General features: G+C 36.9%; 38 protein-coding genes and 4 tRNA genes. 23 read left to right on the top strand and 19 right to left on the bottom strand.

Annotated features, from left to right (window positions below; genetic code table 11):
* The first annotated feature begins 94 nt into the window (after nt 1–94).
* The 4 genes from mrdA to dtd are packed head-to-tail and all read left to right on the top strand — an operon-like array spanning nt 95 to nt 4,283.
* A complete protein-coding gene (gene mrdA, locus E0946_RS05100) occupies nt 95–2,002 on the top strand; it encodes a penicillin-binding protein 2 (protein WP_133201387.1) in 1,908 nt (635 codons plus the stop codon).
* A gap of 12 nt (nt 2,003–2,014) precedes the next feature.
* A complete protein-coding gene (rodA, locus tag E0946_RS05095; protein ID WP_133201386.1) occupies nt 2,015–3,232 on the top strand; it encodes a rod shape-determining protein RodA in 1,218 nt (405 codons plus the stop codon).
* On the top strand, nt 3,229–3,846 hold the full coding sequence (locus E0946_RS05090; protein WP_133201385.1) for a hypothetical protein: 618 nt from the start codon (nt 3,229–3,231) through the stop codon (nt 3,844–3,846). Before rodA ends, E0946_RS05090 begins: the two co-directional genes overlap by 4 nt.
* Nucleotides 3,846–4,283 (top strand): D-aminoacyl-tRNA deacylase, encoded by a 438-nt coding sequence (gene dtd, locus E0946_RS05085; protein ID WP_133201384.1) that lies wholly within the window; start codon nt 3,846–3,848, stop codon nt 4,281–4,283. Before E0946_RS05090 ends, dtd begins: the two co-directional genes overlap by 1 nt.
* Nucleotides 4,284–4,530: 247 nt before the next feature.
* Here dtd and E0946_RS05080 read toward each other — a convergent pair whose 3' ends face one another.
* The 19 genes from E0946_RS05080 to leuS form a co-directional block, all read right to left on the bottom strand.
* Nucleotides 4,531–5,391, bottom strand: coding sequence for a hypothetical protein (locus tag E0946_RS05080; RefSeq protein WP_133201383.1), 861 nt, complete (start codon nt 5,389–5,391; stop codon nt 4,531–4,533).
* Nucleotides 5,388–6,047: a phosphatidylserine decarboxylase gene (locus tag E0946_RS05075; protein WP_133201382.1), complete on the bottom strand. Its 660-nt coding sequence runs from the start codon at nt 6,045–6,047 to the stop codon at nt 5,388–5,390. The genes E0946_RS05080 and E0946_RS05075 overlap by 4 nt, the downstream gene beginning before the upstream one ends.
* Nucleotides 6,048–6,101: 54 nt before the next feature.
* Nucleotides 6,102–6,539 (bottom strand): DUF2147 domain-containing protein, encoded by a 438-nt coding sequence (locus E0946_RS05070; protein ID WP_133201381.1) that lies wholly within the window; start codon nt 6,537–6,539, stop codon nt 6,102–6,104.
* A 32-nt stretch (nt 6,540–6,571) separates the two neighbouring features.
* The gene (purB, locus tag E0946_RS05065) at nt 6,572–7,867 is read right to left on the bottom strand and encodes an adenylosuccinate lyase (protein ID WP_133201380.1); all 1,296 of its coding nucleotides are present in this window, start codon (nt 7,865–7,867) and stop codon (nt 6,572–6,574) included.
* A 3-nt stretch (nt 7,868–7,870) separates the two neighbouring features.
* Nucleotides 7,871–8,566, bottom strand: coding sequence for a hypothetical protein (locus E0946_RS05060; RefSeq protein ID WP_133201379.1), 696 nt, complete (start codon nt 8,564–8,566; stop codon nt 7,871–7,873).
* The gene (lgt, locus tag E0946_RS05055) at nt 8,563–9,381 is read right to left on the bottom strand and encodes a prolipoprotein diacylglyceryl transferase (protein ID WP_133201378.1); all 819 of its coding nucleotides are present in this window, start codon (nt 9,379–9,381) and stop codon (nt 8,563–8,565) included. Before lgt ends, E0946_RS05060 begins: the two co-directional genes overlap by 4 nt.
* Nucleotides 9,381–10,172 (bottom strand): electron transfer flavoprotein subunit beta/FixA family protein, encoded by a 792-nt coding sequence (locus E0946_RS05050; RefSeq protein ID WP_133201377.1) that lies wholly within the window; start codon nt 10,170–10,172, stop codon nt 9,381–9,383. The genes lgt and E0946_RS05050 overlap by 1 nt, the downstream gene beginning before the upstream one ends.
* Before the next feature lie 5 nt (nt 10,173–10,177).
* Entirely contained in the window at nt 10,178–11,284 is a 1,107-nt protein-coding gene (locus E0946_RS05045; protein WP_133201376.1) for a DegT/DnrJ/EryC1/StrS family aminotransferase, read from the bottom strand.
* A 12-nt stretch (nt 11,285–11,296) separates the two neighbouring features.
* Complete coding sequence (locus E0946_RS05040; protein WP_133201375.1) at nt 11,297–12,652, bottom strand: SLBB domain-containing protein; 1,356 nt, start codon at nt 12,650–12,652, stop codon at nt 11,297–11,299.
* Nucleotides 12,642–13,601, bottom strand: a complete 960-nt coding sequence (locus tag E0946_RS05035; RefSeq protein ID WP_133201374.1) for an NAD-dependent epimerase/dehydratase family protein — start codon at nt 13,599–13,601, stop codon at nt 12,642–12,644. Before E0946_RS05035 ends, E0946_RS05040 begins: the two co-directional genes overlap by 11 nt.
* A 105-nt stretch (nt 13,602–13,706) precedes the next feature.
* The gene (locus tag E0946_RS05030; protein WP_133201373.1) at nt 13,707–14,108 is read right to left on the bottom strand and encodes a DUF5658 family protein; all 402 of its coding nucleotides are present in this window, start codon (nt 14,106–14,108) and stop codon (nt 13,707–13,709) included.
* 39 nt (nt 14,109–14,147) lie between these two features.
* The gene (ftcD, locus tag E0946_RS05025) at nt 14,148–15,821 is read right to left on the bottom strand and encodes a glutamate formimidoyltransferase (RefSeq protein ID WP_133201372.1); all 1,674 of its coding nucleotides are present in this window, start codon (nt 15,819–15,821) and stop codon (nt 14,148–14,150) included.
* Nucleotides 15,818–17,083 (bottom strand): hemolysin family protein, encoded by a 1,266-nt coding sequence (locus E0946_RS05020; RefSeq protein ID WP_133201371.1) that lies wholly within the window; start codon nt 17,081–17,083, stop codon nt 15,818–15,820. The genes ftcD and E0946_RS05020 overlap by 4 nt, the downstream gene beginning before the upstream one ends.
* The gene (prfA, locus tag E0946_RS05015; protein ID WP_133201370.1) at nt 17,084–18,151 is read right to left on the bottom strand and encodes a peptide chain release factor 1; all 1,068 of its coding nucleotides are present in this window, start codon (nt 18,149–18,151) and stop codon (nt 17,084–17,086) included.
* Nucleotides 18,141–19,124, bottom strand: coding sequence for a DUF1385 domain-containing protein (locus E0946_RS05010; RefSeq protein ID WP_133201369.1), 984 nt, complete (start codon nt 19,122–19,124; stop codon nt 18,141–18,143). Before E0946_RS05010 ends, prfA begins: the two co-directional genes overlap by 11 nt.
* A 90-nt stretch (nt 19,125–19,214) precedes the next feature.
* Complete coding sequence (gene rpmE / locus E0946_RS05005) at nt 19,215–19,427, bottom strand: 50S ribosomal protein L31 (protein ID WP_133201368.1); 213 nt, start codon at nt 19,425–19,427, stop codon at nt 19,215–19,217.
* Between the two features lie 51 nt (nt 19,428–19,478).
* The gene (locus E0946_RS05000) at nt 19,479–20,333 is read right to left on the bottom strand and encodes an Mrp/NBP35 family ATP-binding protein (RefSeq protein WP_133201367.1); all 855 of its coding nucleotides are present in this window, start codon (nt 20,331–20,333) and stop codon (nt 19,479–19,481) included.
* A complete protein-coding gene (locus E0946_RS04995) occupies nt 20,333–20,665 on the bottom strand; it encodes a hypothetical protein (protein ID WP_133201366.1) in 333 nt (110 codons plus the stop codon). Before E0946_RS04995 ends, E0946_RS05000 begins: the two co-directional genes overlap by 1 nt.
* 49 nt (nt 20,666–20,714) lie before the next feature.
* The gene (leuS, locus tag E0946_RS04990) at nt 20,715–23,198 is read right to left on the bottom strand and encodes a leucine--tRNA ligase (RefSeq protein WP_133201365.1); all 2,484 of its coding nucleotides are present in this window, start codon (nt 23,196–23,198) and stop codon (nt 20,715–20,717) included.
* Between the two features lie 1,147 nt (nt 23,199–24,345).
* Here leuS and E0946_RS04985 point away from each other — a divergent pair.
* The 19 genes from E0946_RS04985 (at nt 24,346) to E0946_RS04895 (ending at nt 39,540) form a co-directional block, all read left to right on the top strand.
* Nucleotides 24,346–27,207 carry a chitobiase/beta-hexosaminidase C-terminal domain-containing protein gene (locus E0946_RS04985; RefSeq protein ID WP_133201364.1) on the top strand — a complete coding sequence of 954 codons (2,862 nt, stop codon included), beginning with the start codon at nt 24,346–24,348 and terminating at the stop codon, nt 27,205–27,207.
* Nucleotides 27,208–27,222: 15 nt separating this feature from the next.
* Nucleotides 27,223–28,107: a protease HtpX gene (gene htpX / locus E0946_RS04980; protein ID WP_133201363.1), complete on the top strand. Its 885-nt coding sequence runs from the start codon at nt 27,223–27,225 to the stop codon at nt 28,105–28,107.
* 7 nt (nt 28,108–28,114) lie between these two features.
* Nucleotides 28,115–29,455: a 23S rRNA (uracil(1939)-C(5))-methyltransferase RlmD gene (gene rlmD / locus E0946_RS04975; protein ID WP_133201362.1), complete on the top strand. Its 1,341-nt coding sequence runs from the start codon at nt 28,115–28,117 to the stop codon at nt 29,453–29,455.
* Nucleotides 29,452–29,895, top strand: a complete 444-nt coding sequence (locus E0946_RS04970) for a hypothetical protein (protein WP_133201361.1) — start codon at nt 29,452–29,454, stop codon at nt 29,893–29,895. The genes rlmD and E0946_RS04970 overlap by 4 nt, the downstream gene beginning before the upstream one ends.
* 161 nt (nt 29,896–30,056) lie before the next feature.
* Nucleotides 30,057–30,131, top strand: a tRNA-Lys gene (locus E0946_RS04965).
* 4 nt (nt 30,132–30,135) lie between these two features.
* A tRNA-Glu gene (locus E0946_RS04960) sits at nt 30,136–30,210 on the top strand.
* Nucleotides 30,211–30,233: 23 nt separating this feature from the next.
* A tRNA-Glu gene (locus E0946_RS04955) sits at nt 30,234–30,309 on the top strand.
* Nucleotides 30,310–30,380: 71 nt separating this feature from the next.
* Nucleotides 30,381–31,313 carry a M23 family metallopeptidase gene (locus E0946_RS04950; protein ID WP_165942090.1) on the top strand — a complete coding sequence of 311 codons (933 nt, stop codon included), beginning with the start codon at nt 30,381–30,383 and terminating at the stop codon, nt 31,311–31,313.
* Nucleotides 31,310–31,954 carry a thiamine diphosphokinase gene (locus E0946_RS04945; protein WP_133201359.1) on the top strand — a complete coding sequence of 215 codons (645 nt, stop codon included), beginning with the start codon at nt 31,310–31,312 and terminating at the stop codon, nt 31,952–31,954. Before E0946_RS04950 ends, E0946_RS04945 begins: the two co-directional genes overlap by 4 nt.
* A gap of 35 nt (nt 31,955–31,989) precedes the next feature.
* Entirely contained in the window at nt 31,990–32,229 is a 240-nt protein-coding gene (gene xseB, locus E0946_RS04940) for an exodeoxyribonuclease VII small subunit (RefSeq protein ID WP_133201358.1), read from the top strand.
* Nucleotides 32,222–33,112, top strand: coding sequence for a polyprenyl synthetase family protein (locus E0946_RS04935; protein WP_133201357.1), 891 nt, complete (start codon nt 32,222–32,224; stop codon nt 33,110–33,112). Before xseB ends, E0946_RS04935 begins: the two co-directional genes overlap by 8 nt.
* Nucleotides 33,109–33,543 (top strand): dUTP diphosphatase, encoded by a 435-nt coding sequence (gene dut / locus E0946_RS04930; protein WP_133201356.1) that lies wholly within the window; start codon nt 33,109–33,111, stop codon nt 33,541–33,543. Before E0946_RS04935 ends, dut begins: the two co-directional genes overlap by 4 nt.
* Before the next feature lie 14 nt (nt 33,544–33,557).
* Nucleotides 33,558–34,460, top strand: coding sequence for a quinolinate synthase NadA (gene nadA / locus E0946_RS04925; RefSeq protein WP_133201355.1), 903 nt, complete (start codon nt 33,558–33,560; stop codon nt 34,458–34,460).
* A 20-nt stretch (nt 34,461–34,480) separates the two neighbouring features.
* Complete coding sequence (locus tag E0946_RS04920; protein WP_165942089.1) at nt 34,481–35,086, top strand: methyltransferase; 606 nt, start codon at nt 34,481–34,483, stop codon at nt 35,084–35,086.
* Nucleotides 35,083–35,931: a hypothetical protein gene (locus tag E0946_RS04915; RefSeq protein WP_133201353.1), complete on the top strand. Its 849-nt coding sequence runs from the start codon at nt 35,083–35,085 to the stop codon at nt 35,929–35,931. Before E0946_RS04920 ends, E0946_RS04915 begins: the two co-directional genes overlap by 4 nt.
* On the top strand, nt 35,924–36,499 hold the full coding sequence (pgsA, locus tag E0946_RS04910) for a CDP-diacylglycerol--glycerol-3-phosphate 3-phosphatidyltransferase (RefSeq protein ID WP_207930825.1): 576 nt from the start codon (nt 35,924–35,926) through the stop codon (nt 36,497–36,499). Before E0946_RS04915 ends, pgsA begins: the two co-directional genes overlap by 8 nt.
* Entirely contained in the window at nt 36,496–37,590 is a 1,095-nt protein-coding gene (locus E0946_RS04905; RefSeq protein WP_133201351.1) for a DUF4837 family protein, read from the top strand. Before pgsA ends, E0946_RS04905 begins: the two co-directional genes overlap by 4 nt.
* Nucleotides 37,587–39,314 carry a tetratricopeptide repeat protein gene (locus E0946_RS04900; protein ID WP_133201350.1) on the top strand — a complete coding sequence of 576 codons (1,728 nt, stop codon included), beginning with the start codon at nt 37,587–37,589 and terminating at the stop codon, nt 39,312–39,314. The genes E0946_RS04905 and E0946_RS04900 overlap by 4 nt, the downstream gene beginning before the upstream one ends.
* 151 nt (nt 39,315–39,465) lie before the next feature.
* Nucleotides 39,466–39,540, top strand: a tRNA-Asn gene (locus E0946_RS04895).
* Nucleotides 39,541–40,381 lie beyond the last annotated feature (841 nt).

Raw genomic sequence — 40,381 nt, 5'->3', positions numbered from 1 at the left:
TTGGCATTCTTCTATAATCTTGCAATGAGCATGGTTGTATATTGGACCATATATCTGATATCTCATTTACGCATTGAGCTGAAGCATGATTAAAATGAAAAATTATTACCTCCATATTTTTCGTGGTGTCTTAATTATTTTATGTATGATATTGGTGGTAATGCTTTTCAAATTACAGGTAGTAAAAGGAAGCTATTATCAACGCATTGCCGAAAGCAATTTTGTGCGTATCCGTCGTATTCCTGCTACGCGAGGAGAAATATACGATAGTAAATATCGTCCTATCGTTACTAATATCCCTTCTTACAATTTATATCTCACCAGCGGTAAAATATCCGATATGAATGCTCTTTCCTCTTTTTTAGCATATAACTTTAACATTGATGCAGAGGAATTGCGCAAGATGGTTTTTGAACAGCGTTTTAAGACCTATGAAGAGATATTAATTCTGGATAATATATCTTATGAGACAGTTATAAAGCTTTCAGAGAAGGTTAGTGATTTCCCCGAGCTTAGTTTTCGTAGTGGCACAACCCGCAACTATCTATATCCAAATCATTTTTGTGGTTATGTTGGAAGAATAGACGCAAAGGAATATGAACGCTACAAAGATGAGGATTACTCTCTCAATGCATATATTGGAAAGAACGGATTGGAACGCTATTATGAGGTCTTATTGAGGGGTAAAGATGGTAAAGAGATTATTCAGGTGGATGCTCAGGGCAGAAGCTTAGAACTCTTTAAGGATAATATATTTCTTCCACCTCAAAATGGGCTGAGCCTCATTTTAACTATTGATAATGAATTGCAGAGTTATGCTAATGAAATCTTCCCCCAAGGTGCAAAAGGTTGTATTATTGTAACCGATGTGAAAACTGGAGGGATTTTAGCTTATATAAGTAAACCAGATTATGACCCTAATCTCTTTATGCAAAAAATCACACCAGAGGTCTGGGCAAGTTTAAACACTCCAGCTAAACCCTTACTGGATAGAGTCATTAATGCAACTTATCCTCCGGGTTCAGTTTTTAAACCTGTGATGGGAACACTTGGCTTAGAAAAAGGTGTGATTGATAGAAACACCCATTTAGCAGCTTGCAGAGGTGGACTACAGATTGGAAATCGTTTCTTTCGTTGCTGGTTTGCAGCTGGACATGGTTCTTTAAGCATAGTAGATGCATTCAAGGTTTCTTGTGATGTCTTTTTCTATGATTTGATTAATCATATGGAGCTGGATGAAGTTTATGCACATACCAGAGCTTGTGGATTAACAGATAAAACTGGAATTGATTTACCTAACGAACGAAGTGGCTTTTTCCCAGATACCAAATATTACAAGAAAAGAATAGGAAGAGTTACAGGATTGAGTGGATACAAAGCTAATCTTGCCATTGGACAGGGTGAAGTACTTTGTACTCCTATGGAAATAAACACTTTCTATGCTGCTATTGCACGAGGTGGACTCTGGTTGCAACCTCATCTGTTAAATAGAACTATGGGAACAGCACGTATAAACCGGGAACAAATAGAACCATTGAAAAGTTACCGAATGCCCTGGTCCGCAAACACTCAACAAATTATAAAAGAAGGTTTATGGGCTGTTACAAATGCACCGGGAGGAACTGCCAGAGCTATTAATGTGCCAGGTGCAACCACCTATGGTAAAACCGGTTCGGCTGAAAATTATATGGGAAAACTAACTCATGCCTGGTTTACTGGTTTTATTGAGACAGATAAACCGGGCATTGTGGTTACTGTCTTCTTAGAAAATGCCGGTGGAGGTGGAGCAGTTGCAGCTCCTATAGCTAATAAAATTTTTAATTATTATATGGGCAATATTGAAAGAATTGAGAGAACTGCACCTATACCACCCCAATTCCTAACTGCAGAAGAGCAAGAAGCTGAATTTGGGATGGAGATGGAAACTTCCTCTACCACAGAAATTTCTGTACCTACACCAGAATTACCGTTGACAGAAAATCATCCTGAATCCAATCCTTAAACTTTAAAGAATATGATTAATAAAAAGAAATTTGATTTTGTTCTGGCTGGCTATTTGATTGCTCTTATAGCTCTGGGATGTATTGTAATCTTTTCTGCTTCTACAACTACCATAGGTGGATACACAAACACTCAAAATTACTGGTGGAAACAGGCTATTTTTGCGGTGATATCCTTATTGGCAGTCTATCTACTCCTAAAGATTCCAATGTCTATATTTGAATTGTTGATAGTGCCAGCTTATATATTAAATATTCTGGCTTTGATTTTGGTCCTCTTTACACCTCCTGTAAATGGTGCTCATCGCTGGTTTTCTTTCTTAGGAATTAATTATCAACCTTCAGAAAGTGCAAAACTTCTGACCATTCTGGTGGTAGCGAGAGCAATCTCACAAGATAATATGACAGAAATAAAACAGATATTTATCGCACTGGGATTAACTGTACTACCGGCTTTACTTATCTTAATTGAACCCGATTTTGGTTCTACTTTAGTCTTTTTCTTCAGTTTACTGGCAATGTTGATTGCCGCTGAATTACCCCTTTACTATATCTTACTACTGATTTCACCAGTTATTAGTATCATCACTTCTTTCTGGTGGATAGCTATTATCATCTGGATTATAGTATTGGTATATCTATTATTACGTGCCAGACTTTCCTGGATTACTATCTCCATTGCATCCATTCTTAATGTCTTTCTGGCACTTATAACGCCAGTGTTCTGGAATGGATTAAAAGATTATCAGCAACAGCGTATTTTGTCTTTTTTTAATCCTATGGCAGACCCTTTAGGTGCAGGATATCAGATTATCCAGGCAAAAATTGCTGTCGGAAGTGGTTCTATCTTTGGAAAGGGATGGCTTGAGGGAACTCAGAAGAATATGCATTTTTTGCCTGAACATCACACTGATTTCATATTCAGCGTGATAGGAGAAGAATTTGGCTTTATCGGAAGTTTGGTGTTACTGGGACTATTCTTCCTCTTCTTCCATAGACTTATAAACGATATTGGACAAATCCAGGTTCGTGAACGTCGTATTGCCGCTGCTGGTATTTTTGCTTATCTTTTATTTCAGACCTTTATCAATATCGGTATGAACATTGGACTCATTCCTGCCACGGGAATTCCTTTGCCTTTTATCAGTTACGGTGGCTCTAACTTACTTTTTAGTACCCTGGCAGTAGGGGTTGTATTAAAATATCTAAATGAGAGAGGGTTAATGAAATGAAAAAGATTTTATTTTTTGGATTGTTACTAATTGGAATGGCTTTAACTTTTACTTCTTGCTTTGTCCATTCCAGTCTTATGTATTTTGAAAAAGATACTGAAGGCTTACCAAATCTACTATCTAATCCAGGATTTAACGCTTATTCACTGGACCCCAGGGAATCTTTAAAAGGATGGTCCGTGCTAATTGAACCTGCTGACCAAGAACAAACTCCACCAAATATCGTATTTATTGATGGGGAACGCGCTTTACATGGTAGTAGCTCCTTGCGAATTGATGCTTCTCCTTACAAAGTAAGCATCATCTCAGACCCCTTTAAAGTGAACCGTTATGGCGGATATTATGTCCGTTGTTATACCTGTTCTTCAGAACCGAAAGGACCACAAATTAATTTGCGTATGCTCACTTTTAAGGCTGATGGCTCTATTGATAAAAAGTTTAAAGATAATATTCAAAGCAAAAATGAATGGGATAAAATGTCAATTAGCGCAGGATTTTTAAGTCCCGGTGTTTCTTTTGGTAGAGTTATCATAGAAATCCCACCATTTACTCAGGGTTCAGTGTGGCTTGATGATGCTGGTTGTTGGGAAGTGCATCACTTCAAAATTGATTGATGAGAATTATAATCCAGCGAGTAAACGAAGCGAAGGTGCTGGTAGAACAGCAATTAGTGGCTCACATCAAAAACGGACTTCTACTTTTAGTCGGTTTTGGTAAAGATGATGACGCTGCTAAAATACCTTTAGCTAAAAAGAAAGTGCTGGAACTACGTATCTTTCACGATGAAAATAATAAAATGAACCTCTCAGTTAAAGATATTGGTGGCAGTCTATTACTTGTCCCACAATTCACTCTTTATGCCGATTGTAGACGCGGAAGAAGACCGGATTTTACCGCTGCAGCTCCACCTGTTCTCGCTGAAAATCTGTTCAACCAATTTACAGAATCAATTAAAGAAACTGGTATTAATGTTCAAACTGGTGTTTTTGGCGCTCATATGGAAGTGGCATTAGTAAATGATGGTCCAGTTACTATTTTTATGGAATTCTAAAATATTAATTTCAACTGGGATAATGATATTTGATTTAATTAATTTTGAAGACAATTTTTTCAGAGACCCAAAATGCCTAACTCCTCCCTCTCTTACCCCTATCTGCTCCTTATCTCCGGGGATAGGAAGTTAAAAAGATAGAGCTAAGGAAGAGCTAAGAGAGAACCCAAAACCCCTGAATATATTAATAAATAAATAATTTAAATGATATAATTGATGTTATTTAATATATAGTTAAGAAATGGAATTATCTGTAGTAATAAAGTTTAACTTCCGTATTCTCTGCTTTTTCACTGATAGTAAAATAACCCTTCCCCTTAGCGTCAAAAGCAACTGCTTCACCCTGTTCTTCCAGCTCATAAGGCAAAATTTTAGGTTTGGTCATTAATGCCTCTATCACCGTTTTATTGGGTCTTCTTTTATAGCGGTAGATTTGATTATAAGTTTTCACAAGAATATAATCTCCGGAGGGAGAAAAATCTGCTGCAACAACCCATTTATAGGAAAGAGTACCAATTAGACGGGCAGTATTGACCTCAGTAAAAGATTGTGGATAAGATAGTTGATAGATTTTAGCTGGATTATCTCTTTTACTGATAATATAGATATCTCCTGTTTTAGGGTCAACCATTAGCGCTTCCGCATCGCGAGGTCCATCTTCATAGACAAATTCTATTTTCTGTATATTATGGACAAGGATTAAAGTATCCTTAATCTCTGGTTCTTCAAAGCGATAAATAAAGGAAGAAGAATGCGATGAATTATTATCTCCAATATCTCCGACATACACATAAGGTTTTTTGTCTTTGGGGTCATAACAAGTAGCAATATCTTCCCAATCGCGGTTTTCAATTCCTTTCAGGATAATCTTTGCTGGCATAAGCCCTATTTGATTGAGCACATAAACTGCTGCTTCACCACCGGAATCGTTGTGAGTGTAAAGTATTCCCGGATATTTCAGGCTCGAAGCTATTCCAGAAGCTTCATTTATTTCGGCTTCTTCCACCAGATAGGAATGCACTGATTTTCCATTAAGAAAAACGCAACTAAATATCAGGAGGCTTATTAGAAGCAGGATTAATATGGGAGAGGTTTTTTGATTACTCATAAATTAACTCTTTCATAAGGAGAAGAGGAAGAATCATAATTCAGTGAATTGATGTCTTCCCACAGGGGTTCACCCGCATCTATATTATCTCCAGCTTGAAAGTTTAAGGATACTTTGCCGGGTAAAGAAATAGTGCAACTTCCTGAACCGGTAACCATTCCGATAAGATTTCCCGTAGTGAAATCAGGTTCTGAGAACCAGTAAGGTTTTTTGAAATTCAAGCGAATGTAGGCTTTTCCAGCAGGTGTTTCAAATTGGACAACCCCGTTTTCTAAATAAGCAGAGGAATGTGGACTGCGAAATTCCACCCGGTCAAAAAGACTTTTCCTTATATTTATTAAAGTGTTATCATCAATTCTTCTGATATAGGCTATTTTCCCCTGCACAGGTGAAACTATAGCATTCTCTGGAGGAATTGGTATACGCTGACGATAACGATAACAAAGTCCAACAATAATGTAGGCTGCAATTGCCAGAATAGCAATTATTAGTGCTACATCGTAGTATAAACGATTATTATTAGGAAAAATAGAATTCATTATAATAGCCAGAACAAGAATAATAAGAGCTGGAATTTGACTTCTGAATTGAGCGAATTTTATTCGTCTTAAGTGATTAACATCGGTTAAAAGGTATTTATCTGTCTTATGAACCATTCCTTTACTCTCTTTCCTTAAAAAATTTATTCAATTCTGCTAACTCAAACTACTTTATTTTGCTCTGGTCCAGGTTTCGGTATGACCCATAAAAGATACACCTATATATTTACGTAGTTTCATAGTATTAGGCCCAGTTAATTCTACTTTTGCTGAATAGGTGTTTCCTGTGGCATAATCATAGAAGGTGCCATTTTCATATTTATTTTCACCTGCAGGAACTAACCCTTTGATGATAACCAAATCCATCAGAGGACGAGAACGAAGATTGGGATCTGGATTTTTGATATCCATCCTGGGTTTACCATTTTCCATAGGTTCTTTTAGCCAGATAATCTTACCACAATAATAATCTGTATAAGGCTGGTAAATCTGCACCTTTGCAGTTTTATCCGGGTCATGCCAGTATCCTTCAATGCTATAAACCTGGGCAACAAGCATTACAGGTAGAAACATTGCCACCGCAGTAAGAGATAAAATCAATTTTTTCATTTTACACTCCCTGCTTATCTTTACTTCATAGTTTAGATAATCCCGCAGCGTTTATAAATAAAATCAACATTTCTGAGATATCTCTCATAATTAAAGATATCCTTAATTTCTGCTTCAGGCAAGAGAGAAGTTATCCTGCTATCTGCTAACACATACTCCTTGAAGTCTTTACCGGTATTGGCACATTCCATCGCATCGGATTGAACTATAGTATAAGCTACCTCACGAGAAAGTCCTTTCTGAACCAGATGCAAAAGCACCGCCTGAGAAAATACCAGACCATGAGTAAGTTCCATATTGGCTTTCATATTCTCTGTATATACTACCAAGTTGCTGATTAAACTGCAACATTTAGAAAGCATATAATGCACTAAGATGCAGGAATCGGGCAAGATAATGCGTTCTACGGAAGAATGAGAAATATCTCTTTCATGCCAGAGGGGAATATTTTCCAGAGCGGCAATTAGATTAGAACGAAGCACTCGTGACAATCCACAAAGTTGTTCACTTACGATAGGATTGCGTTTATGTGGCATAGCGGAAGAGCCTTTTTGTCCTGGAGAGAAATTTTCTTCCACTTCTTGAACCTCAGTTCGTTGCAAATGTCTTATTTCCAGAGCAATTTTTTCTATCAATGCACCGATAAGTGCAAGTTCAGCTAAGAAATAGGCATACAGGTCTCTTTGAATTACCTGAGTAGAAATATTTACTGGTTTTAAATCCAGATACTTACAGGCTAATTCTTCCACCCGGGGGTCTATATGAGCAAAATTCCCCACAGCCCCACTGAATTGTCCTACAGCTACGGTATCAATCGCATTTTGTAGGCGTTGTACATTTCTTTGTGCTTCATCATACCAGAGAGCGAATTTCAATCCAAAACAAGTGGGTTCAGCATGAATCCCATGAGAACGACCCATACATAAAGTTCTGCGATGTTCTCTTGCTTTTAATTTTAAAGTTTCTGCCAGACGAAGTAATTCGGTTAAAATCAACTCACCTGAACGCTTTAATTGCAAAGCTGTAGCAGTATCCAGCACATCAGAAGAGGTCAATCCGTAATGAATCCAGCGAGCAGGTTCACCTACATATTCTGCCACATTGGTCAAAAAAGCGATAACATCGTGATGCGTGACCGCTTCAATCTCATCTATACGCTCACTATTAAAATCCGCTTTTTCGGCAATAATTTCCCAATCAGCATCTGGAATAATATCCAGTTCATGCATGGCACGAGCCGCTGCTAATTCTACTTCTAACCAGCACTCATATCGGTTCTCTTGAGTCCAAATATGCTCCATTTCAGGTAAGCTATAACGTTTAATCATCAATTACTCCAGTAAACTTTTAAACATTTGTTTCCAATCTTCTGGTAATTCCACTTTTGGATTTGGAGGAAGAGGTTCTATTTGTGCGTTTCCATAACTAATAGAATCAATCAATAATAATAGATAGGTATTTTCACTGATAGCCAATTTTACCTTATCGGGATCACCTTGAGAATTACGATTGATATTTATTTCCATTCCGGATTTGGGTTCAATTATTTTTTCCAGTTGCATAGCTGAGTTGAATTTTAGCTGTAAGCCTTCCAGGTTTAATTCCTGGTGATTGATTATAGAATCGGCATAAGCCGTAAAAAGCGAATCCCTATCAATATCATAAATCGGCAACTTTTCAGGAAAGATTGGCATTTGAGCCAGGATTTCTATTTTAGGAAATTGAGGACATTGAATAGCGAGATAATCACTATAATAGACAGAAATTAAAGGTTCTGGATTTGCTGCCAGCACACCACCAGATAGGATATCAAAACGCATAGCCTCAGGTGTTTTAGAAAGGACAAACATTCTCCTCATAGTGAGACCTGAATTAGTTAATTGCACCACACCCTGTGCTTCAAAATTTTGCCATCTCTCCCATTCAGTTCTCAATAACTGAGTCTTGTCTACAGGTTGCATACTGGCACAGGAGACCACTGTAAGTAAAACTATAGTTAAGCTAAATAATAATCCAGGATGTTTCATAAAGCTACCTCCGGTTTTTTACGGTAAAGTGTCCATATTCCAATAGCAGCTGCTATAATCATTATCACACTAAGAATCTGACCGATGGTCATAAAACCGAGAAAATATCCAATTTTATCATAGATTTCCAGGTCATCCGGCACCCTGATGAATTCTATAAGAAAACGGAAGATGCCATATAGACCGATAAAAGACCAAAAGACCAATCCCTCCTTTTTAGTTTTTTTAAGAAGAATATAAGAGAGCACTCCGAGGACTATACCTTCAAAGAAGAGTTCATATAACTGAGTTGGATGACGAGGTAAAGGTCCAGCATCAGGGAAAACCATACCCCAGGGTAAATTTGTTACCTTCCCCCATAGTTCTCCATTAATAAAATTACCTAATCGCCCCAATCCTAACCCAACTGCCACCATAGGCATAGCACAATCAGCAACTGAATAGAAAGGAATTTTTTGCCTGCGCATATAAATCAGACAGGCTATAATAACTCCCAGAGCACCTCCATGAAAACTCATCCCTCCTTCCCAGACATAAAGAATTTCCACCGGATGCCTTAGGTAATAGGGTAGATTATAAAAAAGCACATAGCCCAATCTACCACCTAAAATAACTCCGAGCATAATGGAAAAGATAATTCCATCATATTGGTCTCGGGTGATTTTAACTTTTCTATATTTTAGTAATTTCCATAGAAAAATATATCCCAGTATAAAACTCAAAACATAGAAGAATCCATACCAGCGAATGGAGAAATTGATTCCACCAATAGTAAAATGAGCCATCACCGGATCAATATTAGGATAAGGTAGCATTACTTTGCCCCACGAGTTATTTCATCCAGCTTCTTAACTATTAAATCTGCTGCCTCTTCTGGTGAAACCACATATTTTTCGGTTTTCTTTTCATGTTTGGGAGTAAAGATTTTAATAACTTGAGTGGGTGAGCCATTCAATCCAATTTCCTTTTCATCCAGTCCCAGGTCATCTGCGTTCCAAACGGTCAATGGCACGCTTCTGGCATTACGCTTTCCTCTAAGAGATGGCAAACGAGGAGTGTTTATTTCTTTAACAACAGATATGACAGCTGGCAATTTCAATTTTAATTGGTCGGAGCCATCTTCCATTAACCTTTGAAGTGTGATGGTTCCTTCATTAACCTCATCTATCTTCCGCACAAAACAACATTGACAGATATCCAGATGAGATGCAATACCTGGTCCTACCTGACCGGTGTCTCCATCTATAGCTTGCTGTCCAGTAAAAATAAGGTCATAGTCACCGATTTTTTTAATAGCAGTCGCCAGAGTCAAACTGGTAGCTAAGGTATCTGCTCCAGCAAAACGACGGTCTGAAAGTAAAATTATATTATCTACTCCAACTGCCACAGTTTCTCTTAAAGTTTCCTCCGCTTGATTAGGTCCCATACAAATAGCTGTAACCATACCACCATATCTTTCTTTCATTCTAACCGCTTCTTCCACTGCATAAGCATCAAAGGGATTAAGAATGCTTTCCACTCCTTCTCTAATGAGAGTGTTCGTTACGGGGTCAATTTTAATCTCTGTAGTATTGGGCACCTGTTTTACGCAAACTATAATATTCATAACTCTCAACCTTGATAAAATTCTTTGATAGCCTCAACCACATAGGACTTTTGCGCATCCGTCAGTTCTGGATAGATGGGAAGAGATAACACACTTTGTGATGCTTTTTCTGCCATAGGAAAATCACCTTTTTTGTAACCTAATTCGGCAAAACATTCCTGAAGATGAAGAGGTAAAGGATAATATATAGCACATCCTATTTCTTTTCCCTTTAGATGATGAATTAACGCATCCCTGTTTTCACAATAGATAGTGTATTGATTATAGATAGAAACGGCAGAAGGATGGATATAAGGCGTCTTAACCTGTGGAATATCTGCCAGCTGTTCATCATAAAATGCTGCATTAGCCCGACGACCTTCACTCCATTGACTGAGATAATCCAGTTTAACACCTAAGACAGCAGCTTGAATCGTATCCAGCCTGCTGTTTAAACCAACCCATTTATGATAATATTTAGGATTTTCTCCATGAACTCTTAATTGACGCAGTTTGAGTGCCAATTCTTCATCATTAGTTAAGCACATCCCACCATCACCCATAGCACCAAGATTTTTACTTGGAAAGAAAGATAAAGTTCCAACATCACCAAAGGAGCAACTCATTTTGCCATCCCAAGTGCAACCAATACCTTGAGCATTATCTTCTATCACTTTCAAATTATATTTTTCTGCTATCTCCATAATCCGAGTCATATCACAAGCTTGACCAAAAAGATGAACTGGCATAATGGCACGAGTTTTATCCGTGATAGCTGCTTCAAGCTTTTCCACATCAAGATTAAAGGTGCCGGGATTAATATCTACGAACCGAGGTTTTGCTCCATTTCGCCAAATGGAAGATGCAGTAGCGAAAAAGGTAAAAGGAGTGGTTATTACTTCATCATCAGCACCAATTCCTGTAGCTTGAACGGCAAGAACCAGTGCATCTGTTCCTGAGGCGCATCCTATAGCATATTTAATACCTAAATAGTTCGCCATCTTATCTTCAAATTCTTTCACCTGATGACCAAGAATAAAGTCATTTTCAGCAATAACTTCGTCAATCGCGGCTTTTACTTTAGACATAATTGGTTCGTATTGTGCCTGCAGATCTAACAATGGTACTTTCAATTTTATTCTCCTTTAATTAGCGAGGGTATGAATGCCCAATATTATTGTCATTATTTGTGTGGTAATCAACATTATATCTTTAAATCGGGTCCAAGCATCGTATTCCGTTTTAGCTGCCACAAAAACTGTATCCCCTGGATATAAAACTGTCTTAGAAGAAGGTCTAACCCAGTTTCCACTTTGTGCATCTATAATCCGAACACCATTAAAACTCTTATTATTTGTGTAGCCACCAGCTGATTTAACATAATAATCCCAGGTTTTCCCTTCCACCCAGGGGATTAATCCAGGATTAACCACCTGACCAGTTACAGCTACCATATCCATTTTAAGAGGAACATAAAGATAATCTCCATCCTGCAGGACAGGATTGCATTCACTACCTTTAGATTCCCAGGTGCGAGAAACATCTATGCTATATCTGCCCGGAAATTGACGCAGACGATTCTGTAAATAGTGGTATTCTATAATAGACATTTGGGTTATATCCATTTTCTTGAGCCGTTCAAATTCAGGGTCTACTTTCTCGGTATTGGGAAGATTTGCATAAATGGCGTTTCTCAGGTCTCCTCTGGAATTAGGTCCCCCACATAGTAGCAATATATCATAGAGTGTGGTGTTATCACCAATATAATACTTACCTGGTGATTTGACATTTCCTTCTACAATAATATTCCAGCCTCTTCTATATTCCGTATCACGATTAATAGTTATGCGGTCATAAGGATAGATTATAATATCTTCTGGTTTGTGCGTTCGCAAATCCACAGTAATCAAATCAAAATCTTTTAAATTCTCCTTATAACGATAGATATTAACTATCTTCCTGTCTGCACTCAAGGTAAAGCCTTGGGCAAGATTTAATAGGTCTGAAAGTCTGTCTCCTGCAATATATTCATATTCACCAGGATAATACACCTCTCCTACTATAGTAACCGTGGTATGAACAGCACCTACATTTATCACATCTCCATCTCGCAGAATAGGATTTTGCTCTAAATCACCCATCCGGACAAATTTCATATAATCATAAGTCTTTGTTTCTTTGCCTCTTGTTAATTTAACACTCCTTAGAGCTTGAAAATTTAAAAATAAGGAATCTTTAGGGGAGACCGATTTTTCCTCAGAGGTATAAAGCCTCGGTATATAGGTAGGTCCTTTTTCAAGGATTATAGGAGAGGGAGTTCCAGCTAATTTTAAGGCATCTGAAAGACGACTAATAGAGGAAAGTTGATAAGTTCCCGGAGAATCTACAAAACCAGTCACATTAACAGAAATTAAGCTTGTTGGAGCGTAAGTTGTGGGTACCTGAGCGGCGATAAAAACACTCAGACTAAGTAGAATAATACAAATAACTTTACTTTTCATAATACTCAATCATTCTACGGATAATATCATCCAGACTGTATTTTGGTTCATAACCGATATATTCTTTAACTTTGTCTAGACAAGGCATACGGTTCATCATATCCTCAAATCCTTCTTCAAATGCTTCTTCATAACTCATATATTCAATCCTGGATTTACTATCGCACATCTCCTTCACTTTTTTAGCCAGGTCTTCTATTGAAATGGATTCAGTTGTCCCTACATTGAATATCTCTCCTACACATTTAGGAGTATTCATCAATTTTATAAAAGCACCCACCACATCGGATACATCGGCAAAACAACGAGTCTGCTTTCCTGTACCATACACCACAATAGGTTGATCCAGCAAGGCAGCTTTGATGAATTTGGGAAGCACCATTCCATATTGACCAGTTTGACGAGGTCCCACGGTATTAAAACATCTAACAATCACCACGGGCAGTCTTTTCTCCCGAAAATAAGCCAGAGCCATAAATTCATCAATAGCCTTACTACAACTATATCCCCAGCGACTTATACGAGTAGGTCCAAGAAGGCGGTCATCATCCTCATGAAAAGGAACCTTATCACTTTTCCCATAAATCTCTGAAGTTGAAGTTATAAGGACTTTTGCTTTATATTTATTAGCCAGTTCCAGAACATTCTCTGTTCCCAGGATATTTGTTCGCAATGAAAGTAATGGATTCTCTATAATATATTTCACGCCTACAGCAGCAGCTAAATGATAAACTTGGTCTACCCCCTCCATCAATTTTTCCATTAATTCCCGATTCAGGATGCTACCAATGGTGTAATGAAAGTTACCATTGGCTTTAATGGATTCTATATTTTCCAGACGACCAGTAGATAAATTGTCTACCACCACCACCTGATTTCCTTCTTCTACCAGTCTTTCAGCTAAGTGCGAACCAATAAAACCCGCACCGCCTGTTATCAGAATCTTCATAACTTCTCCAATAATTAGCAGTTAGCAAGTTAAATCAATATTTCTATATCTTTTACTTACAAACTATAATCTACTATTTTGTCAATAAAAAAGACTTTGGGAATCTTAACTTATTTCTTCTCCATCTAATTCTGAAGTTTTATCACTTTTTCTTTGAGAATGATGAATTTTTCGGTAAACTTTATAATTGTGCACCACAGTAATTAAAAAAACGATATTTGCCACACTGAGAATGACATTTAAACTGAAGGTATCCTTTTTCGCATAATGCCCAAATAAAATTCCTATTATAAGAATTAAGACAGTTTTATAGGTTATAATACCTTTAGTTACTCCTAATTTGCGGAAAACCCAGCGAGCCAGTGGATTCATTTCCCGGTGATGTTTGTCAGGATACAGTACTTTCCAGGTGGAATGACCATCCAGGATATTTAAAATTACAAAGATAATGAACTGTAGAATCAGCAAGTTTAAGCGAGAAAAAAGATGAATAAAACTCGCTTTCATATTAATTAAGATAGAAAAATGGGGCTTAAAGAAAGTCTATCAGGCATTTTTTAGTCTATCTGAGACGAAGGACTCTATTTGCGAAGCAAGAGTTTCACTTTCCTGAAGCAGATTCATAGCCCGATTATTAATGTCTTCTTTAAAAGCTTCATCTTTAATTTGCGGAAGGTTAATCAAGATATTATAATTAGCAGCTTTTGCGGCAGTTAAGGCAGTAAGAGCAGCAGTTCCTGCATCAGAAAGGGCATTCATATTTCCCACTTTGGCAACTTCATCAGCCAATTTTAAAGCTTGAAGAGCTATTTCCAGGGTGTGTAAAGGCACCAGGATAGCCTGTTTCGTTGCTTCTTCTATCTTTTGTTCTCTTAGCGCAATCTCTTCCTCTGTCTTTTTAGGCAACCGACTTGCATCCATCATAGCATTGAAAGCATCGGTATCTTCATCTATTAATTGTATAGCCTGAAGTTTGATATCCTGTGCTTGAGGCGCAATTTCACGCACTTGGTTTTGCACGGATTCATAACCTTTTTTATTTATAGTAAGATTAGATACCATAGCAGTTAAGGCAGCAGAAAGAGCGGCACAAAAAGCAGCAACACTACCACCTCCAGGAGCTGGAGTATCCGTGGAAAGTAAATCAGCAAAAGATTCCAGACTCATTGCACTGAGTCTATCCTTCTTGGCAATAGCATATTCTATCACTTTTTTATCCAGGTCAAAAGGTGTAAGTTCTGCTAAACCCATAGATTGGATTGCCGTCTCCATAATCATTCTTTCTGGAAGACCAGTGCTCTCCCCCATTCTTTCCAGATAGAACTTACCTGCATTAACCATAGCTGCCTTAGGAATTAAACCCACAAGTTCACTTCCAGTAACCACAATACCTCTTTCTGATGCGAGTTCACGCACTTTTTCCAGCACTATATGAGGAGGTGTGATTTTATAATTAGTCAGATTAATACTAATCTGCGCTCTTTTATAGCTTTCAATATACCATCCAACCGCTTTGCAATGTTGAAACAGCCCTGGGATAATGACTTTATTACCCTGTTCGTCCTTTATAATACGGCCCTTCTCATCTTTGGCAGGTCTTCCGCTTTCTCTGATGATAGCTGCCAGTTCACTGGCTTTTCTTTTGTCTCTGGTATTAAGATTAATATTATATGCAATCAGGAATTCTCTTGCTCCAATAGCAGTAGCGCCGGACTTAGCATTAAAGATATGAGGTCCAAAATCAGGTTTCCAGGCAGGATCCTTAGCTTTTTCTGGTAACGCTTCATATTCTCCAGCCCGGATATTAGAAAGATTACGCCATTCTTCCTTAGTGGCAGCATATTCATAAAGATATACAGGAATTCCTAATTCTTCACCTACTCTTTTCCCCAGACGACGAGCATATTCCACGCATTCTTCCATTGTCATATCAGAGATAGGAATGAAAGGACAGACATCGGTTGCTCCCATACGAGGATGTTCACCATGATGTTTACTCATATCAATAAGTTCACTTGCTTTTTTGATAGCTTGAAATGCAGCTTCTAAAACTGCTTCTGGTTCACCTGCCATCGTAAAAACAGTGCGATTAGTGTCTGCTCCTGGATCAACATCCAGAAGAACCACATTTTTAACTGATTTGATAGCATTAGCTATAGCATCAATAACACTCTGGTCTCTTCCTTCACTGAAATTTGGAACACATTCCATCAGTTTCATACATTACCTCGGGGTTTAATTCTATGTATTTTTACTTTCAGTATTTTCCTATCAGTTACCTGTAACACCTGAATTCTATAACCCTCAATGTTAATTATTTGTCCTTGATGAGGGATTTTGGCAAGACGGTCAAGAATTAATCCTGCTACTGTTTGATAGTCTCCTTCCGGTAGCTGGATATTATATTCATCAGCTAAACGGTCAATTTCCATATCTCCAGGAACTAACCAGGTGTCCGGAGTTAATTGTTCAACTTCTTCAATTTCTTCTTCTTCATCATACTCATCAGCAATTTCACCAACAATCTCTTCCAGTATATCTTCCATCGTCACAATTCCAGAAGTGCCACCATAAGCATCCACTACTATAGCAATACTACGGTGATATTTTTGCATTTGCCTTAAAAGAACACTTAGATTAATGTTTTCTGGAGTAAAGAAAGGTTTATGGGTCAATTCACTCACAGTTATATCAGGTGAGCATTCCTTTTTGAGAAAATCATATATTATAAGGATTCCTACAATATCATCAATATCTTTACCATAAACGGGATAGCGGGTAAAACCTTCTTCCCGAGCAATTTCTATTGCTTCAGAAACAGTTGCTGTGGCTGGAATAGCTACCAATTCGGTGCGCGGAACCATTATATCTTTAGCTACCTGTTCAGTAAAATCCAGGGCATCTTCAATCATTTCTATCTGAGGTTCTTCAGAGGCATCAGCTTCCGTCACCGAAAGTAAATAGGTTAAATCGTCCTTGGTTAAATAATTAAAACTATTTCCTTCCGTAATTTTAAGTATATTACGTAGACGAGTGTTCATCCAGGAAACACAAGTAACCAGCGGTTTTAAAATAGCGTAGACTCCTCGCATAAAAGGAGCTACCGCTGGGACTAATACATCAGGATATTCTCTAAACAAAGTTTTAGGGACTACTTCACAAAAAATAAGAACAATAGCTCCAACAATTAATGAGGTGTATCTTGCATTAAAACTTACGATATATCTATCTACTACATAAGTAGCAAGTGATGCAAAAAGAATGTTTACAATATTATTGCCTAAGAGAGTGGTACCTAAAACCTTATCAGGTTGCCTAACCATAGCCAAAAGTTTAGCTGCTGATTTATCTTTCTTCGCTTTACTTTCCAGTTCCAGCTGATTTATAGAAATAACACCATTTTCAAAACCAGCAAATAGAAAAGAAAATAGCATCAAGACAAGAAAAATCAGGCACCAGAGTATGATTTGTAAAATAGACATTTATTCTTTCACTTTTTCATTTCGCCAGGCTAATCTTAAGGCTTGAATAAAATCATCAATCTCACCATTCATAAAAGATTCCAGGTCGTAGCTTGTCAAGTTAATTCTATGGTCGGTAACACGGGATTGAGGAAAATTGTAGGTACGGATTTTAGCAGAACGGTCTCCTGTCCCTACTTGAGCTTTACGAGAACGGGCAATTTCCTGTTCTTGACGACTGATTTCTGCATCCAGAAGTCTGGACCTAAGCACTTTCAATGCTTTAGCCTTATTCTTAATCTGGGATTTTTCATCCTGACAGGTGACTACTATTCCAGTGGGAATATGGGTTATCCTTACTGCAGAATCAGTGGTGTTGACACTCTGACCACCATGTCCAGTGCTTCTATATACATCTATCCGCAAATCTTTTTCATCTATATCTATATCAATATCTTCAGCTTCGGGTAAAACTGCTACGGTAACAGCTGAGGTATGAATTCTGCCATTGGACTCAGTTACAGGTATACGTTGAACTCTATGAACACCACTTTCAAATCGCATATGACCATATACATCATCCCCAGTAAGCAGAAAAACAATCTCTTTGTAGCCACCCAATTCTGTTTCATTAGCACTCAATACCTGGATTTGCCAACCTTTCTTTTCTGCGTAGTAGCTATACATTCGGAAAAGGTCAGCGGCAAAAAGAGCAGCTTCTTCACCTCCAGTTCCAGCTCTGATTTCTACAATAGCATTTTTATGGTCATTCGGATCTTGAGGAATCAGCAATTCTCTGATTTTTTCTTCACTTGCTTGAAATTTATTTTTCAGCTCTTCCAATTCCTCTTTAGCCAGAGCTTCCAATTCTGGGTCAGATTCTGTTTGCAAGAAACTATTCGTATCTGCAATTTGTTTTTCCAGTTTTTGATAGTTGTCCCATTCAGAGCAAATCTCTTCCAGCTCTTTATATCGTCTACGCAAGGCTTTATAGCGATTAGTATCGTTTATTATAGAAGGATCTGAGAGAGTTTTTTGAAGTTCTTCCAGTTCCTTTTTATAACTATTAAGTTTTTCTTCAGGTAACATCTTGAATTATTTGAACATTGTGTCCATCAAGGTCCATTCCCAGTGCCGCTTTCATTGCCACCAACCCTACTTCAATCATAGAATCATCTGGAGGCTGAGTTGTAATCTTCTGTAAAGCCATACCTGGAACGGTCAAAATCTTTACCAGTGGATGATTTATATTTTTTCCGCTGAACTTCAAGATTTCGTAACTTACTCCGCCTATTAAAGGCAATAAAATAACTATGTGATAGGCTAATCTGGTGGCTAAAGGAATCTTGCCATGAATAATAAAAGCAGATACAAGAGTGTCCGCAAGGGAAAAAATTATAATGGAAAGAAGCAGGACAAAGAAAATAAAGCTGGTCCCACAACGAGGATGAATAGTTGAATTTGCCTGAATCTGTGGAATTTCCAGAGGAATGCCTTTTTCATAGGCATTAACATTTTTATGTTCTGCACCATGGTATTGAAAGATACGATGGATATCTTTCATTTTACTTATTAGCCAGATATATACCACAAAGAAAACTGCTCTCATAACACCAGCAAAGAGATTGAAGAAGAAATTCTGTCTGGAAAAACCTACTAAATCTGCAAGCCAGTAAGGAAGCCAGCCAAATAAGAGAAAAGCAAGAGCAAAGGCAATCACATAGCTAAAAAGATTTTCCAATTGCTGAACTGTTTTTGATTTTTCTGTGGAGGCTTTTGCTGGATTGGGGGCATTTTCTTTTAGGTCCAGCTCTGCTCTATTTGCCGAAAGCGTTATGGTCTTCATTCCTATAATGAGCATTTCTATCAGAGAGACAAAACCACGAATAATGGGTAGACCAAGAAAAGTTCCTTTTTTAGCTTTAGTTTCGAAATGTTCTCTAAACAATTCAATAGTCCCATCTTTTCTACGAATAGCAGTAGCTATTACATCGGGTCCTCTCATCATCACACCTTCAATAACTGCTTGTCCACCGACACTGATTTCCTTCTTTTGCTCCATATAAATCCTTAATAATATCTAATCTGGATACAAAAACGCCATTTCTCCAGCTCTTATTTGCAGCGAAATGGCGTTATAGTAGTTTGTTAACTATTTTTCGTCTGTTTTCAGATTGTATTTTTTAATAAATTTTTCAACTCGTCCTGCCCTATCCACTATCTTTTGTTTTCCAGTGTAGAAAGGATGGCATTTGTTGCATATTTCTACCTGTAAATCACCCTTAGTTGAACGAGTCTGAAAAGTATTGCCACAAACACAATGTACAGTAGCAATATCGTATTTGGGATGAATTCCCTTTTTCATCTATCTTACTCCTTAATATTAAAACGATATTATTGAAACCAAATTTTTCACTTATACATAATTGTCAAACGCTTTATCTCTTTTATCTGGATTATTTATACCTTCCACTTTTTCCATAATTTTCAGGACGGCATTCATTAAAGCATTAGCAGAATCTTTTTTATTATAAAAATAGATATAAGGTTTGCCTTCATCGGCAGATTTTGAAATATCGGGGTCTATCTCCAGTTCAGCAAGAATATCCAGAGAATATTCAAATACCAAGTCTTCCAATTGATTACCGGTGAATATTTGAGTAGTTTTGCCACAATGAGGACAGCGGAAATATTTCATATTCTCTACCAAACCAAGGATGGGGACATTCAATTTCTCAGCAAAATCAACTGTCTTTTTCACATCCAAAATGGCTAAATCCTGAGGAGTAGTAACAATCACAACTCCATCCACTTTATTTAAGGTCTGAATCACGGTTAAAGGTTCATCACCGGTGCCGGGAGGACAATCTACAATCAAATAATCAAGCTCTTTCCATTCAAAATCACTGAAGAATTGTCGGATTAGCGCCAGTTTCATTGGACCTCTCCAGATAACTGCTGTACTTTCCGAATCAAGAATAGAAGCTAAAGTTAGAACATAGAGGTTGGAAAGGACAGGAATGGGAGTTGGTTTGCCACTTTCCTGGTCAATGGGAATAGGTTTCCCTTCAATATTAGTTAACTTAGCAATGGAAGGACCGTGAATATCTACATCAAGCAAACCGACGGTTTTCCCCTGTAAAGCCAATCCATAAGCGAGATTTGTGGCAATAAAGCTTTTACCTACTCCACCTTTACCACTTAAAACAACTATCCTATGATGGATTTTTGCCAGATTAGCTTGAATCTCTTTTTCCTGATTTGCTTCCATTAGTTACCCGATTCTTCCTCTTCTGCTAGTTGCTGGTCAATCCATTGAATAATTCTTTCCAGATGTTTTTTAGCTTTCAGAAGTTTTTCTTTGGAGATTTGAGAACAGCATTCATAGTAGGGAGCAAAATGCTGCCCATAGTGATGATGGTGGTGTTCTTTATGGTGTTCAAAATCTCCTTCTTCACATTTACAATAATCTTCATCTCTCTGATGGTTATAATAATGATGACCATAACAGCAATGCTGATGAGGATGATTAAAGTGGCTATGATGGTGTCCGCAACAGCAACAATAGTCATCATAGCAATGATGCTCATTATGACAGCACATTTTTTCCTCCTGAATTTTTTCTATTTATGATAATATAATCAATTTTAGCTTATTTTCCCACTGCTATGCTGACCATTTTTCCAGGAATCACAATAATCTTTTTAATTTCCTGATTAGATATATGGCGTTTTACATTTTCAACTTCCAGAGCAAGTTTTTTAAGCTCTTCTTCACTAATATCTGGGTCAACTTCTATCTTCCCTCTAAGTTTTCCATTCACTTGAATTACATAGGTAATTTTATCCAGTTCAAGAAAGCGTTCACTATATTCTGGTAAGCCAGATTCATGAAGAAGCTTTTCATTTCCTAATTTCTGCCAGAGTTCCTCAGCTATATGAGGAGCAAAAGGATAAATCAAAGGGGGAAAAACAATACAGGCTTGTGCAAAAACTGCCTGTTCATTATCTGAAAGTTCATTCACCTCTTTAATAGCCAGACAGTTATTGAGATGTTCCATAACAGCTGCAATAGCAGTATTGAATTGCATTCTATCCAGGCAATCTTCTCTCCATTTCTTGATAGTTTTATGCATGCTATAAATCAGGTTCCGCATCTTTGTGGATATTTGAGTGTAGTCAGGTTCAATCTTTGCTCCTTTTTGGATAAGGTCCAGATTCTCATCTATCAATCTCCAAATCCTATTCAAAAAGCGGAAAGCACCCATAATACCTTCATCACTCCATTCAACATCTTTATCTGGAGGAGAGGCAAACAACAAGAAAACTCTGAGAGTATCTGCTCCATAACGGTCAATAATATAATTGGGATCTACCACATTGCCTTTTGATTTGCTCATCTTAGCACCATCTTTTAGCACCATCCCTTGTGTGAGCAAACGAAGAAAAGGTTCATCATATTTTAGCCAGCCCAGGTCACGCATAAATTTACAGATGAAACGTGCATAAAGAAGATGCATACAGGCATGTTCTATTCCGCCAATATACTGGTCTACGGGAAGCCAGAAATTGGCTTTATCCGGATCAAAAGGTCTTTTATCATTATGAGGATCCGTATAACGTGCATAATACCAAGAACTATCCACAAAGGTGTCCATAGTATCGGTTTCCCTTCTGGCATCGGCTCCACATTGGGGACATTTTACATTATACCATTCTGGAACTGAAAGTAAAGGATTGCGTGTGGTCTTGCCAACTTGAACATTATCGGGTAGAAGTACGGGCAAATCTTCATCGGGAACAAGAACAATACCACAATTGGGACAATAAATAATGGGAATAGGATTCCCCCAGTACCGTTGACGGGATATACACCAATCTCTTAATCTATAAGCAGAGGTAATCTTTCCATATCCCTTTTCTTCCAGAAACTTAGAAATAGCTATTTTAGCTTCTTCACTATACATTCCATCAAAAGGAGCAGAATTAACCATAATGCCTGGCTCTATATAGGCATTTTCCATTGTTTCTAAATTAAGTGTTCGTTCGGGATTCTGTATCACCAATTTTATGGGAATACCATATTTACGGGCAAATTCAAAATCTCTTTCATCGTGAGCAGGAACAGCCATCACTGCCCCTGTTCCATAATCCATAACCACATAATTAGTTACCCAGATTTGAATTTTCTCTCCATTCAAAGGATTGAGACAGTAGCGACCTGAAAACATTCCTTCTTTAATTGTATCAACAGCTTCCCGGGAAATTTTATCTTCATTTATAACTCGTTCACAAAATTCCTTCAAAGCCCGATTTTCTGGCTCTTCTTTAAGCCATTTTTGCACCAACGGATGTTCCGGAGGAAGTGCCATAAAAGTGACTCCATAAACCGTATCAGGACGAGTGGTGAAAACCTGAATGGAGTCAGTTCCATCTTCCAGAGGAAAATCTATTAGAGTACCTTCACTTTTACCTATCCAATTCTTCTGCATAGTTATAACTCTTTCGGGCCAATCAATCACCTTACTAAAATCTAAAAGCTCTTCGGCATAAGCAGTGATACGGAAAAACCATTGCTCCTGCTCTTTTTGAGTAACCGGATTATGACATCGCCAGCAGGTTCCATTCACTACTTGTTCATTTGCAAGTATGGTCTGACAATTTGCACACCAGTTTTGCCAGGATTTTTTCCGATAGACCAATCCTTTTTCATACAATTTCTTAAAAAGATACTGTCCCCACACATAATAATCCGGACGGCAGGTGCTAATTTCTCTTTCCCAATCAAGACCAAAGCCAAGAGAATCAAATTGACGATGCATCGCTTGTATGTTTTCTTCCGTGGTTATGCGTGGATGAGAATTATGCTCTATGGCATAATTTTCCGCTGGCATCCCAAAAGAATCAAATCCCATAGGTTGTAGCACCGCATAACCATCCATCATTTTTAACCTTGCGATAGCATCACTTATGGCATAATTGGAAACATGACCGCAATGTAAAATTCCTGATGGATAAGGAAACATAGAAAGGACATAATATTTTGGTTGGGAAGGGAAATCTTCAGGATGAAAGATTCCTTTCTCACGCCAGATTTTTTGCCATTTAGGTTCTATCTTGGAAAAGGGATATTCCATTTAAGAGTCTCCATAGGTTCAAAACAAATGAATGTTTTAAACTTTAAATATATTTTCTTATCATTTATTTCTTATCTATTCATTCTGTCAAGTTCAAAGCTTATTTGATGATTTATTAAACCTAACCTTAATCTGTTATTAATTATATAGTTAGTATGCTATTGCGGAACTTCATAGACAAGAACTTCTACCACCGCATAAAGGGATGCGAGACGTCTCCGTATTGCAAAGCCATAAGGCTTTTTCTTAAAAAGGGTAATAACTTCTTAAGCTTTCATGAATTATGGAATTTATTCATAGTATCTTTAAATTATTTGTATTTTATATTAAAAAGCTCCTGCGGAGCTTTGTAGCCGAAGTTATACACCCACCCATTTTTACAAAATCTTCATGAAAGTTGAAAAAATGATATAGGCACTACTATTAGGGAAAAATATAAGTTAAAAGTAATGTAGCTTTAAATCTTTAAGTTTTTTCTTAAAAATATAGCTGATAAAGCTTGAACTTTTCGATAAATATAAAAATAATGTACTGATTATGTGGAGTTTATGTCCACTTTCGGATATAAGCTGGACATAAGCTGGACATAAGCTGGACATAACCTGGACATAAATTAATCATAAATAAAAAAGAGGCGAAAGAAAAAAGAACAAATAATATTTAAAGATAAAGATATTAAGTAAAAGTAAAAAAATAGAGATGCCAAATGTCCAACTTTCACAAAGTCATAAGTCTTTTCTTCTATATATCAAAATCTTATTAAAAGACAAATAATAGTAACTGTAATTGTAATTTTTGAACTTTATACTATTATCTTTTAAAAAGCTCCGGCTGGGCTTAATAGATAAGGACTTCTACCCCCTACCTATCTTATTACTCCTAACTAAACACTCCTATGCATATTACTCCTATGCCTACTAATCCATCTTAAAAAGTTATTAAACATATTTTTAGTATAAAGAATAAGAACTTACTCAAAATAATAAAACTACCATAAACACATTCATTATGCTTCAGTATATAGAATCAAAAATTTTTCTTGCCTTATTCTGTAAATCAGGAAAAATGATTTTTTAAGAAAAGTAGATTATTTAATAAATAAAACAGGATAGAATTAGTCCTATCTCTGAAAAAGAAGGAGTTTCAAATGAAACGAAATCTAATAGTTATAGCATTAATATTGCTGAGCACGGTTATTCTTTTCGCTCAACCTTATGCTCAGACCATTTTCTTTAGCGAATATGTGGAAGGTTCTTCCTATAATAAAGCTCTGGAAATTTTTAATGGTACTGGCGCTCCAGTTGATCTTTCTCAATATACCATAAAACTGGCATCAAATGGTCAAACCTGGAGCACTTCAAACTATTTAACTCCCACAGCGATTCTGCAACATAATGATGTATTTGTAATAGCTCATCCTCAAGCCAGTGCTGCCATTCTCAGTGTTGCTGATGTGACTTCAAATGTAGTAAATTATAATGGTAATGATTGTGTAGGACTTTTTTTAGGGACTACTTTGATTGATATCATTGGTATATATCAGAATGATCCCGGAACGAATTCTGGATGGAATGTTGCTGGTGTTCCCGCTGCCACACTGAATCACACATTAATCCGTAAGCCGACTGTTATTCAAGGTAATACAGATTGGACTATCTCTGCTGGAACTAATGAAGATGATAGTGAATGGATAGTTCATCCTCAAGATTATATAACGGATCTGGGAATGCATACCTTCACACCAGGTGGTGGTGATATAACTGCTCCTCCTGTCTTCAATCCTTCTGGAGGGATTTATACCTCTCCAGTCACTGTCACCATAACCTGTGCCACACCCAATGCCAGCATTTATTATACTATGGATGGAAGTGTTCCAACTCCTTCATCAACTCTCTATACAGCACCCATCACTATCTCAGTCACAACCACATTAAAAGCCATTGCTATAGCTCCAGGAATGAGTAATAGCTCTGTCACCACTGCTATATACACCTTTCCTTTGACCGTTCCCAATTTAAGTACACTCCGTTCACAACCAGCAGATGGTGTAACAGTATATCAAGTTACCGGAGAAGTAATTTTAACCTTCCAGCAAAGCTTTCGTAATCAGAAATATGTACAGGATGATGATGCGGGAATCCTTATTGATGATAATAATGGCGTGATAACTACTACTTATAATATAGGTGATGGGATAACTGGTTTAACTGGAAAAATTAGTGAGTATGGAGGGATGCTACAATTTGTTCCTGTGGTTAATGCTGGTCCTGCCACTTCTACAAACAATCTCATCGTCCCAATAATTGCCACTTATCAGCAATTGATAGATGATTTAGATACTTTTGAATCCAGAGTAGTCAAAGTTTTGAGTGTTAATTTTACTAATCCCAGTGGTAACTTTGCCAATGGAACAGTCTATCCAACCAGCGATCCCACTGCTTCCTATAACATTAGAACCACTTTTTACGATGTGGATTACATAAATACTCCAATTCCAACTACTACCAAAGATATAACCGGTATTCCTAATTCAAGGACAGAGGGAGATTATTTCACTCCCAGAAGCTTAAGCGATTTTTCTGATCCTGCTGGACCTGTTGCTGCTCCTGTGTTCAGTCACCCTTCAGGATACTACTGGGAAAGTTTCTTTCTAACTATAACCTGTTCCAATCCCAATGCTAATATATATTATACCTTAGATGGAAGCACACCAAATCTTAATTCAACACTATACACAGCTCCCCTAACCATTTCCAGCACTACAACGGTTAAGGCAATAGCCTATATAAGTCCTGCTGAATATTCTGCCGTCACTTCTGCCACCTATACTTTCCCAGTGATGGTAAACAATCTCGCTGCTTTACGTCAATCACCTTTAAATGGACTATATCGTTTGACTGGCGAAGTTTTAGTTACTTTCACTCAAAGCTATCGTCATCAAAAATTTGTGCAGGATTCCACTGCTGGTATCTTGATTGATGATAACAATGGAATTATAACTACTGTTTATCAAATCGGAGATGGAATCAATCATCTAACAGGAACATTAACCGAATTTGGAGGTATGCTGGAATTAGTCCCTGTAGTAGATCCCGGTACACCCAGTTCTACTGGAAATACAATCACTCCCATAGACATTGATATACTCCAGTTTCTGGATGATTTTGAGACCTATGAATCCAGATTGGTAAGAATCTCTGACATTAGATTTTTTGAACCGACCGGAACTTTTGCTAATGGGCTTGCCTATTTATTGATAGATGCAACAGGCGATAATACTGCCTTCTTCCGTACCACATTTTATGATGTGGATTACATTGGCTTGCCGGTCTATTCCTATTTATTAAATATTGTGGGAATCCCCAATTCCCGCACAGATGGAAACTATTATACTGCAAGATATAAAGCTGATTTCCAGATATCGGAGCCCTTGCCTCCTTTAGTATTTACTCATACTATATTAACTCCAAGTGCCCTTGAAATCACGGTCGGATTTGAGACTGAAGCCAATGTTGTTCTTCCAGAAGGTTTAACTGGCTATAAGATTTATCGTGATAATGAAGTAGTTCATACAGCACCAGCGTCAATGATGATAACCTGGCAGGATATTTCTATTCCTCTGGGAACTCATATCTATTACGCCACAGCACTTTATGGAAATGTAGAAAGTGATACTACTTCCTCTTTCACTTTCATTGTTTCAGGTATTAATGATAATCCTCCCCTAACACCTCATACCTACCTTGGTCAAAACTATCCCAATCCTTTCAATCCCAGCACTGAAATCCATTTCTCACTTGCAGAACCTGGAAAAGTGATTATAGATATTTATAATCAGAAAGGCGAATTAGTACGTAATCTGTTAAATGGTAATTTTACAGCTGGAAATAATAAAGTTTTCTGGGATGGTTTAGATAATCAGGGGAAAATTGTAAGTAGCGGAGTATATTATTATAGAATGCGAAATGGTGCTTATTCCAGCACTCGTAAAATGTTGTTACTAAAATAAGGAGACAGTAATCTAATGAAAGCTATTATAAAACGTTGGGGGTTATTTTTAGCGATTAACTTCCTTGTCTTGCTGGTATTAGGAATAATACTTCAGCTTTTAAGAATTAATCCCAATAACGTAATATCGTTATTAATTTATTGTGCCATATTCGGTTTTGCTGGTTCATTTATCTCGTTATTCCTTAGTAAACCTATGGCAAAATCGTCTTATCGGATAACACCGATAACTCGTCAAAATGCCACAGGAAAAGCACTTGCGTTGTATGAGATGATAGAACAGATGGCTGCCTATAAACACATCAAAATGCCTGAGGTAGGAATTTATCCTTCACCAGATAACAATGCTTTTGCCACAGGAGCCTCTCGTAATAATTCTTTGATTGCTTTTTCCAGTGGAATAATGGAGAACCTGAATATTGACGAACTGGGTGCAGTCGCAGGTCATGAAATGACTCATATCACTGAAGGAGATATGGTCACTACGACGCTTTTGATGGGGACTATAAATACTTTTGTCATTTTTATCTCCCATCTTCTGGCTATAATTCTAAGTGGTGGAAGAAATAGAGAACAAGGCTTTGGAAGAGGAACTCAGTTCTTTTTTGCTATCTTGATACAGAATATTCTGATGATTTTTGCCAATATTGCCATTTGTGCTTACTCTCGTCATCGTGAGTATGTTGCTGATGCAGGATCTGCCAGATTAACCTCTCCTGTTCAGATGATGATAGCTCTGGAAAAGATTAGCAATAAATTCGTGCCACCTACAAAAAAAGATGCTTATACTATTGCCAAAATCAACTATAAAGGATCCGCCACGCTTTTTTCCACTCATCCTCCAATTGAGAAAAGAATAGAAAGACTCCGTAGAATGATGGAAAAGGAAGGTTCTCGTTAAGCTAAGTATAGAAAAAATTGCTGCTGGAGGATTTGGAATAGGATACGGTGAGGGGAAAACTATATTCGTTCCCTACACGGTTATTGGAGATGTGGTAGAAGTTCAGTTAGTGACCCGAAAAAAAGATGTGGCTTTCGCCAAAGTCCAGAAGTATATCACCAGAGGTCCTGGCACAATTGAGCCACCTTGTCCTTCTTTTGGACCACCTTTTTTTTGTGGAGGTTGTGACTGGCTGAATCTTTCCTATGAAACGCAGTTAAAATATAAAACAGAATTGGTAAGAGAACAAATTCAATCTCTAAAACCCGGGATAGATATACCGGAGACCATTGCCTCCCCAGTAACTCAGTATTATCGTAATAAAGCTTTTATGCCTGTAGGAAAAGGGAAAAATGGACTGGAATTTGGAATTTACGAACGCTGGTCACACAAAATAGTTCCTCATAAAACCTGTTTCTTACATCCTCCTGAATTTGACCTTATAGCACATCGTTGTCTGGAATTGATGGATAATGCAAAAGTCCAGCCTTATGATGAAACATCTCATATAGGAACTTTAAGACATATCGGTTTCCGATGTTCCAAAGATAAAAAACAGATACTTATGATTCTGGTTACCAGAAGTGCTAAGCTACCTTTCAGCAATTTGTTGGTAAAGAAATTGACCTCTGAATTTCCTCAACTTTCCGGAATCGTCCAAAATATCAATCGTGAAAAAGGAAATGTTATACTTGGTAATGAAGAAAAAATTCTCTATGGCAATCCTTATATAAATGAAGAAATAAACAATTTAAAATTCAGGATACATTATAAGTCCTTCTGGCAAGTCAATTCTGCTATGTTGCAACTTATTATAAAAAATATAAATGGTAAAGTGCAACCTGAAGACACTGTCTTGGATACCTTTTCTGGTATTGGAGTCTTAGGTTTATCTCTGGCAGCTAAAGTACGAGAGGTTTTTTGCATTGAAGAATCATATGATGCCATTGAAGATGGAAAATTCAACTGTCAATTAAACAATATATCTAATGTAACTTTTCTTAATGGGAAAACCGAAGATACACTACCGGTAATACTTAATTCTCCTGAAAAATACACATCTAAAATCCCTGAGGTAATAATTCTTGACCCACCAAGGACAGGAGTTCAAAAATCAGTTCTGGAAGAAATCATTAAAGCACAATTATCACATATTCTTTATCTCAGTTGTTCTCCTATTACATTACGTCGGGATTTGAACATTTTACTGGAAAGTGGTCTTTATGAAATTATCAGCATTCATCCTTTTGATATGTTTCCTCAAACCTGGCATATTGAGACTCTGGTAGAATTGAAATATAAAAAATGAAAAAGATTGGAATTTTACTACTGCTCATTATCATTAGCCTCTGTGCTTGTGACACAAATTCCACTAAACCGGATGAGGAAGAGATTAGAAATATAATTTATGACATCTCTCGTGATTTCTGCTGGAATGATATTAACGGGATAATGGAATATGTGCATAAGGATTTTAGGCATAATGGGATGTATCGTGATGAATTAAGATTACTCTGGAATGAGCGTCGGAACAAATATCAACTTCTAAATTGCGACATATCACAGATATATATTCATAATGAATATGCCACTGTCTTTATGACTATGACCTATCAATCAGCTACTGAAACTGTCACTTTTTTTGAACCAGACACTTTTGGTGATGCTTCCTATTATTATTTTGATAAAGGAAGATGGCAAATATATGGTAATCAAGAGTGGAAGAGTAACAAAATCAGAGGGCGGTAAAAGAAAGACCGAAAAAGATACTTAATTCATCATTTTTTCTATGATAGCAGGTAAAAAGGCAAAATATAGGAGAGTAGAATGTGGAAAGATAGAAAATAAATCAATTTTTTGCCTTGACAATAGGATAATTTAGAAATTTATGGGCAAAAATATATAATTTAGGTCCAGTAACTCAGCGGTAGAGTATCTGCCTTTTAAGCAGAGAGTCGTTGGTTCGAGTCCAACCTGGATCACCATAGCGACCCCTTCGTCTATCGGTCAGGACACAAGATTTTCATTCTTGTAAGAGGGGTTCGATTCCCCTAGGGGTCGCCATTTTTATGTGTTTGAGATAGTTAGTCCCGTTCGTCTAGTGGCCTAGGACTCGTGATTCTCAGTCACGCAACAGGGGTTCGATCCCCCTACGGGACGCCATTCAGACTTTGGCAGAAAAAGAAAAAGAACTGAAGTGAGATGTAATTATTTCTAACACGGTGATGGTTAAAATGAAAGACGAAAATAAAATGCCGGATTTGGAACCGGAGATTTTCCCGGATCGGCGTATCAAAATCAGTTTTGAAAGTCTGGGTAATCTGCACAGCTTTAAGGTGCAACCCTGGCTATTATATGTTATTTTACTCGTCATAGTAATTGGAATTATATTCCTTTTTGTCGCTGCTTTCCGTGGACCCGATAAAGAAAACCTCAACAAAATTCACCGCTTAGAAACAGAAAATCAATATCTGCAAAGTGAACTGGAAAAATTCAATGTACAACTGGATTCAATTAACGCTTTGCTTGATTCCCTGAGGGTAAAATCCGCTCATAAAGAAATCAATTATCCTTCTTATAGCGATAATCTGCAACCCATCAATAAACTTTTAGTCCATCCTGCACTGGATAGCAAGCTTTCTGCAATAGAAATCAAATTAGAAGTGATAAAAAATCGCCTAACCTATCTGGATTCAAATGGAGTTTCCTCTAAAGGTGATGAGTTAAGTTCTGATGCTCTAAAAAACATACCCTCTATCCTTCCTACCTTTGGTGAAATATCCAGCTACTGGGGTTTGCGTAATCATCCCATTCTGGGTGGAGAAATATGGCATCAAGGAATTGATATTGCCAATCGCACTGGAACCCCCGTTTATGCCACGGCAGAAGGTATTGTCTCAAGAGTGGAATCTGATGATGGTTGGGGTAATGTTATCACAATTGACCATAAAGGTGGCTATAGAACTCTTTATGGGCATCTTTATAGGAGTAAAGTTCATCTTGGTGATATTGTGCGTAAGGGACAGATTATTGGATTGATGGGAAGCACAGGTATGTCCACAGGTTCTCATCTACATTATGGAGTTTATCTTAATGGAGCACCAATAAATCCCAGTTATTATCTGAATAGACAGGACCTCAGTTATTATAATATGGTTAGAAAATGAAGAAAGAAGCGGATACTGCCTGGCTTTTCACTACCACCAGTCCTAAAGAAATATTTTCTTCCTATAAGAACATAGATTACAGCAAAGATTTAATAATTGCAGTAGATGCAGGATTAGAAAGGGTTAATAAATTAGGTATTGAGCCAGACCTTATAATAGGAGATATGGATACATTATCACCTGAACTATTGGAACAGTATCCAAACACTGAAAAAATTAAGTATGATATACAAAAAAATCATACCGACACCGAGTTAGCCATTCTTTGGTGTCTGGAACATAATCTGAAACAGGTTGTTATCATAAATGGATTAACCAATCGTTTTGACCATTCTCTGGGTTTGTTACAAAATCTGGCTTTACTGCATAGTAAGAATGTAACGGCAAGAATAGAATCCGAAAGGCAGGTTGTTTTTTTTCTAACAAATAAATCACATCTTAATGAGTATGAAGGCTGTCTATTATCTCTCTTTGCTTATGGAGGTGATGCGACCATTAAGAATTCGGAAGGTTTATTTTTCCCTTTGAAAAATCTGACGCTAAGCCCTCTGCATACCAGAGGAATAAGCAATAATGTAATTTCTTCTTCCATAACGATAGAGCTTGACAAAGGATTGATTCTGGCTATATTTACTAAGTAATTAGATTATTAGTCAACAAGAAGAGGAGAAAATAGATGCAAGCAGCTCAGGTAAAAGATGAATTCTCACTGGAAGAAGACCTGCAAAAAGTTGAAGAAATAATAAATAAGATGAAAAGCGGACAGTTAAATCTGGAAGAAATGATAAAACTTTACGAAGAGGGAATATCTCTATTGACCAGATGTAAACAAACTCTGGAACAAGCAGAACTTAAAATTAATCAACTTTCAGCAACTTTCAATCAGTCAGAATCTGAAGGAGATAATAATGGATAAAAAAGTGCGATTAAAAAAAGATATGAAAGAAAAGCAGGAACTGGTCAATATCATCTTAGACCGTTATCTTCCTCGTAAAGATGAATATCCTAAAACCATCCATAAAGCTATGCGATATTCTATATTTGCTGGTGGGAAAAGAATTCGTCCATATCTAACTATGAGCACTTATGAAATCTATAGAAAAGAAGTGGACAAAATTGTTCCTGTAGCTGCTGCTATTGAGATGTTGCATACTTATTCTTTAATCCATGATGACCTTCCCGATATTGATAATGATGACTATCGCAGAGGCAAAAAATCTTGTCATATTCTCTTTGGTGAAGGACAGGCACTTCTGGCAGGAGATGCTCTTCTGGTTAGCTCTTTTGATTTAATCACTCTATCTGAAATTAAATCGGAATATAAAGTCAACTTTGTGCGTGAACTGGCAGAAGTCGCTGGAGTGAATGGTTTGATTGGTGGTCAGATGATAGATATTGAGTCGGAAGGAAAGAAAGTGGATCAAAAGACTATAAACTATATCCATAATAACAAGACAGCCAAGCTTATTCAGCTTTCTGTTCGTTTTGGAGCTATAGCTGGAGGTGCACCAGATTCTGAGCTTAAGGCTCTGGAAGATTATGGTGGAAAAATGGGTTTGGCATTCCAGATTGCTGATGATTTGCTGGATATTGAAGGAACACCTGATGAATTAGGCAAAAGTGTAGGTAAAGATAAGATTGAGGGTAAGGCAACCTATCCTTCTGTTTTTGGCATAGCTGCTTCAAAAAGTAAATTGCAGGAATTAATTAAAGAAGCCCGGGAAAGTATTGCCCCTCTTGGTGAAAAAGCTGAACTTTTAGACGCATTAGCCGAATATATGCTAACTCGCAAATCATGAATATCCGTTATAAACTCCTCAATTCGGAGGCTGCTCCACCTAAAAAAATGAGTAGTTCTTGCTCAGGTTGGGATTTAAGTGCTGCTCTTTCTGAACCTTTAATTTTAGCACCAGGTGCCAGAGCAGCCATACCAACAGGTTTAGCTCTGGAAATACCTCCAGGTTATGAAGGTCAAATAAGACCTCGCAGCGGTTTAGCTTTGAATTATGGATTAGGCATAATTAATAGTCCTGGCACAATAGATGCTGATTATCGTGGAGAAATCAAAGTTATTGTAATCAATTTATCGTCGGAAGCTATCACCATTAATCCTTTAATGCGTATAGCTCAATTAGTAATCTGTCCAGTAATAGAGGTTTGCTTTGAAGAGAGTGAACAATTAAATGATAGTATGAGGGCAGATGGAGGATTCGGTCATACAGGGTATTAATAAAGGGCTGTTATATGAATATAGAAGAAAAAATAATAAAACTTAAAAATGAAAAAAATGCCGTTATCTTAGCTCATAACTACCAAATCGTGCCAATTCAGGATTTGGCTGATTTTCGGGGTGATTCATTACAACTTTCCATCCAGGCTAAAAAGAGTCAGGCTCCGTTAATTGTATTTTGTGGCGTTCGTTTTATGGCAGAAACTGCCGCTATTCTTAATCCAGAAGCAAAGGTCATTCTTCCGGTAGAAGATGCTGGATGTCCTTTAGCTGATATGATTAATGTGGAACAACTCCGAGAATTCAAAGCTCATCATCCTGAAGCTAAAGTAGTCTGCTATATAAATTCAAGCGCAGCAGTGAAGGCAGAAAGTGATGTTTGTTGCACTTCCGCTAATGCAGTTCAGATTATCAATTCCTTTCCCGAAGATGAGACCATTCTTTTTGTTCCCGATAAAAACCTCGGAAGCTGGGTAGCCAAAAAAAGCGGGAGAAAGGTTATTGTCTGGGACGGTTATTGTCCCGTTCATCAATGGGGTTTCACTCGTAGAGCTTATGAACATTTGAAAAACCTGTATCCAGATTATAAGATGATAGCACATCCTGAATGTGATGAAGATATCATAGAAGTTGCAGATGAAGTGCTTTCTACCAGCGGTATGGAACGATATGTTAAAGAGCACGATAGATTAATCATTGCCACTGATTCATCTTTCACGGATTATATGCAACATCTCTATCCACAAAAAAAGCTTATTTCGCTTAACACCAGAGCTTTTTGTAATAATATGAGAAAAACCAATCTAAAAAATCTATTAAACGCTCTGGAAAAAGAAGAAACCATTGTAGAGGTTCCTCCTGAAATTTCCGAAAAGGCTTTGTCTGCATTGAATAAAATGCTGGAGCTATCCCACTGAATAATTGCACCCCTGTTATCTTGGATGATAAAGGAACCCTTATTTATCAAGACAAAGATGCTCATGCTATTACCAGTGCACCTATTTGTCTTAAGAATATTGCCTTAAAGCTTTTCCCTGAATATCCTTCTCAATATGTTCTGGATTTAGGAACAGGTTGTGGAATCATTGCTATATCTCTGGCAATGGAAAGACCATCCTGGAAAATAGAAGGTCTGGATATTCTGCCTCATATGATAGAGCTGGCAACTCATAATGCTGAACTTTGTTCCTTGAATATCAAGTTCCAGCTTGCCAATCTTTGCACTTTTACTACGGAAACCCCCTATTCTTTAATTATTTCTAATCCACCCTGGCAACCTCTGGGAACTGGAAAAATTAGCCCCCATCCAGCAAAAAATATCAGTCGCTTTGAACTTATGTGTTCTATGCCAGAAATTTTATCTTTTCTGGAAAGAAATCTTACTTCTGAAGGCAATGCTTTACTGCTCTATCCAGATTTTAGGATTCCTGAACTGCAAACTCTGATTTACAAGACTTCACTTGACATATTTGACCTTATTCCATGTCCTGGCATTGATAAACATTTTATTTGCCATATCCGTTATAAAGGAACTAAAAAATGAACCGGAGCTTTTTCTTTATCCTTATACTGATAACTCTTGTCTTAACAGGATGGAGCTATGTTCACTATCAATATTTAGAAAGTAGAGAATTTCGCCTTAATCAACTTTCTGAATTGCCCATTTTTGTTTATATGGATGACTTGAACCACCTGGAGCAATTAGCCAGAGAACTCCTGGAAACCATCCCGGAAATAGATTCGTTATTCTTAGAATCTGGATTGCAAGCAGCTCAAGAAATGCTCTCTAACTTTCCAGAACTGGGAATTGAACCTAATACTTTAACTGAATATCATTTCCCCAATATTTTAACCATAACCTTCAAACCTATGCTTTCTTCCTTTTCAGCTCGAGATATGGTATTACAGTTTCTTCACGATAATAATGTCCCTTCCAGAGATATAGATGACCAAAATCCAGCCTGGAGTTCAGCTAAAAAGGAATTAGATTTCTTGAATTCTCGCTGGAGTCAAACCACCTTCTTCATTGCCATTACTGTCTTTTTAATGATTGTCTTTGCCAGGCTTTATCTATACCTTCAAGAAGCAATGCATCGTCAGGGTAAATCTCAAACTCTTTTAGAAAAAGTGCGGGCAAGTGAAATCAATCGGTTGCATAATGCTCTTCTTTTAACTTTACCTATTTTGATAAACATTGCCTTATACTATATCTTACTTGCCTTAAACAAGCTCTCACCTTTGATTAACTGGAGCTTTTTCCTCGTGCAATTGATAACTTTAGTTGCTGCCATAATAACTGCTATTCTGGTAAACAATCTATCCTCTCCTGGAAAGGAAAGTTCCAAGATAACAGTAGCTGTTCCAGTTGAACCAAAGATTAATGAATAAAATCCCCAATATCCTGACCTGTATAAGGTTAGCATTAGTTCCAGTTTTCCTTATACTAACCTTCTTCTGTCAAAGTGAAAATCATATCATCTGGGCTTTAATTGTCTTTATTATCGCTTCAATTACAGATTTTCTGGATGGCTATCTGGCACGGAAATGGAAGGTAATATCCGATTTCGGTAAAATTGCTGACCCACTGGCAGATAAACTTATAGTCCTATCTGCTCTTGCCGCTTTAACCTTTTTACCACCCTTTAAATTATTTGTCCTCATTTTTATCATAATTGCTATCCGGGAAATAGGTATAACTATTCTGCGTGAAGTTAGAAAAAAACAAGGTATTGTAATGCCTGCAGATAAACTGGGTAAATGGAAAACTGCTCTTCAAATGATAGGGATTATCCTTGCTCTTTTTTTGTGGGCTTGGTTTCCTGATATTGCATCCACATCTATCATCCGACTTGTTGCTAATATCTGGTTTGCAATAGTTGCTTTGCTTACCGTTTATAGTGGATTAAATTATCTACAAACCATACAGAAGACTTCTTTAAAAGGAGATGAACAATGAAGAAATATTTTTATATTATACTTATTCTAATCCTGCTGTTATTTTCTCTGTTTGGTTGTAAAAAACAGGAAAAATCGCAAGAACCTCAGAAAAATTTCTATACTAAATACCAAAATTTGATTGACCCTTCCAAGCCTATTGCCTTTGGAGATGATAATATTATCTATATCTTTGCGGAAGATAATAATCGTAAAAATGTAGAAAACACCTTACAGACTTCTCTTACTCGGACCATACCAATTATTATTGAAGAACCTTATTTTACTATTGAATTTAAAGACGGTTCAACCATAAATGACTTTACTAACTACAAGAATCTCATCTATTGCGGAACCTTAGATGGTAAAGATAGGGTATCTACTTATATAACTTCAACTCTCGCTCCTGATTATATCAATCTGGTGCGTAAAAATGGTGCAGAAATGTTTGTAGTAAATAACTTCTATGTGCGAGACCAGCTTATAATCTATTTGCTCGCAAAAGATGCACCCACTTTAAAAAATCTGACTATAGAGCGAAAGGAACAGGTCTTTAACTATTTCCTGGAACGATACAAGCAACGTTTGGCTTACCAGGTTTATTTCAATGAAGTAATCGCTGATAATTATTTTGATGATTGGCCCTTCACCATTAAGATACCAGTCCTTTATATGGTTTTTAAAGAGGATAAACCAGGTCATTTCCTCTCTTTTATTTATCAGCCCGCTAAACAAGACTCCAAACAACCAGATAAATATGTATCCGTTTATTATGAATCTATGCCTGAAAACCAAATCTCCGAAGATTGGATTTATCGCACCCGTCAGATGTTAGGTAAAAAATACCTGGATGGCGATGAAATCTACGATAAAAAATACACTACAGAAAAAGTTAAGATAGCAGAATATGATGGCTTAAAGATGTATGGACACTGGATTAATAAGAAACTATCCGGAGGAGTTGGTGGAGCTTTCCAGAGTTTTGCTTTTTGGGATGCAAAAACAAAAACTGCCTACCTGGTTGATAATATCATCTATGCCCCAAATATTACCTATAAACTTCCCTATCTTCTGGAACTGGAAATGGTTTCTCAATCTATCACTATTAAATGAAGCCCTCTTCTAAATATATACTACTTTTATGTATCTTCTTGCTGGCACTATCTTCTGGTGCCAGCAAGTCTATTTATAAAACTTCTCCTGCACCAATTGAGGATTATCGTGCTCTTCAATCTTACACGCTTGCTACCTATTACTATTTTAATGGGAATTATACTGATGCTGATAAATTCTATAAGAAATCCCTAAAATATGATCCCGATGCACCTGCTATCAAAAAACAACTACTATTAAATGCTTTCGCACTCTATCAAAATAAAGGCATATCAGCAAAAAAACTCCAGAAACTAATTTATGACTACACCAAAGAAACTCTTTTAGATGAAGATTTACTCTATGCTGCTTATGACTTTTATAATCATAACCAGAATGAAGCAGAACTCATAAAAATTATTGATGAATTGCAGAACAGGTATCCTTCTCCGCGTGCTTACCTTCAGAGTTTTCTTTTTGAACTGCAATACCATAAAAAAGTTTCACCTGAATATCTTACTAAAGCACAAGAACTGGCTGGAAACAATCCTACTTATTATCCTCTATTGATTAGACTCTGGTCGTTTTTCAATCCCGAAATGGAAAAACAGTCTATACTACGCTATTATGAACTGGATAAAGGAGATCAAGCAAACTCCTTTCTGGCAGAATATATTGTTCGTAAACTTGATCTTGAACTTGCTCATCAGTATCTTTCTTCTCTAAATTATCCTGAAGATAAAGATTATATGCTCTATTTTGCCTCTGCTCAATGGTCTGATCAACCTAATCCACTTTTACCTGATTTAGCAGATTATTTTCTTAAAACTTCAGACTTAGAACTCATTTCAGAACTTGCTCTTTCTGCTCTAACTCAACATCGCTGGGATTTATTTCCTGAAATTGAAGCAGCAGTTGAATCTTCTTATGCACCAGAGGAAGAAAAACAATCTTTGTATTCTCTCTTGTTAGCTTATGCTATCTATACCTCCAATGATATGTCCTTATCGCCCATTGTGGATAAATTAACTGAACTTAAATACTTTGATGCCATTTTTATTTATTATAGCTGTGCAGTGAACCAAAAAATAGACCCAGAAGTCAAACTTCCTGCTGCTAAAGATTATGAGCATTTCATTTCTGAAATTAAAGAGCGCTTACCAGATGAACCTCCAGCTCGTTATCTGCAAGTAATTGCTTCTTCAGAGGTAGAAAATTCCGAACCTTTGGTTTTAGATAGTAAATATATACTCGCTCTATGGCTTCGGGAAAATCATACCCTTTGTCCTGAAGATTATGAATTTATCATCTCCTATTGTCACCTAAAAAAGAATCTTACTGAAGAACGAAACTTCCTGGTAGAAGCCATAACTAATTGGCCTGACTATCCCTCTTTCTATAATGACCTTGGCTATTCTATGCTTATTAATGGAGAAAACGCAGAACAAGCTGCATCTTTGATTCGTAAAGCTCTCACTTATGAACCAGAAAATCCCTTTTTTCTGGATAGTCTTGCCTGGTATTATTATCTAAATGGAAATTACCCTGAATCTTTACATCTTATGTCTATCCCTCAAAAAATGGAAAATATGCCCGCCGAAATTGCCTGGCATCTTGGAGCAATTCATCTGGCTTTAAAGAACTATAAAGATGCTCAAACCTGGCTGCAAAAATGCCTTACTATAGATAACGACCCTGAATCTGAAGAATTAGCTGAAAAAGCTCTGAAACAAATACCCAAATAATCAATCATATCCTCTATCAATAGCACTTAAAATTAACCTTCCTCCTACTATCCGCAATAATAATCTTTACTTTTTTATCTCTATTCTCCGAAAAATAGCATTATTCTATTGACAAATATAAGAACTATCCAATTTTGTTCTCTAGATGTGTTCCGGAATAGCTCAACGGTAGAGCAGGTGGCTGTTAACCACTTGGTTGGGGGTTCGAATCCCTCTTCCGGAGCCATTTTTTTATATATAGACAATTTTAATAGAAAATCTAATCTACTTAAATTATTCTCTTCTTCTTGGAAAATATGATTTCAGTGATTAGCCATTATATTGAACATCTGCTATATATATAATGCCCACATAAGAATTTCTATCTTTATTAATTTGCCATAGAAATTGTATCTCTATATCCATATTTTATTCCATATCATCCCAAAATGAATAGATAATACTCACCTGATAAATAATTTATGTCCACTTTTAGACATAATCTGGACATAAGCTCAGAATTAAGAGACAGGATATCTACCTCTAAATTTGTACTTTAGCATCTTGTTACCTCTACTCCAAATCTTATTAATATCATCCTTCTTTGATTCTCAAAACTTGAATTATATGAATATTATTCTATCACAAATTATTTATAAAAAAAGTATGAATGACCCTACATAATTATAATCATATATCAGTTTTCTTCTTAGATTTGATTAATAAGACGGTCCTAATCCCTAAATAAATCTATATATTTCCAGAGCATGAAAAGTCTATTACGGGAATAACCTGTAATTTCTTTCAACAGACCGAAATTTAAGAATTTCTGTATTAAACTATTAGCGGTAGCAAAACTTATATTAAATTCATTTTTTACTTCTTTAACACTAATAATAGGATTAGAAAATAAAAATAAAAGTAATTTATGGGCTAACTTACATAGCCTTCCAAATCCCATTATTATATTTTCATACTCTTTTCTTATATTCTAAAACTAACCTCTAAAAAAGAAATTTATATTTTAAGTTTGAAGCTGAACTTAAAATAAGGAAATTTATATTTTAAGTTTGAAGCTGAACTTGAAA

The sequence above is a fragment of the Candidatus Syntrophosphaera thermopropionivorans genome (assembly GCF_004353895.1).
Taxonomy (GTDB): Bacteria; Cloacimonadota; Cloacimonadia; order Cloacimonadales; family Cloacimonadaceae; genus Syntrophosphaera; species Syntrophosphaera thermopropionivorans.
The sequence above is the reverse complement of the archived record's forward strand: the minus strand, read 5'-3'. Positions and strand labels throughout refer to the sequence as shown.

Coding starts and splice junctions, on each gene's coding strand:
- lgt (WP_133201378.1), bottom strand. CDS start 9,381: ATGCTACCTTATCCTAATATTGATCCGGTGATGGCTCATTTTACTATT.
- E0946_RS04985 (WP_133201364.1), top strand. CDS start 24,346: ATGAAACGAAATCTAATAGTTATAGCATTAATATTGCTGAGCACGGTT.
- leuS (WP_133201365.1), bottom strand. CDS start 23,198: ATGGAATATCCCTTTTCCAAGATAGAACCTAAATGGCAAAAAATCTGG.
- xseB (WP_133201358.1), top strand. CDS start 31,990: ATGCAAGCAGCTCAGGTAAAAGATGAATTCTCACTGGAAGAAGACCTG.
- rpmE (WP_133201368.1), bottom strand. CDS start 19,427: ATGAAAAAGGGAATTCATCCCAAATACGATATTGCTACTGTACATTGT.
- E0946_RS05050 (WP_133201377.1), bottom strand. CDS start 10,172: ATGAATATTATAGTTTGCGTAAAACAGGTGCCCAATACTACAGAGATT.
- rodA (WP_133201386.1), top strand. CDS start 2,015: ATGATTAATAAAAAGAAATTTGATTTTGTTCTGGCTGGCTATTTGATT.
- E0946_RS05030 (WP_133201373.1), bottom strand. CDS start 14,108: ATGAAAGCGAGTTTTATTCATCTTTTTTCTCGCTTAAACTTGCTGATT.
- E0946_RS04935 (WP_133201357.1), top strand. CDS start 32,222: ATGGATAAAAAAGTGCGATTAAAAAAAGATATGAAAGAAAAGCAGGAA.
- E0946_RS05060 (WP_133201379.1), bottom strand. CDS start 8,566: ATGAAACATCCTGGATTATTATTTAGCTTAACTATAGTTTTACTTACA.
- E0946_RS04905 (WP_133201351.1), top strand. CDS start 36,496: ATGAAGAAATATTTTTATATTATACTTATTCTAATCCTGCTGTTATTT.
- E0946_RS05010 (WP_133201369.1), bottom strand. CDS start 19,124: ATGGAGCAAAAGAAGGAAATCAGTGTCGGTGGACAAGCAGTTATTGAA.
- E0946_RS05080 (WP_133201383.1), bottom strand. CDS start 5,391: ATGAGTAATCAAAAAACCTCTCCCATATTAATCCTGCTTCTAATAAGC.
- E0946_RS05035 (WP_133201374.1), bottom strand. CDS start 13,601: ATGAAGATTCTGATAACAGGCGGTGCGGGTTTTATTGGTTCGCACTTA.
- prfA (WP_133201370.1), bottom strand. CDS start 18,151: ATGTTACCTGAAGAAAAACTTAATAGTTATAAAAAGGAACTGGAAGAA.
- purB (WP_133201380.1), bottom strand. CDS start 7,867: ATGATTAAACGTTATAGCTTACCTGAAATGGAGCATATTTGGACTCAA.
- E0946_RS05000 (WP_133201367.1), bottom strand. CDS start 20,333: ATGGAAGCAAATCAGGAAAAAGAGATTCAAGCTAATCTGGCAAAAATC.
- E0946_RS04950 (WP_165942090.1), top strand. CDS start 30,381: ATGAAAGACGAAAATAAAATGCCGGATTTGGAACCGGAGATTTTCCCG.
- E0946_RS04915 (WP_133201353.1), top strand. CDS start 35,083: ATGAACCGGAGCTTTTTCTTTATCCTTATACTGATAACTCTTGTCTTA.
- htpX (WP_133201363.1), top strand. CDS start 27,223: ATGAAAGCTATTATAAAACGTTGGGGGTTATTTTTAGCGATTAACTTC.
- dut (WP_133201356.1), top strand. CDS start 33,109: ATGAATATCCGTTATAAACTCCTCAATTCGGAGGCTGCTCCACCTAAA.
- nadA (WP_133201355.1), top strand. CDS start 33,558: ATGAATATAGAAGAAAAAATAATAAAACTTAAAAATGAAAAAAATGCC.
- E0946_RS04995 (WP_133201366.1), bottom strand. CDS start 20,665: ATGTGCTGTCATAATGAGCATCATTGCTATGATGACTATTGTTGCTGT.
- E0946_RS04900 (WP_133201350.1), top strand. CDS start 37,587: ATGAAGCCCTCTTCTAAATATATACTACTTTTATGTATCTTCTTGCTG.
- E0946_RS05075 (WP_133201382.1), bottom strand. CDS start 6,047: ATGGTTCATAAGACAGATAAATACCTTTTAACCGATGTTAATCACTTA.
- ftcD (WP_133201372.1), bottom strand. CDS start 15,821: ATGAAACTGATGGAATGTGTTCCAAATTTCAGTGAAGGAAGAGACCAG.
- E0946_RS04945 (WP_133201359.1), top strand. CDS start 31,310: ATGAAGAAAGAAGCGGATACTGCCTGGCTTTTCACTACCACCAGTCCT.
- E0946_RS05020 (WP_133201371.1), bottom strand. CDS start 17,083: ATGTCTATTTTACAAATCATACTCTGGTGCCTGATTTTTCTTGTCTTG.
- E0946_RS05040 (WP_133201375.1), bottom strand. CDS start 12,652: ATGAAAAGTAAAGTTATTTGTATTATTCTACTTAGTCTGAGTGTTTTT.
- E0946_RS05070 (WP_133201381.1), bottom strand. CDS start 6,539: ATGAAAAAATTGATTTTATCTCTTACTGCGGTGGCAATGTTTCTACCT.
- dtd (WP_133201384.1), top strand. CDS start 3,846: ATGAGAATTATAATCCAGCGAGTAAACGAAGCGAAGGTGCTGGTAGAA.
- E0946_RS04970 (WP_133201361.1), top strand. CDS start 29,452: ATGAAAAAGATTGGAATTTTACTACTGCTCATTATCATTAGCCTCTGT.
- mrdA (WP_133201387.1), top strand. CDS start 95: ATGAAAAATTATTACCTCCATATTTTTCGTGGTGTCTTAATTATTTTA.
- E0946_RS05090 (WP_133201385.1), top strand. CDS start 3,229: ATGAAAAAGATTTTATTTTTTGGATTGTTACTAATTGGAATGGCTTTA.
- pgsA (WP_207930825.1), top strand. CDS start 35,924: ATGAATAAAATCCCCAATATCCTGACCTGTATAAGGTTAGCATTAGTT.